This is a genomic window from Kribbella sp. NPDC051587, assembly GCF_044453945.1.
GTDB lineage: Bacteria > Actinomycetota > Actinomycetes > Propionibacteriales > Kribbellaceae > Kribbella.
The window spans coordinates 1-55,344 of the sequence record NZ_JBITDE010000021.1; the positions used below are offsets into that span (position 1 = coordinate 1).

Consider the following 55,344-nt stretch of genomic DNA (forward strand, 5'->3'; position numbering starts at 1 on the left):
AACCCCTCATCGCCCTCGCCATGCTCCGCCTCGGACGCCACCACCCCACCCTCCCCGCACGAAACTGACCCACACATACGACAGGAGAGCCGAAAATTCGAGGGGAGAACCAGCACATTGACTGGATATCCGGTCAAATGCGGCGGGGCCGGCGGGCTGAGCGGGCCGGGGATTGGCACGCCCTCCGGGGGCGGGACCGGGTGCGCGGGTGGGGCGGGGATGGGGTGGGTAGGACACTGCCCGCCGGGCTGTGGCTCCGGCGGGCAGTGTGGGGGGGTGGAGGGGTGGTTAGGGGGTTTTGGGTTCGGCGGATTCGGTGAGTTCGGGGACGTCGCCGGCGTGGGTGTCGCCGGCGGCGAAGGCGGCTTCGTCGAAGGGGTCTTCGCCGGCGAAGACCTGGCGGGCCTGCTCCTTGTCGAAGTCACCGACCCAGTGGCCGACCAGGACGGTGGCGACGGCGTTGCCGGCGAAGTTGGTCAGGGCGCGGGCCTCGGACATGAAGCGGTCGATGCCGACGATCAGGCCGACGCCGTCGACGAGTTCGGGGCGGTGCGACTGCAGACCGCCGGCCAGGGTGGCCAGGCCCGCGCCGGTGACACCGGCGGCGCCCTTGGAGGCGACGATCATGAAGATCAGCAGGGAGACCTGCTGCCCGAGGGAGAACGGGGTGTTCATCGCCTCGGCGATGAACAGCGACGCCATCGTCAGGTAGATCGCGGTGCCGTCCAGGTTGAACGAGTAGCCGGTCGGGACGGTGATACCGACGACCGACTTGCCGACGCCGAGGTGTTCCATCTTGCCGATCAGGCGCGGCAGCGCGGTCTCCGACGAGGAGCTGGACACGATCAGCAGGAACTCCCGGCCCAGGTACTTCAGCAGCGAGAAGATCGACATCCCGGTGACCACCCGGAGAATGGTGCCCAGGACAACGATCACGAAGAGCAGACACGTGATGTAGAAGGCGATCATGATCTTGCCGAGGCTGATCAGCGCGTCCACACCGGTCGCACCGACGACGGCCGCGATCGCGCCGAACGCACCGACCGGCGCGACCCACATGATCATCGACAGGATCTTGAAGACGAGGCGCTGGATGTGCCCGATCCCGGTCAGGATCGGCTGACCCTTGGAGCCGAGGGCCTGCAGCGCGAAGCCGACCAGGAGTGCCACCAGGACGGTCTGCAGGACCTCACCCTCGGTCAGCGACGACAGCAGCGACTTCGGGATGATGCCGAGGATGAAGTCCGTGGTCGTCTCGTGTGCGCCGGCCGCCTGCTTCTGACCCGCCTCCCGCAGCTTGTCGGTCAGGTTCAGGCCGGAGCCGGGCTGGACGATGTTGCCGACCAGCAGACCGATGAACAGCGCGACCGTCGACATCACCAGGAAGTAGACGAGCGCAAGGCCACCGACCTTGCCCACGCTGGCCGCCTGGCGGACCGAGCCGATGCCGATCACCAGCGTGCAGAAGATGATCGGGCTGATCAGCATCTTGATCAGGTTCACGAACCCGGTCCCGAGCGGTTTCAGCTCGACCGCGAAGTCCGGGAACAGGAAACCGACACCGATGCCGAGCAGTACGGCGACGATGACGGCGATGTAGAGGAAATGGGTCCGGTCGTTACGGACCGGGGTGGTGCGCGGTTCGGGGCTCGCCATGGTGGGACTCCTGTATCGGCCGGGCGGGCAGGGAAGCGGGAGGGCTTGAGTAACTGTGACGTGACGCACAGGAGAAGTGCGCGTTTCGTTCATATCGTTCTCGGTGCAGACTGTCCCGTGTGAAACACCGGCCGTGGGAACTTCGTCGCCAGGTTCTCTGGCTGCAGACGGTCACGGTCACGATTCTCATTGTGATGGTCTGGGCCTCGCTGATCAGCCGTAGCCGAGCCCAGGCCCACCGCGACGCGGCCGCCGCCGGTACGACGCCGGAGGGGTGGTGGGATCTCCTCCGCTCCGACGTCCGCCCGATGCTCGGCATCGCGAGCCTCATCCTCGGCGTCGCGATCGCCGGCAACGCGCTCGTCACCTGGCGGGTCCGCCGCGCCACCCGCGGCATGGGCACCCAGTCACTGGCCCGGATGCTCGACTTCTACGAGGGCGTCCTGCACGCCGCTCGCGAGGGACTGATCCTGCTGGACTCCGACGGCCGGGTGCAGCTCGCGAACGACGAGGCCCTCCAGCTGCTCGGCCTCAGAGCCGTCCCACCCGGTACGCCGATCGAGGAGCTCCACCTCGGGACGCCTCTGGCGGAACTGCTCCGCAACGGCAGGACGGCGTACGACGAACTCCACCTCGGCGCCGACGGCGTACTGGTCGTGAACCAGCAACCGTCACGGTCCGGCCGGATCGTCACGCTGCGGGACCACACCCAGCTGCAGCGCCTGTTGGGTGAGCTGGACGCGGTCCGCAGCCTGGCCGAGTCGCTGCAGGCACAGAACCACGAGGCGTCGAACCGGCTGCACACGGTCGTCAGCCTGATCGAGATCGGCAAGCCCGAACGGGCCAGGGAGTTCGCAGTGTCGGAGTTGCAGTTCGCCCAGGCGATGACGGATCGGGTGGTCGGCACGGTCGGCGATCCGGTCCTGGCCTCGCTCCTCCTCGCCAAGTTGGCCCAGGCCCAGGAGCGCGGCGTCACGCTCACCCTCGAGCTCGGCCACGAGGCGCTGAACACCCGGCTCCCGGCCCAGGACGTCGTCACGGTCGTCGGCAACCTGCTCGACAACGCGATCGAGGCCGCCCGCGGCGGACCGGCACCTCGCCGCGTCGAGCTTCGAGCCGGTACGACGGCCGACGCGATCGACCTGATCGTCACCAACACCGGCGCCGAACTGGGTGCGACCGAACTGGCGCACATGTTCGAGCGCGGCTGGACCACGAAGGCCGAGCCAGGTCATGGCCTCGGACTCGTGCTCGTCCGCAGTACGGTCGAGCGCTGGCAGGGCACCCTGATGGTCGATCCGGATTCGGAACTGGCCGACGTACCGGCACTGACCGTGCGGGTCCGGCTGCCGCGGGCGGTGAGCGCGAGTGCCTGACCTGCGGGTCCTCGTGGTCGAGGACGACCCAGTCGCGGCCGAGGCCCACCGCACGTACGTCGATCGCCTGCCGGGCTTCACCTGCATCGGCATCGCCGGTACGGCGGCCAAGGCGCTGCAGGTGCTGACCCGGCCCGGTGTGGATCTCGTGCTGCTGGACATGAATCTGCCGGATGGTCACGGCCTGGACGTCGTACGCCGAATGCGGGCCCAGGGCAACCAAACCGACGTGGTCGCGGTCACCGCCGCCCGCGAGGTCGCGGCGGTGCAGGCGGCGGCGCGGATCGGCGTCGTGCAGTACGTGCTGAAACCCTTTGCTTACGAGACATTGCGTGACCGCCTCACGGCGTACGCCCGGCAACGCCGCGCCGCCGAGGCCGGTCAAGTGGTCGCCGACCAGGACGAGGTCGACCGTTTGTTGCACCCGGCAAGGACTTCATCGGTCCCGAAGGGCCTCGCCGGCTCCGTCCTCGACCGCGTGGTGCAGCTCCTCGGCAACCGCGAGGGTTGGACGGCCGAGGAGATCGCCACCTCCCTGGGCACGTCCCGCATCACCGCGCGCCGCTACCTCGAACACCTCGCCGACCAAGGCCAAGCCCTCCGCACCCAACGCTACGACGGCCGCAGCGGCCGCCCCAAAGTCGAGTACTCCTGGGTCGCCGAAAGCTAACGTCCGAACAACCGCAGTACGTCGTCGGCGTGTTTTCGGACGCTGCGAATCGCTCGAAATGAGCGTCCGAAGAAGTGCAGTACGTGGTCGGCGTGTTTTCGGACGTTGTGGGTCAGGAGCGGACGAGGGTGGCCCAGAGGTGGGGCTGGAGGGGCTGGCCTTCGGCGGCCATGTCGTAGGCCCACATCAGCTCGCCCTTGACCAGGCCGTAGAGGCGGTGGCCGGCGGTGACTTCCTTGGCCGTCTCGGTACGGGCGACCACGTCGGTCCGCATCTCGATCTTGGCGCCGTCGATCTCGCCGTACCAGATCTCGGCGAAGCCGGTCGGGTGCGCGAGGATCACCTCGAGCTTGTTGTCCGGCTTCGGCCGCCAGAAGCCGGTCTCGAGCGCCAGCGGGCGCTCGCGCTTGCCGTCCTCGCCGACCACGAAGGTCTGGCTGACGTAGTGCAGGAACGGCTTGCCGTTGTGGCTGAAGTCGATCTGCTGCCCGAACTCGAACTTCTCGATGGTCGGGTAGTCACCGTGCCCGCGGCCCTCCCAGCGACCGAGCAGCCAGGCCAGCGGCATCAGGTCGGGGTGCAGGTTCTGCGGGATCTCGAACGCCATCGGGTCGCTCAGCTCGCCTGGCGGCCGCGGAACAGCCGGTAGACGACGTAGGCCGAGAACCAGCCCATGAAGAGCGTGACCAGGACCAGCAGCGTGGTGAAGATGACGTGGAGCACGATCCCGAGTCTAGAGGATGGTTCGCGGGCCTTCGGCTACCGTGGCGTGATGTCCCGCACGCTGGTGATCAAACTGACCGCAGGCGCCGACGAGGCCGAACGCGCCAACCAGGCCTTCACGGTCGCCGCCACGGCGGTCGCGGCCGGTGCAGAGGTGTCGCTCTGGCTGACCGGTGAGGCGGTCTGGTTCGCCGTACCGGGCCGGGCCGAGGCCTTCGAGCTTCCGCACGCGGCACCGCTCGCCGACCTGCTCACAGCGGTCCTGGAAGGCGGTCAGCTCACGGCCTGCACGCAGTGCGTGAAGCGCCGCGACCTGACCGAGGCCGACCTGCTCCCCGGGACCCGGATCGCCGGAGCGCCCGCGTTCACCGAGGAGATCCTGGCCGACAACGCCCAGGCGATCGTCTACTAGGGCGTGTCTCTTGATTTCGCGCCGTAGCGAGCATGTGCCCGGTGCGGTAGCTCGGTGTGCTTGAGGGGAGGCCTCGATGCTTTTCCATCATGGCCTTTCCTCCAGTGCGGCGAGGTGCCGTGCCGGGTGCAGCGCAGTAGGCGGGGAGTTGAGAGACACGCCCTAGCCCCGGGAGAGTTCGTGGCCGCCCTGCTCGCGGCCACCACGCTGGGTGGTTTTGGCATGTACGGCGCCCGCCGTCTGGCCGCCGCGTGCACCCTCGAGCGCCTCTTCGTTGGGACGGCTACCGACTGCACCGTTGGGGCTTGCTGTGCCGGCGCTGTAGGCGTTCTGGTTGCGCTGCACCTCTTCGGGTGACATCTGGCTGCGGGTCGCGCCGTCCTGCTGCGGACTCTGACCTTGCTGGTTCTCCCGGTCGATGCGGTCCTGCTCCAGCACCTGGTCGACCGGCTGCACGCGACCGTCCTCAGCCTGCTCGGCGGCCTCGTTCGCCACCGCGTGGTCGCCACCGGTCGGGATCGCCTCCCCGGTGCCCCCCTCGGCCTGCTCGCGGTCGTCTTCCTGCCTCTCGGTCTCCTCCTCGCGCCGGCTCTCCGGTCCGTCACCGTCCCGGCCCTCCTGCTCAGCCGACTCGGTCTGCTGCTCGCGGTCCTCCCGCTCCTGCGGGTCGCGCTCCTGCTGCTCGCGGACCTGTTCCTGCGTCTGCTCCTGCGCGTCCTGAGCCAGGCCGGGCTGCTCCTGCTGAGCCTCTTGAGCCTGCTCCTGGCGCTCTTGCTCCTGCCTGGCCTGCTCCCGCTGCTCCTGCTGAACCCGCTCCTGCTGACCCTGTTCCTGCTGAACCGGCTCCTGCTGGGACTCCTGCTCCTGAAGTGGCTCCTGGCGGGTCTCCACCGGGTCCTGCCCCTGCTGGTCACCAGCCTGCTGCTGGTCGACCTCACGCGGCGAGAGCTCACCACGCTGCTCAGCCTCGGCCCGGGCCTGCTGCATCTCGTCGCTGTAGCCCAGACTGTCCCGGTTCGCCTCGAAGTCCGAGCGCATCTGCTCGCTCTTGGCCTCGAAGTCTTCGTGGATCTGCTGGGCCTCGGCCTCGAAGTCCTGCTCCATCTGCCGGGCGTCGCGCTCGTAGTCCGCAGCCGCCGCAGCCCCGGCCGCCTCCGCTCCGAGAGCAGCAGTCGGCGCGCCTACTGCCGGCGTAGCTGCCTCACGCTCGCCCTGCTGCTCCTCTTGACGCTTGCGCTCCTCTTCCTCGCGGCGGCGCTCTTCTTCCTCCTGGCGCTGCCGCTCCTCCTCTTCGCGCTCGCGCTCCTCCTGCTCGTCGCGCTCCCGCTCGTCCTGCTGCTCCTGCTCGTCCCGCTCATCGCGGTCGTCGGTGACCTCGTCGCGCTCGTCCCGGTCGTTACGCGAGTCGTCCGGGTTGCCGTCGCGGTTCAGGTCCTGGTTCGCCTCGAGCTCCCGCTGCCGGTCGTCGAGCTGGCGGCGCAGGTCGGCCTCGCGCTGCCGCAGCACCTGCAGCTGCTGCTCGACGCGTCCGTACTGATCGGCCGGAGCCCGGTCGTTCATCGCCCGGTCGATGTCCGGGTGGTGCTGCCGGACGTTCCGGATCTCCTCCATCAGCGAGCGCGGCATCTGCGCCTGCCGGTTCCGTTCGAGCTGCTGGCGGAAACTGTTCAGCTGGCGGGCGAGCCGCCGGACCTGCTTGAACAGGACGTCCAGCATCTCTTCGGCTTCATCAGCCATCAGGCGACCTCGCTCGCATAGACGGAGTACCCGAAACCGGCCTGCGGGGTCTCCGCATCAGGTTGCGTGGCATACAGGTGGAACTCGGCGCCGGGCTTCAGCCAGACGGCCAGGTGCCGCCGCCGGTTCCGCCACTCCGGCGGTACCCGCGGATCCGACCCAGGTCCGACGTACACCGGGGCGCCCCAGTGCCGGCGGCCACGCTCGATCTCGGCCGGCCAGTGCTCGTCCAGGCCTTCTTCGGCCAGCTCCAGCTCCCCCGGCCCGATCTCGTACGCCGACCACCCACTGCGCGGACTCTCCGGCAGTACGGCGTCCGGCAGCAACAGCATGACCGTCTCGCGCGGGGTGACCAGGCCCCAGGTGAACCGCTCGGGGTCGATGTTCCCCGGCGCCCAGGGCTGCCAGCCGGTGACAGCGGTGACCCGCAGGACGCGCTGCCGGATCGCTTCCGGGCCGGCCCCGGGCGGTCCCCACACCGAGGCCCAGTCGGACACCTCGGCCAGGTCCGCCATCGCGCGTTCGTCGTCCTCGAACGACCGCTGCTGCGTCTGCACCTGCCACTCACTCCTCTCGGCTGATCCGGCCCAGCCTATTCCTTCAACGGTCCGTGCACCCCTTCGATAGACGTGCCGGAAGGTGCAACGGATCCCGTTCGCGAGCAGTAACCGTTCAGCGCCGTTCACCCGCCAGGATCTGCGGTGTAGTTGAGTCATGAAGCTTCCGGCCCCTCCGACCTTCCGGTCGCCGCTGCACCATCCCCGGGTGGCCACGGTGATCGGGCGCTGGCTGGCCGTCGCCGTACTGGTCTGCTTCCTGACCGGTCTGTTCAGCCACTTCCAGCAGCAAACTCCCACCTGGCTGCACATTCCGAGCCGTCCGGCGTCCCTGTACCGCGTCACGCAGGGACTGCACGTGCTGACCGGGACAGTCGCCGTACCGTTGCTGCTGGCAAAGCTCTGGACCGTCTATCCCAAGCTGTTCACCAAGCCAGACCTCAAGGGCATGCTGGAGAAGGCGTCGATCCTGGTCCTGGTCGCGGCCATGGCTCTCGAGTTGTTCATCGGCTACCTCAACACCCTGCAGTGGTATCCGTGGCCGTTCCCCTTCAAGGAAACGCATTACGCGCTGGCCTGGATCATCATCGGTTCCCTCCTGGTCCACATCGCCGTCAAGCTCCCACTGATCCGCACGCATTGGCGTCGTACGGCGGAGGTCGTGGCCGAGTCGTTGCCACCGGCAATCACCGGCCTGACCCGGCGCGGGTTGTTCCGCACGGTCGCCGGCGCCGCGTCCCTGGTCGGCCTCAGCACGATCGGCCAGTCGGTTCCCGCCTTCGGCCCGGTCGCCGTCCTCGCACCCCGCAAGCCGAACGTGGGACCGCAGGGACTGCCCGTCAACCGGACCGCCCATGATGCCGGCGTCTTCGGTATCGCCGCCGACTGGCGCTTCACGATTAGTGGCCCACAGCAACTGTCCTACACGCTCGCCCAACTGCAGAACCTCCCGCAGAGCCGCTCCGACCTGCCGATCGCCTGCGTCGAAGGCTGGAGCCAGGGCGCCCGCTGGGAAGGCGTCCGGATCCGCGACCTGCTGCATCTCTGCGGCGCACCGGCGACGTCCCGCGTCCGCGTCGTCTCGATGGAGAAGGGCGGTTTCTACGCGACCACCGAGCTTCCGCCCGAGTACGCCGCCGATCCGCTCACCCTGCTCGCGCTCCGGCTGAACGGTGGTGAGCTCGCACTCGACCACGGCTTCCCGGCGCGCATCATCGCGCCCAACCGCCCTGGCGTCCTGCAGACCAAATGGGTGCACCGACTGGAGGTCATCGTATGAAGACCCGCGCCGCCCTGGCCGCCGTCGGCGTCGGCTTCGGCCTCTGGGGCGTCTGGCTGATGTTCCAGTCCCTGCAACTGCCCCAGCTGATCCGACTGCCACTCTGGCTCGGCGGCGTGGTGATCGCGGACGACTTCTTCCTCGTGCCAACCACTGTCGCCATCGGTTGGCTCGTCACTCGCTGGTCGATCGGCCCCGACCACCACCGCACGGTCGGCGCGGTCCGAACCACCTTGCTGTACGTCGGCATCACGACCCTGATCGCGATCCCGCTGCTGCTGCGGCAGGGCAAGGGCGCCAACCCGACCGTCCTGCCCCGCGACTATCTCCGCGACTGGTTATTGCTCGAAGCAACGATCATCGTCGCCGGGGCCATCGTCTTCCTGCTTCAGCGATCACGCTTCACGTTGAGAAGGTCACGGGCCTCGTCCGGCGACATCGGCGGCCGCTGAGCCATCGTCGCGAGGGCGGCGGCGCGCTCGACCAGTTCGGCGTTGTGGTTCACCGGCTGCCCCTTCGCCAGCGTCAGCGTGTCCTCCATCCCGACCCGGAGGTGGCCGCCCTTCGACAAAGCGGCCAGGGCGACCGTGATCGCCGTCCGGCCGATGCCTGTCGCGGACCACGACGTCACCGCGGCCGGCAGTGCGTTCACCGCGGCCACCAGGGCGTCCGTCGTACCGGGCATGCCACCGGGGACGCCCATCACCAGGTCGCAGTGCACACGACCGCCGTACGGGAGGCCGAACTTGTCCAGCAACCGGTGCAGCGCGGCGACGTGACCGAGATCGAACAACTCGAACTCCGGGACGATCTCGCGCTCCTGGCTCAGTTGGTAGAGCTCGGTCACGAACGGCCACGGGTTCATGAAGACGTCGTCGCCGAAGTTCACCGTGCCCATCGTCAGCGAGCAGGAGTCCGGCTCGGCATCGAGCACGCGCAGCCGGTGGTCGTACGGATCGGTGACCGCGCCGCCACTGGAGAGCTGGACGATCAGGGCGGTGTTCGCGCGGATCGCGGCGACCGCCTCGGTCAGCCGGCCGAGGTCGAGCGTGGGCCGGTGCTCACCGTCGCGAATGTGCAGGTGGATCATCGCGGCTCCGGCGGCCTCGCAGCGCTTGGCGGTCTCGACCAGTTCGTCGAGAGTCGTCGGGAGCGCGGGGCAGTCCGCCTTCGCCGTCTCGGCGCCGGTCGGGGCAACGGTGATCATCGTCGAGGCCATGGAACAAATACTGCCAGATCTTCGGCTGGAGCGGGATATTCAGCGGCCTGAACACGGACTCGCAGGATATCTTCCGGCACGGCAGGATAGGTGCCATGAGAGCAGTGGTGCAGCGAGTCAGTCAGGCCTCCGTCGCCGTCGACGGGGCAGTGGTCGGCGCGATCGACGAGCCGGGCCTGCTGGTCCTGCTCGGCGTGACCCACGACGACACCCCCGCGACGGCGAAGACCCTGGCCGCCAAGATCTGGACCCTGCGCATCCTCCACGACGAGCGCTCCGCCTCCGACGAGCAGGCGCCGATCCTCGCCATCAGCCAGTTCACCCTGTACGCCGACACCCGCAAGGGCCGCCGCCCCTCCTGGAGCGCCGCCGCCCCCGGCCCCGTCTCCGAACCCCTGTACGACGCTTTCTGCGCCGCGCTGGAGGAGTTGGGCGCCAAGGTGGAGCGCGGCCGCTTCGGGGCCGACATGAAGGTCGCCCTGGTCAACGACGGCCCCGTCACCCTGATCCTCGACGCCTGACATGAACCAGGCCCGTCTGGTCGCCCGCCGGCTACCGCAGGCACCCGGCGTCTACCGCTTCCGCGATGACGGCGGCCGGGTCCTCTACATCGGTCGCGCGGTGAACCTCCGCCGGCGCGTGCTGTCGTACTGGACGCATCTCGGCGACCGGCCGCAACTGGCCAGGATGGTGAACCGGATCGCCCGCGTCGAGGGCGTCTGGTGCGACTCCGACCACGAAGCGGCCTGGCTCGAGCGCAACCTGCTCGAACACACCAAGCCGCGCTGGAACCGCACCGAAGGCGGTCAGGAGGTGGTCGGCTACATCCGCTTCGACACCGACGGTCCGCGCTTCACCCACGAGCTCGGGGAGACGAGCAAGTACTTCGGCCCCTACCTGGGCGGGCTGCGGATCCGGCAGGCGATCTCGGCGCTGCAACGCGTGATCCCGTTGCAGTACACGACCGACGCGACCGGGTCGGTGCGAGAGTTCGCGAAGCTCTTCGGCGTCGGCCCCGATGATCGGGAGACGCTCACGCAGGCCGCGTACGCCGTACTGGATCGGGAGCCTGCTGCGGTGGAAGCGGTTCGAGGTGAGTTGATGCGGCGGCGCGATCTGGCGGCGGGTGCGCTGCGGTTCGAGTTCGCTGGGAAACTGCAGGACGAACTCGCGGCCTTCGAGTGGATCGTGGCCGAGCAGAAAGTGTCGCGACTGACCGCCGAGGACGCCGACGTGTTCGGCTGGGCCGACGGGGTCATGGTCAGCTTCGGACTGCGTGACGGGCGGGTCCGGACGTGGACCCAGCAAGCGATGACCGAACGCACGGCGCGCGCCCGCGTGGCCGCGACTCCGGTCGGGTGGCAGTCGTTCGCCCGACGCAACGCCGAACTCGCCGCACGCCTGCTGACATGAGAGAACCGCCCCGGATCCTGACGGACCCGAGGCGGTTCTCAGTGCTTCTGAGACGGTGAGGTTCGACTCAGACTGTTGGCTGCATCAGCCGACGACACCCGCGGCGGCGTGGCCGACGACAACCTTGGTGTTCAGGCTGTAGACGTCGATCACCAGTGCGTTCACGGAGACGTAGCGCTGCTGCTTCTTGACCTGGTTGAAGGTCAGCTTGGCGATGCCCGGGATGTCCAGCGTGGAGTTCACACCGGTCTTGACCTGGTACACCTTGCCGTTCACGGTGATCGAGGCGATGTTCGACTTCCAGCGGACGTCGTACGTGCCGTCCTTGGTCTTCGAGGCGTAGGCCTCGGCGTTGATCGCACCGATCTTCAGGTTGCCGACCTTGACGCCCGCGACATGCGAGGTGAAGGTGACGGCGGCCCGCTGGTCGTTCTGGTAGCCGTTCTTGGTGGTGTACGCGGCGCCGACGTAGGCGACCCGCTTGATGTCGACCTCGCCGACCGAGGCGCGGACCGTCTTGCCCTCGGTGCCCTTGCAGGTGGCCTGGTACGACGTCGGGCCGGAGGTGACCAGCTTGTCGACGTTGGCCTTGGTCACGTAGGCGTCACCGAAGACGACGGCGACGGCCGGCTTGGAGATCTCGGCGCGGGTCTTCAGGACCGCGACGTCGACGCCCTCCGGGATGTACCGGTTGCGCACGTTCGCGTGGACGACGACCGCCTGAGCGTAGGAGTAGATACCGCTCTCGGTCTTCACCCCGCCGACGCGGTTCAGCACGATGTAGCCCAGGCCCGGGACGGCGACCTTGGTGTTCCACTCGGGCCGCAGCAGCGACGGCATCGAGACGTTGCCGATCTTCACCCCGGCGAACGTGGTGTTGCCGGTGTAGGAAAGCTTGCCGTTCTTGTACACCGCCGTGGTGGTGGTCTTCACACCGGTCAGGTGCAGCAGGCTGCCGATCTTGATGTCGACGGCCGAGGCGTCGCTGGTGACGCCGTTCCCCGACTTGTCGTTGAAGGCGTGCGTGCTGGTCCGCACGGTGCGCGCGATGGACTGGTCGTTGACGTTCACAGCGGCGACGTCGTTCGACTGCTTGGCCGAAGAGTTCGTGGTGCAGTTGATCGTGCTCAAGGTCTGCGGTCCGCTGTTCGCGACACCGCCCTTGGCCTCAACACCGATTCCGTATCCGCTGTAGCCGAAGACCGGCGACGCGGACGCCGAACCAGAGGTCAGCGCGATCGTAGAAGCGACGCCGACGACCGCCGCTACACCGACGGCGGCGAGCTTCTTGTTGATGCGGGGTCCCATGACCCCTCCTCCCTGAGTGATGACATGACCCGTAGCGCGGGCCAGGACACAGAGCACAACTCGGGCGGTTGCGGTAGGTAACGAGCCTGATGCGCTCCGAGACCAAACCGTAACCTTCGAGGTCGTTGCCCCGGCAGCCATAACCCCGGTCGAATGACCGCGGCCGCCTTGCCTACAAGGGTTTCCGGGCATGCCGAAGGGCCCGGACGCGCAAGGTCCGGGCCCTTCGGGAACTGCCTCAGGGTGGGCTACCGTCCCGTGACGGCGGCACCTTCAGTAACGAGCGAGAGGTCAGACAGTAACGGCCACTTCCGCGACCGCGCCGTACTGGGCGACCACCTGGCGGTCGACCGGGTCGGCCTTCGGCGCCAGCGTGCGCAGCGTCCACTCGCCCGGCTTGGCGAAGAACCGGAAGTGCCCGGTAGCCGACGTCGGTACCTCGGCCGTGAACTCACCAGTTGCGTCCAGCAACCGCACGTAGGCGCCGCCGACCGGCTCCTCGCCGCGCAGTACCTGGCCCTGGATCACGGCTTCCTTGTCCACATCGACGCCCTTGAGATCAAGGCCGCCCTTCTTGGCTCCGCACATGTCAGGCCTCCCCGGGTTCGTCGCCGAGCGCAACCGGTACGCCGACCAGCGAGCCCCACTCGGTCCACGAGCCGTCGTAGTTCTTGACGTTCTCCTGGCCGAGCAGCTCGTGCAGCACGAACCAGGTGTGCGCCGAGCGCTCGCCGATCCGGCAGTACGCGATGGTGTCCTTGCCGAAGTCGACCCCGGCGTCGGCGTACAGGGTCTTCAGCTCGTCGTCGGAGCGGAAGGTGCCGTCGTCGTTGGCCGCCTTGCTCCACGGGATGCTGGCCGCGGTCGGGATGTGACCCGCCCGCTGGGCCTGCTCCTGCGGCAGGTGGGCCGGGGCGAGCAGCCGGCCGGCGTACTCGTCGGGGCTGCGCACGTCGACCAGGTTCTTGACGCCGATGGCCTCCTGCACCTCGTCGCGGAAGGCGCGGATGTTCAGGTCCGGCTCCTTGGCCACGTACTCGGTGGCCTCGCGCTTGACGGCCTCGTCGGTCAGCTCGCGGCTGTCCAGCTCCCAGCGCTTGCGGCCGCCGTCGAGCAGGCGGACGTCACCGTGGCCGTAGAGCTTGAAGTACCAGAAGGCGTAGGCGGCGAACCAGTTGTTGTTGCCGCCGTACAGCACGACGGTGTCGTCGTTCTTGACGCCGCGACCGGACAGCAACTCCTGGAACTGCTGCTGGTTGACGAAGTCCCGGCGTACCGGGTCCTGCAGGTCGTCCTTCCAGTCCAGCTTGATCGCACCGGCGATGTGGCCGGCGTCGTACGCCGAGACGTCCTCGTCGACCTCGATCAGGACGACGTTGGCATCGTTCTTGTGCTCCTCGACCCAGTCGGCCGAGACGAGCGCTGATTCCCTGCTCATGTGTGCTGCCTCTCTCAATTGGTAGCGGTTGCTGGCGTACGAATGCGTTGGATCAGCAAAAAGGCCTCGCAGCCGAGGCAGAGCCCCACTGCCGCGTTCACGAACGCGGCGACCAGGGCGAATCCGGTGGCGACCACTCCGAGCACGGTCGCGCCGCTCAGATAGCCGATCAGGCCGGCGATCGCGAAGATCAGCCCGACCAGCTGCGCGAACCGCGGCGGCGCCGCGTCCTCCAACTCCTTGGGCGGTGCCAGCCGCGGACGGATCAGCCGCTTGAACAGCAGCCCGTACGGCGACGCCTGGACACCGAACACGACACCGATCGCGAAGACCAGCGTCTGGACCGCCAGGATCCACGGGTTACCGAGGATCAGGGTCAACGCCAGCAGCACCGCGGTCACACCGGCTGCGAACCGGAGCCCTCGCGGGTCCACCTGGGGAGGGGCTTGCTTGGCCGTCTGGTCGGACATGACGACTCCTGGAGGAGGAGTGGTTCGAGCCGGACCCGCCCGTGCTGTGCGGGGGAGACGACGTACGCGGAACCGTGCTCAGATGCCGGTTCCGCAGCGCTCGGGACGCCGCCTGGTCAGCGGCAACGACACAGCGACGAGCGCATGCGGCAGTTGTCCACTGCGCGGCGCTTGGTCAGCAAGGTCGTGTACTCCACGGTCCGAGAGTACGGACATCCTGGAGGCCGGTTCACAGTTGTCCCACTGAGTGAGACAACTGTTCACCATCTGGATAACGCTAGCTGCGGACGACGTTCGTACCGGCGATCTTGTCCCACAGGGCCTGCTTCTTGTCGTCCCACAGCGGCCACAGGTAGTTGAGCAACCCCACCAGGCCGACGATCGAGCCGATCAGCGGGATCGCGCCCAGCAGGGACAGGACGAAGCCGCAACCGGCCCGCTTGGCGACCGCCGCGCTGGACGGCTTGCCGGCCACATCGCGCTCCCGGACCGCGATCCCGAGCGCCATCTTGCCGATCGTGGCACCCTTCTTGGTCAGCATCAGGTACTCGTAGCCGAACATCACGGCCGCCATCAGGAGCGTCGCCGGAATCGTCCAGGCGATCGCCTCCAGGGACGAGCTCATCGCCTCCGAGATGCTCGGCGGGGTGCTGCCCTTCATCTGGTGGTCGATGTTGTCCATGTAGATGTCCAGGTACCGCCACCAGAAGTAGCCGGTCAGCGGCAGGCTCAGGAAGAACACCAGGATGTTGTCGATGACGCGGGCGCCCACGCGGCGCCACCAGCCGGACAGCGGCTGGCCGTCCGGCGTCGCGAACCGGTTCTGCCCCGGGTAGCCGTAGCCCTGCTGCTGCGTCTGCGAGTACGCCGGGTAGGCCGACTGCCCGTACTGAGGCGGCGGCTGCTGCTGGGGACCAGGCTGCCCGTAGACCGGCCGGTCCTGCACAGGAGGCTGCGCCTGGCCGCCGCCGTACACCTGGCCGTGCTGCGCGGGCTGCCCGTACTGCGGCTGGCTCTGCGCCGGCTGCCCGTACTGGCCCTGGTACGGCGACGGCTGCTCCCGCGGACGGCGCTGGTCCGTCCAGACACTGCCGTCCCAGTAGCGCTGCTGGGTGGGGTTCTGTGGGTCGTCGTACCAACCTGCTGGGAAGCTCACGGGCAAAGCATTGCCCACCAGCGGGGCAAAGCGCCATCCAGGTGCAGGTATCAGTTCGGCTGGCGGTCGATCGCGGTCGCCAGCGCCGCGATCACATCCGGCTTGCGCGGGGCACCGCTCGCGCGCTTGACCACCGCTCCGGTGCTGTCCAGCACCAGCGTGGTCGGCGTCCGCAGGATGTCGAGCTTCCGGACCAGATCCAGGTGCGACTCCGCGTCCAGCTCGACGTGCCGGACTCCCTCGACCATGCCCTCGACCTCGGCCAACGTCCGCCGCGTCACCCGGCAGGGCGCGCAGAAGGCGGAAGAGAACTGCAGGAGAGTGGCTCGCTCGCCCAGCTCGACACCTACGTCGGCTGCGGAGATCCTGTCCACTTCACTCGCCTTCCCCCGGAATCGCCCGTCGATCCAGGATTTGAGCACGCTGAGGACCACTCCGGCGACGAGCGCGCCGGCCAGCACCCACAGACCTAGGCTCACAACGAACCAGAGTACGTCGGTGGTTTTTGGGCTCCACCCGCTGTATCACCAGGTGGACAATCAGTCCTCGGGCCGGGATCGCAGCCGCTTGGTCTGGCCGCGGCGGGTCTTCGCATCCAGCCGGCGGCGCACCGACCCCTTGCTGGGCTTGGTCGGCCGCCGCGGTGGTGGCGGGGGCGCGATCGACTCCCGTAGCAACGCCACCAGCCGGGCCCGCGCCGCCTCCCGGTTCCGCCACTGCGACTTGTACTCCGACGCCGCGATCGTCAGCACCCCGTCCACGAGGCGTGACTCGAGTCGCTCCAGCGCGCGCGTCTTCAGTACGCCGGACAGGACCGTCGTACCGGCCAGATCGAAGCTGAGCTCGACCCGGCTGTCGGTGGTGTTCACCGACTGCCCGCCCGGCCCGCTCGACCGGGAGAACCGCCAGCTCAGCTCTCCCTCCGGGATCACCAGCCCCGGTCGCACGATCAGCCCCGTCTCCTCCACAGGCCTATTAGACCGTGTTGCCCCTGCTCCTCGTTACCCTTTTCCCGTGCAGGAGACGGGGCGGGCGGAGCAGGAAGAGCCCGAAGAGCTTCCGGAGCTGGCGAACCTCAGGGTGCGCGGGCGTTCGGTGAAGACATGGGTGATCGGTGCGGCCGCCGTACTGCTGGCGGTCTCGGCCGCTTTCGGCGGTCTGAACAAGGCTTCGGCCGAGGTTCCGCCGCTGACCGCGGGGACGGCGGTGGACGCCGGCCAGTTCGCGGTGACCGTCGACCGGGTGGTGACGGTCAAGGACCTGAAGCCGCTGTTCCAGCCGGAGCCGGGTGGCGCGCTGATCGCGATCGTGGCCCGGCTCAAGGTCACCGACCACATCGGTACGACGCCGCCGTCGGACCTGTTCCGGCTGGTCGGCGTACCGGGCATCAAGGAGACCGAGGCGCCGATGGGGACCACCACCATCGACGACGAGACGATGAACCCGGTGCTCACCCCGGACACCGAGCAGCAGGTGGCCTTCGTCTGGAAGCTGCCGAAGCTCTCCCAGCTGCCGACCTCGGTCAAGGTCACCGTGCAGGGCTACGAGCACTCCGACGAGTCGATCCTCGACCACCACGAGAAATGGTTGCCGGACGCAATCGCCGCCGAGGGCACGATCAAGGTCAAGGACAACACGAAGTGACCGGCCGCCAGTTCCTCAACGGCGTCCTGACTGTCGCCGTCCTGGTCGCGATCATCGGCCTCTACCGGCTGACCCCGACCCAGAAGGACATCCAGGACCCGACGCCGGTGAACGGCATCGTCGGTCGCGCGGTGGACGCCGGCCGGTTCAAGCTCACCGTTGACGCGGTCCGGGTGGGCAAGACGCTGAAGATCCCGAACAGCGCGCCGGACCGCAAGACCCCGACCAGCTTCGTCGTCGTGGACGCCACCGTCACGGCGACCCAGGAGCCGATCCACCTGAACCGGGTGCAGATCCGCAGCTCCGACGGGATCACCTATCTCGGCGCGAACCGCAGCGACCTGGACCGGGTCGACCTGACCGGGTTCCAGTTCGCGCCGGGGATCCCGGCGCACGGCGCGTTCGTGGTCGAGATGCCGGCCGACAAGTTGCCGGGAGCAACCTTGCAGGTGATGGAGAAGTCGATCATGAACGACCTCGAGCCCGAGGTGAACATCCCGCTCGACGTGAAGTCCCCGGACGTGAGCCCGGTCGTCACCTTCACGAAGGCGAGCGACTCATGAGCAGCGCCCGCCGGGCCCGCCGGGGCTGGTTCAGCAAGAACGTCGCCGCCCTCGCATCCCTGGTCCTCACCGTGCCGCTGGCCGGCTGGTGGACGACCCGGTCGGACTACAAGTCCTGGTACGACGCGGAGCCGCGTCACGCGGTCGTCGTCGCGGACGGTGGAACGCCGTACGAGGGAGCGGTCTGGTACGCCGCCAGTGTCGAGGAGAACCCTGAGCCCAAGCGGGCCGGAGCGGCTGACCCGCTGCCGCCGGACACGACCCGGATCCGCGTGCATTTCCGGCTCAAGATCGACGACCCGAAAGTCCTGGACGAGCCGGGTCTCGGTGGCTGCCGGCCGCATCTGCGCGCTCCGGACGGCCGGATCTGGGATGAGGACATCATCGCGGACGACTACCAGGACCGGCCCAACAACTGCTCCGGTGGGTACGACGACAAGCCGGAGAGCTGGCGAGGCCCGCTCGCGCCGTACTACGTGAAGCCGGTCGCGGGAAAGCCGTACGAGACGGTCGCGATCTTCGTCGTACCGAAGTCGGTCGCGGCGAGCGTGGTGCCCACGATGACGTGGGCTACGAAACTCCCTGAGTATCTGGAATTCCCGAGGTAGCGGCGGTCAGGTCGGCGACGCCGCCCTGCTCGCTGTCGGCCTGCTCGACGACGGCGTGTGTGCCGCGGTCGAGGTAGCCGGCCAGTCCGCCGATCATCCGGTCGTACGCGGCCGCGAGCAGGCTCACCTGCAGCATGATCTTCAGGGCGTCGGTCAGCAGGCTGAGCGGCTCGTCGATCACCAGCCAGAACGGCAGCGTGTGCGGGCCGAGCACCCACAGCTTCAGCGCGATCCACACGCCGCTGGCCGCGAACGTGACGACCGCCCAGGCCAGGAAGTAGCCGAGCATCGGGCGTACGCCGGAACGGATCACCAGCCGGAACGCGTTCACCACCGGCGTCCAGCGGTCCTTCCAGTCCGCGACGACGGAGTTGCCGGCCGCCTGCACGAAGCGCGGCGTCTGCTGCCAGCGGTTCGTCAGCCGGTCGAAACGCCAGCGCGGTTCCTTGTGTGCCTTGTGAACGGCGCGACCGTAGATGACCGCGGTCATCGTGATCCACATCAGCGGTAGCACCGCGGCGCTCCACAGGTCACCGACACCGGCCGCGATGAACCCGGTGACGGCGTCCCAGATCTCGCGGACCTGGTTCACACCCAGCGCGTGGTCGAGCACCCAGATGTAGGCGTCGTGCCCCCACTGCCAGATCTGCCGCTCCTTCAGCCACTGCTTCGGCGAGGGAACGTACGACGTGGCCTGGTAGGCGACGACGAAGATCCAGAGCGCCTCGAGGTAGGTGATGAACAGCTTGCGGACCGGGCCTTCCTTCTCCCGCTTCCACTTCTTGAACACGAAGCGCAGCAGGTAGGCCACGACGCCGAGGCCGATGAACAGCCAGGTCGACAACGACTGCAGGCCTTGCGACGGCTCGGCGACGGTACCGCCACCGAGCACCTTGCCGAGGGTGTCGTTGGCCTGGTGCACGGCCAGCTTGTACTCGTAGTCGAGCGCCTCGGACTGCAGAAACTTGTACGCCGCATAGAACGCCAGGAACGGCAGCAGCGCAGCGGCCAGTGCGTCGACCGGGCGGCTCTCCTTCCCCGGCTCGACGCCGTCGGGGGCAAGCATGCCCTCGGCAACGGCCCGGCGGTGGAACGGCAGTTCACCGCGCAGCACCAGGAACATCCCGACGTACATGGCCAGTGAGACCACGACGATCAGCGCCAGCACAGCGAGACCGGCCGCTTCGGCCTTGGCGCCCGCTTGAACCGCCACCCACTGCAGGCCGCGGTGCGCGAGCTGGGCGATCAGAAAGACCGCCAACAGTCTCGGCCACGCCTTGCCGAACAAAACCCCCGCGCGGCCCACCGTGGTGAGCAACGACCCCGACTCCATCGCCACGCGCTGAATCTACCTGCCCATAGGGGCGTAGCTCGTGCTCAGGCGGGGGCTTCGGCCGTTTCGCGCTGGGTGGTGGTCGGCGGGACCACGAAGCGGTAGCCGACGTTGCGGACGGTACCGATCAGCTGCTCGTGCTCCGGGCCGAGCTTGGCCCGCAGCCGCCGGACGTGGACGTCCACCGTCCGGGTGCCGCCGAAGTAGTCGTAGCCCCAGACCTCCTGGAGGAGCTGCTCCCGGGTGAACACCCGCCCGGGGTGCTGCGCCAGGAACTTGAACAGCTCGAACTCCTTGTAGGTCAGGTCGAGCGCGCGCCCGTTGAGCTTCGCGGTGTAAGAGGCCTCGTCGATCACCACGTCACCGGTACGGATCAGGCTGGTGTCCGGGTCCTCGTTGCGGGTCGCGGCCAGCCGGCCGATCACCAGTCGCAGCCGGGCCTCGATCTCGGCCGGGCCGGCCGTGTCGAGCAGCACGTCGTCGGCGCCCCAGTCCGCGTTGACCGCGGTCAGGCCACCCTCGGTGACGACGAGGATCAGCGGTACGTCGATGCCCGTCGTACGGATCAGACGAGAGACACTGCGGACGGCGACCAGGTCCCGGCGGGCGTCCAGCAGGACGGCGTCCGCGTCGGGGGCGTCCACCAGGGCGGCGACCTCAGCGGGCAGGATACGGATCTGGTGCGGTAACAACGCGAGCGACGGCAGCACCTCGGTGGAGGCCTGCAGTGCGTTCGTCAGCAGAAGCAACGTGCTCACGTTGTCCCCCTGTGCCGGTCATAGTGCACATCAGGCCCCAGCGGCGTCATTGCCGGGGGCCCGAGACACTGGATAGCAACAGCAAGCTGACATAATAGCGGAAGACTTAACCGATTAGTGAGGTCGCCTCCAGATGCCGGAAGTCACCATCAGGTATTTCGCCGCCGCCCGCAGCGCTGCCGGTGCGTCCACCGCGACCGCGCAGGCTGCCTCGCTCGGCGATCTGATCACCACCGTGTCGGCCGATCGCCCCGAACTGGCCCGGGTCCTCTCGCTGTGCACCTTCCTGCTGAACGGTGAGCGCGCCACGGCTGCCACGCTGCTGCCCGCGGGCGCTCAGGTCGACGCCCTGCCGCCCTTCGCCGGGGGCTGAGCGGGGGCTGGAGTCACCAGCCGATCTAGACCGGTGCTGTGACACCAGATGTGCTGTGTGACTGGTGAGGCGACGGTCTTTTACGACTGTCAAGGATCCTGCTACCTTGCGTATTCCGTCGTTCCACGGAAGGTCACCGATCCTCGATGGCGCACGTTGCTCCGACCTCGCATCGCCGCGCGACCCGCGCTTCGCACCGCGGTCACCGCACAGCTGACGGACCGATCCGCCGGTCCACCTGGCTCGGCCTCACCTTCGCGATCGTCCTCGGTCTGGTGCTCAGCAGCCGGGCCCACGTCGGCGTCCACGCGGCCGGCGTCACGCTCCTGGTGATGCTGGTCCCGCTCACGCTGGCCGTCTTCGGTGCTGCCGTCCGGCGCGGCTTCGGCAGCCTGTCCGCGATCACCACCGCGTGCGCGCTGGCCTTCGTGCTGCTCAAGTTCTTCCTGTGAGTGCGCCCCGCTGAGGGGACGCACCCACAGGTCCCAGGTCAGGAGCCGATCGAGATGCGGTCGGTCGCGCCCGGCGTGTACGGGTCGTGCGCGGTCAGGTAGTTGGCGAAGGCATCGATGTCGAGCCCGCCGAAGACCTTGTTCGTCGCGGTCGTGAACGCCGGGAACCCGTCACCACCGTCGGACAGGAAGTTGTTCGTGACGATCCGGTACGACGTCGCGTCCACCAGCGGCTGTCCGCCGATCTTCACCGAGCCGGCCACGATCTTCGACCCCGCGGCGGCGGCCGGGTTCCAGGTGTAGGTGATGCCCGCGACCTGGAGCACCTTGAACTTCCCGGCCTCCGGACCGTTCACCCCGGAGAACTGCTGCTCGAGCAGCGCCTTGATCTGCGCCCCGGTCATGTCCATCGAGACCAGGAAGTTGTTGAACGGCTGCACGGTGAAGGCCTGCCCGAAGGTGACCTCACCGGCGTTCGACGCGAGGTCGGCCCGGATCCCGCCCGGGTTCATGAACGCCGCCACCGGCGCCTTGCCGCCCGACACCACCGACGGGTCGGCCAGCTGACCGTCCGCGATCAGGTTGCCCAGCGGGGACTCCAGCGAGTCGTCCGGGGTCCGCGACACCGCCGTACCGGTGATGTGGCCGATGACCTTGTTCGAGATCGGCGCCACCAGCGTCTGGTACTTGCTGACCAGGTCGGTGATCCGGCGGTCGGCCGGGACGTCACGGGTGACGATCTCGTTGTTGGCCAGTGTGTTCAGCCGGTCGACGTCACCGGTCGCGTTGTCGATGCTCAGCCGGACCTCGGTGATCAACCGGCCGAACGACGAGGCGCTGGTGACGAGCCGCGGCTGACCGGCGCTGTCCGGCAGGCTGCAGTTGTAGCCCTGGTGCGTGTGTCCCGAGATGATCGCGTCGATCTCCGGGTCGAGACCCTTGTTGATGTCGACGATCGGGCCGGAGATCCCCGGGCAGCTGTCGTACGCCTTCGGGTCGGCCGGGAAGCCACCCTCGTGCAGCAGCACAACGATCGACTCCACCCCCTTCTTCTTCAGCTCCGGGACCAGCGCGTTCGCGGTCTCGACCTCGTCCTTGAAGGTCAGCCCCTCGACCCCGGACTTGGTGACGATGTTCGGGGTGTTCTCCAGCGTCATCCCGATGAAGCCGACCTTGCGGCCGTCGTCGAAGGTCTTGATCGTGTACGGCTTGAACAGCGTCTTCTTGGTGTTCTCGTAGAACACGTTGGCCGACAGGTACTTGAAGTCGGCGCCCTGGAACGGGTGCTTCTTGTCCGGGCAGGAGTTCTGGTTGTTCTGCCCGTCGCCGTCCTTCAGGCAGCCGCCGTTCTGCATCCGGAGCAGCTCGCGCCAGCCCTCGTCGAACTCGTGGTTGCCGACCGAGGTGGCGTCCAGCCCCATCTCGTTCATCGCTTCGACGGTCGGCTCGTCGTGGAACGCGGCCGACAGCAACGGCGACGCCCCGATCAGGTCACCCGCGGCGACCGTGACGGAGTCCTGGCCCTTCGCCTCGGCCTCGAGCCGCAGGTCCTTCAGGTGCGTGGCGAGGAAGGCCGCCCCACCGGCCGGAACCCCGTTGATGTTGCCGCTCGAGCCGGTCGGCGCCTCCAGGTTGCCGTGGAAGTCGTTGATGGCGAGCAGCTGGATCTGGGTGTGCGTCGGCTTCGGTCGTGCCGGGTGTGCCTGGGTCACGGTTCCCCCCGTGGCCAAGCCGAGCACCGCAACCGCGCCGACGGTGACCAGGCCGAGGGCCCGGCGTCGGTTCAGCCACTTCATCTCTCGTCCTGTCAAGGCCATGCTGTGTCAACTCCGTCGTTGTAGCGAGCACCGCGGGATTTGCCGCGCAGTCCCGAGAAATTACCTGAGGAGTAGTTGGCCTTCCAAGGACTCGAGCATGAACTCAGCCGGACCTTTTACGGTATTCCCGTGACCCTCGAAGCAGTTCCCTCACCGTTGCCCCCGGCTACCGCCTCCGCCGTCACAGAGCTCGCTCACGCGGCCGCACAGAGCGACGGCGTGAACCCGCTCGACGAGCGCACCCTCCTGCACCTCGACGGCGAACACCCCGGCGACCTGCACGTCCTCGCCTACGACGGACATCTCGGCACCATCGACCCCACCACCCGCAACCTGATCGGCTACGCCGCCCTCTCCCCCGAAGGCTCCGCCGAACTCGTCGTCACCCCCGCCGCCCGCCGCCAAGGCACCGGTACGGCGCTCCTCCGGATGCTGCTCGACCACGCCGGACATCGCCTCGCCGTCTGGGCCCACGGCCGTCTCCCCGGCGCCGACGAACTCGCCGCCCGCCTCGGGCTCGAGGTATCCCGCGAACTCTTCTTCCTCCGCCGTACCCGCGCCGACCTCCCCGACCCGGTCTGGCCCGACGGCATCACCGTCCGCCCCTTCGTCCCCGGCCAGGACGACGCCGCCTGGCTCAAGGTCAACAGCGAAGCCTTCGCCACCCACCCCGAACAAGGCTCCTGGACCCAGTCCGACCTCACCGACCGCCTCCACCAGCCCTGGTTCGACCCGGCCGGCTTCTTCCTCGCCATAGATGCCGACGGCAACCTCGCCGGCTACCACTGGACCAAGGTCGAGGACGGCGTCGGCGAGGTCTACGTCGTCGGCGTCTCCCCCACCCACCAAGGCGCCGGCCTCGGCAAAGCCCTCACCCTCCAAGGCCTCATCCACCTCCAGACCACCCGCGCCCTCGACACCATCACCCTCTACGTCGACGGCACCAACACCCCAGCCCGCCACCTCTACGAAACCCTCGGCTTCACCACCGCCGCCCAACACGTCCAATACACCCCCGTGACCGACGCCACACCGAATTCATCCCCTCACTCCGCGTCATAATCCCCAACCCCCACCCGTCCCACCACCAACCAGGAGCCGTCCGCGCCTCTAACCCCCCAGCCGGACGGCTCCTGGCCTTATCCACAACTGCACCAACTGACATCACCCCGCCACCCCCACTCCGTCTACGATCAAACCGACTACGGAGAGGTGAACCCGGTGACACCCCGCAACTGGCCCCTGCCCGCCCTGACCGCCTGCGCCGCCACCCTGGCCCTAACCGCCTGCGGCCCCGGCAGCCCAGAAGCCGGCCGCCCCAACACAGCCCCACCGGCGTCATCGGCGACGCCGACAGATTCTGCCTCGACGCCAGGGGCTACCGCACCTCCAGGCAGCCCCGGCGCACAACCGACGCGACCGCAGACTGCAGGCGGCTCCAGCCTCTCGGCGGGAGAAGCCTTCATAGGTTTCTACGTGGGGCTCATGAACTACGCGTACGAGACCGGTGACCCCGACGCGCTCCTGGCCGAAAGCGACAAAGGCTGTCTCGGATGCAAAGGGTTCGCGGAGTACGTCCGCAAGGTCAACGCGAAGAACGGCGGACTGACCGGCGACTACAAAGATCGCCTCACGAGCGTCAAGGAGATCTTCCGGGGAACCGACGGAAAGGTCGGCGGTTCGGCCGCGCTCAAGAGTGGGGTCTTCGAAGAACGGACCTCGCCGAGCGCCGCGCCCGTCGCACATGACCCGGGCACCGGCTCGCTGGAGTTCACCCTGTCGGCGCGCGACGGAAACTGGGTGATGTACGAGATGCAGATCAAAGAATGATCCGCAATCTGCTCCGGGCAAGCTTGCTCACCTCGCTGGCGGCGATGGTGATCGTCGGGGCAGCCGGCTCAGCCGACGCGTCGGCTGACTGGGAGACCGGACAGGCGCTGCAGCTCAGCCGGGGTAAGCCGAAGCCGCATGTCAAAGGCAGAGGGGCCGCTTGGGGAGCAACGATTACCGGCACGACCCAGACCCGCCGGACCACCAGGCGGCCGGCGCAACCCCCGCGGACCACAGTGGAGAAGCCTCACAAGCCGAGGAAGCACATCCCGAAGGCTCCCACAGGCGCCAACCCCGTTCGCCTTCCTTTTCGGCTGAATATTGGACTTTGTGGGCGGATGGGACCGGATGGGACGGTTCCTGGGCCGACTCGTTGTCAGCCGACGGGTCCGATCCCGCCCCGGCAGCCGGGACGACCGCCGACACCGCCGCCCGTCGTACAGCCGCGGCCGGAGGATGTGACGTGGGAGGAGGTACTGGCGGAGTCGAAGGATGTGGTGTTTCCGAAGCTGACGGTTCATGTGCAGCCGAAGGACCGGACGCTCGTCAATCAGGACACGATCGTCTACACCGACGACAACGGCGAGACGACGGTCCCGGTGGTGGTCCGTGGCTTTCCGGTGATCGTGACGGCGGTGCCGCTGAGCTTCACGTGGCACTTCGGGGATGGGACGAGCACGACCACGGAATCGCCGGGAAAGCCGTTCCCCTCGAAGGAGATCACGCACAAGTACATGAAGCGCGGTGACCTGAGTTTGTCGGTCACCGTCAACTACGGCGCGAGTTTCCAGGTCGCCGACCTCGACCCCCAGTACATCGGCGAAGTCCCGATTACCGGACCGGGGACGCCGTTGCAGGTGCGTGAGGCGGTGCCGGTCTTGGTTGATCCGCCGCGCTAACGACCGCGCGTTGCGGCGTACCGGTCTCTTGCCCGTGTGGTGGGTCAGTCGCCCGGCGTGCTGGTGGATTGGCTAGGCGCTGTCCCGGCCATCGGTGACCTGCTTGGGGGTGTGGACAGGAACGGGGGCCGTGAACAAGGCATAGCTTGTTCAGAGCCCCCGCGGAGAGTGCGCACCCAGGCTGTATCCGATGCCCCCGGTACCGGACCTGCACCACCGTCCAACCTCCCACGCGGCTACTCGGCCAGGTGACGCTGAGCGTGAACCATCCCAGCCGCGCAAAGTTAGACGGTGCTGGCGGTCCGCCTCCGCCACCCCACACCCTCCCTCCGCATCCTCCGCCCCCGGTCAACACGCTGGGTTCAGTCGCCGTGAAAACCAACGGTCCGACGGCGAGTGGAAGGAGATTGCTGCCGGAAATCGATGTCCAGCAGCGCAGTGCCCGCCGGACCGACAACGCGCGAACCACCCCACACAAACCCAACAAGAACCCAAAAGACGAAGAAGGATCAACCTGGACGGATATCCGTCCATGGTGCGGGAGCCCGGCGCAGGGTGCGTTTGCGGGGATATCCGGTCAAATTGCCGTGGCTGGTACGGCGGTCAGCGGGGGCGGAGTTAGTGAAGGGCGGTTCGGAGGTGGGTGGTTAGGGCGGTTAGGGCGGCGGCGGTGGCTCCGGGGAGGGTTACCAGGTTGTAGTGGCCGTGGGGGAGGGTGTTGTGGGCCAGGTGGGTTACTTCTACGCCGGCGGATTTGAGGGCCTCGGCGTACTCGACGCCTTCGTCTCGGAGGGGGTCGAAGCCGGAGGTGGTGATGAGGGTGGGCGGGAGGCCGGTGAGGTCTTTGGCGAGGAGGGGCGAGACGACGGGGTCGGGGCGCAGCAGGGGGTCGGGGGTGTAGTGGTCGCGGTACCAGAGGATGTCTTCCTCGGTGAGGAGGAGGTTCTCGCCGAAGAGGTCTCGGCTGGGGCGGCGGCCGACCAGGTCGACGGCGGGGTACAGGAGCACCTGCAGTGCCGGCCGCGCGAAGTCGCGAGCAACGGACTGCTGCGCCACCACAGCTGCCAGGTTCCCACCCGCGCTGTCGCCACCCACCGCCACCAGAGCAGGGTCGACGCCCAAGTCCTCGGCGTGCTCGACAGCCCAGGTGAAGGCTGCGATCGCATCCTCAGCGGCAGTCGGTGCCGGAGCCTCCGGAGCCAGTCGGTAGTCGACTGACAGCACGCGGATACCGGCGTCGTCGGCAATGACGCGGCACAGCGAGTCGTGAGTATCAAGGTCACCGACGACCCAACCGCCGCCGTGCAAGAAGACCAGCAGACCACGCCCGGCGTTGCGGGGAACGTAGAGCCGCGCACCAAGCTGACCATCGGCGCCGCGGACGGTGAGTTCGGTCACACGCAGTAGCTCCCGTGGGTGACCAGCGATCAGCTTGTTCACGCTCCGGAACGACGCCCGGGCCTTGGTCGCGTCCGATTTCGTTGTGTCGGGCAACAACCCGTTCACGCGCACCAGCAGCTGGATCTCGGGGTCCAGGGTGTTCCCGTCGATCTGCAGCGGAGCGCCGGCCAGGCGCCGCCGGACGGCGGTGGGCAGCGCGTAGATCGGGGTCAGCGCGTTCGCCTGTACGGCGGACACGGTGCTGCGGAGCAAGGCGTCCAGTCGAGGGTTCACAAGGAGTGACGCTAGCAACAAGATCGAAGGACGCGTCGACATGCCCTCCGCCACCTCGTGTTCACCAAAGGATGGGATGCTGGTCGACGTGGCTGGAGATTTGCTGGCGTCCCATAATCGCGAGTACGACGTCGAACCGCCGTACGACATCGCGGCGGCCGGTGATCTCCCGGCGGATCGCTTCTCGGATCGTGAGCTGAGCTGGCTGGCGTTCAACCAGCGGGTGCTGGAGCTGGCCGAGAACGACACCGTCCCGTTGCTCGAGCGGGCCAAGTTCCTGGCCATCTTCGCCAGCAACCTGGACGAGTTCTACATGGTCCGGGTGGCCGGTCTGAAGCGCCGGATCGCGGCCGGGGTCGCGGTGAAGGCGGCCAGTGGGCTACTCCCCCGCGAGGTGCTCGACCGCAGTCTGTCCCGGAGCCGTGAGCTGATGGATCGGCAGGCCGACACCTGGCGCAAGGTGGTCCAGCCGGCGCTGACCGAGCAGGGCATCGACATTCTGCGTTGGGTCGATCTGGAGCACAGCGAGCGCGAGGAGATGACCCGGTTTTTCCGGGACCGCGTCTTCCCGGTGCTGACTCCGCTGGCCGTCGACCCGTCGCACCCGTTCCCCTACATCTCCGGCCTGAGCCTCAACCTGGCCGTCGTGGTCCGCAACCCCGACTCCGGTGGTGAGCACTTCGCGCGAGTGAAGGTGCCGCCACTGCTGCCGCGGTTCGTGCAGGTGGCCGAGGGCCGCTTCGTCCCGCTGGAGGACGTGATCGCGGTCCACCTGGACCAGTTGTTCCCCGGCATGGAGGTCATCCAGCACCACACCTTCCGGGTGACCCGCAACGAGGACCTCGAGGTCGAGGAGGACGACGCGGAGAACCTGCTGGCGGCGCTCGAGAAGGAGCTGCTGCGTCGCCGGTTCGGCCCGCCGGTCCGGCTCGAGGTCGAGGAGTCGATCGACCCGCAGGTGAAGGCGCTGTTGCTGTCGGAGCTGGGCGTCAAAGAGGCCGAGGTGTTCGAGCTGCCCGGTCCGCTGGATCTGCGTGGCCTGTTCACGATCGCCGGTCTGGACCGCGCCGAGCTGAAGTACCCGGCGTTCGTCCCGTCCACCCACCCGCACCTGGCGGAGGTGGAGACGTCCAACCCGGCGGACATGTTCTATGCGCTCAAGCAGCGCGACGTCCTGGTCCACCACCCGTACGACTCCTTCTCGACCAGCGTGCAGCGCTTCATCGAGCAGGCGGCCGCCGATCCGCATGTGCTGGCGATCAAGCAGACGCTGTACCGCACCTCCGGTGACTCCCCCATCGTCGATGCCCTGATCGACGCGGCCGAGGCCGGCAAGCAGGTTCTGGTGCTGGTGGAGATCCAGGCCCGTTTCGACGAGACCGCGAACATCAAGTGGGCCCGTCAGCTCGAGCACGCCGGCTGCCACGTCGTGTACGGCGTGATCGGGCTCAAGACGCATTCCAAGCTCTCCATGGTGGTCCGGGACGAGCCGGACGGCCTGCGTCGCTACGTCCACATCGGCACCGGCAACTACCACCCCAAGACGGCCCGGCTCTACGAGGACCTCGGTCTGCTCACCAGCGACAAGGTGGTCACCGAGGACGTCGCCCACCTGTTCAACCACCTCTCCGGTTTCGCCCGCAACGCCGGGTACCGGCGGATCCTCGTCGCCCCCCAGTCGGTACGGCGTGGTCTGCTCGAGCGCATCAACCGCGAGATCCAGCATCACCTGGCCGGTCGTCCGGCACGGGTCCGGATCAAGGTGAACAGCCTGGTCGACGAGGCGCTGTGTGACGCGCTCTACCGGGCGTCACAGGCCGGCGTACCGGTCGAGCTGTGGATCCGTGGCATCTGCACCATCCGGCCCGGCATCGAGGGGCTCTCGGACAACATCCGGGTCCGCAGCATCCTGGGCCGGTTCCTCGAGCACAGCCGGGTGTTCTGGTTCGAGAACGGCGGCGAACCCGAGGCCTGGATCGGATCGGCCGACCTGATGCACCGCAACCTGGACCGCCGGGTCGAGGTGCTCGTGCAGCTGAAGGAGCCGGATCACCTGTCCGAGATCGGTGAGATGTTCGACATGGCGCTCGACGAGGGCACGCAGTCCTGGTGGCTGCAGCCGGACAACACCTGGGAGGCCCGACTGACCACGCCGGAGGGCGAGCCGCTGCGTGACCTGCAGGAAAGACTGATCGCCACCCGTGGCCGCCGCAGAACTGCCGACCCGATCACTTAGGTTGAAGACATGAGCGAGCGCAGCGAGCTCATCATCGAGCACAGCGTATGTCGTGTCTCATACGCGCCCGGAGCGAAGCGAGGACGTGGATGAGCACCCCGGCGACGGTCATCGCCGCGGGTGGTGTCGTCTGGCGTGAGCGCCGCGGCACCCGCGAGGTGCTGCTCGTGCACCGCCCCCGGTACGACGACTGGTCCCTGCCGAAGGGCAAGCTCACGCAGCACGAGCACGTGCTGCTGGCGGCTCGGCGGGAGATCGAGGAGGAGACCGGCGTACAGGTTCTTCTCGGCCCGCCACTCGGTGTGCAGCGCTATCCGATCCGCAAGAACGGCAGCGTGACGGAGAAGCTGGTGCACTACTGGTCCGCCGTACCGACTGCGGACGGTGCCTTCCAGCCGAGCGACGAGGTCGATCAGATCGAGTGGCTGCCGGTAGACAAGGCCCGTGCGCGTCTCAGCTACCCCCGCGACGTGGACATCGTGGACACGCTGCACGGCTTGGCGCATGTCGAGTCCACGCTGGTGCTGGTGCGCCACGCGGAGGCAGTGAAGCGCAAGGACTGGGACGGCAAAGACACCCTCCGCCCACTCACCTCCACCGGTACGGCGGTCGCCACGCGGCTGAGCGACGTACTGGCTGCTCTTGGTGCCGACCGGCTGATGAGCAGTGACGCTGAGCGCTGCACGTCCACACTGCTCCCGTATGCCAGTGCGATCGAACGGCACATGCACCTCTGGCCAGAGATCTCAGAGCGTGGGTACGACGCCGATCCGCACGGCCTGCGTGGTCTGCGTGAGCGGGCCTGGAAGCCGGGCCGGGTGACCGCAGTGTGCTCGCACCGGCCGGTGCTGCCCGCACTCCAGCGCGAACTGGGGCTCAAGGCAGGCAAGTTTGCCCCTGGCGCCTTCCTGGTCGCCCACCGGCTGACCGATGGCCGGCTGCTGCACGAGCGGTTCCGCGCTCCCTAGCGTCTCGCAACACCGGAGACACGGCTCGGTGTCGATCCAGGCACAGCCGCAGGGGTGTCCGGGGGACACTGGAAGCGACGGGTATGTTCCTACCGAGGAACCGGCGCCCCACCGGGTACCGGTCTGAGGAGAGGTCGCACCATGACGATGATGCGAGAACTGACACTGATCGGGATCCGGATGGAATCGCCCAACCGGGCCCCGGTGATGATGCTGCGCGAGACCGAGGGCTACCGCTACCTGCCGATCTCGATCGGTTCGGTCGAGGCGACCGCGATCGCGTACGAGGAACAGGGCCTGCGCCCGTCCCGGCCGCTCACCCACGACCTGATGCGGGACCTGATCGAGGCCTGGGGCGTGCACCTGGAGGCGGTCGAGATCGTCGAGCTCCGCGACGCGGTCTTCTACGCCGAGCTACTGCTGGACAACGGTGCCCGGGTGTCGGCACGACCGAGCGACTCGGTGGCGCTCGCGGTGCGCCTGAACACCCCCATCCGCTGCACGGAGCAGGTCCTCGTCGAGGCCGGTGTGGCCACGCCGGAGGAGGAGCAGGCCGAGCTGGAGCGCTTCCGCCAGTTCCTGGACGGCGTCGCCCCGGAGGACTTCTCCAGCTGAGCGGTTGTGCGGCACAACGAGTTTTCCGGTCTACACCGTAGAACTGTTACCTTCTGAGTCACGTACTGGCGGCAGGGGTGATCGTCAGGCGCTCTCACCTGGGGTTCACATGCGTAAATTTGCCCTCGCGGCGACGGCTGTCGCTGCCCTCTCCGTCGGTCTCCAGACCCCCGCCTTCGCGGCGGCCCCGGACGCACCGACCGACCTCGCCATCAGCTGGGCCGGCGAAGACGTCCGCGTCACCTGGAACGACGACAATGCCCGCAGCATCGTCTACATCGAGAAGGACGGCGAAGCGCCTTTCATCGCGATGTCGCTACCGGAGACCGGACCGAACGAGGCGTTGCTGAAGACGTTCGGGCTCAAGGAATCCGACAAGACCCGCATCATCGTCAAGAGCGAGGTCGGCAGCGAACTGAGCGACGGCGCCGTGTCGGACTGGTTCGACACCCACCGCCCCGCCGTACCGGCTCTGAAAGACGCGAACCTGGCTGCGAACCTGACCACCTCGTTGAGCTGGACGCTGGCCGCAGCCACGGACTCGACGCCCAACGACCCACTCGACGTCGACGGCAACGGAACGGTCAAGGCCACCGTGGACCTGCCCGGCACCGCGACCAGCACCTACACCTTCGCCACCGGTGCGACGTCGGGCACGATCCCGGCTCAGGCCCGTCCCGCAGCGATCCGGCTGAACACCGTCAACGAGTGGGGCGCGAGCGCGCTGGACACCAAGGTCGTGCGCCTCGGCACGCTCGGCGCCGGAGTCACGGTTCCGGCCAGCGCGGTCTACTCCTCGCGGCTCGGTATCAAGAGCACGCTGGACCTGTTCACCAGCGAGGGCCGTGAAGAGCGCGCCAGCGGTATCCCGGTCGAGCTCCAGGCCCGCGCCACGGCAACCGCGCCCTGGAAGACCTACGGCCGGTACGCCGGTAACACGACGGCCGTGTTCGACACCGGTATCGCCTCACTCGGCAACCGTCAGTACCGGCTGTGGGTCCCGGCCCGCAAGGCGGTCAGCGCGAACACCATCGCCCTGACCCCCGCCACCTCCACCTCGGCCAAGTCCTCGAAGACGCTGATCAAGTTCGTCAGCAACGGCTTCACGCCGGCAACCGCCAAGCCCGGCGCCAACTCGGACCTGACCGCGAAGATCCAGCCCGCCTCCACCGTGAAGGGTGTGCTGCAGGGCTGGGACGGCAAGACGTGGGGCAACGTCTTCGCAGTCCAGTTCACCAAGGGATCCCTGGTCGTCCACGGCAGCGCCGGCACCGACCGCGGCACCTTCAAGTTCCGCATCAACCTGCCCGCGGTCACCGTCAACGGCCTGACCCTGAGCCCCACCACGAGCGGTGCCTTCACGCTCACCGTGCGCTGATTGCACGAAGCTGCAAGCCGTTGGCTTCGCTGATCCGCCAGTACGTGCGCTACTTTTCCTGTGCGTACTGGCGGCAGGGGTGATCGTCAGGCGCTCTCCCCTGGGAAATACACACATGCGCAAAATCGCAGTAACGGCAGTGAGTGCTGCCCTCCTGACCGCCGGCCTGCAGGCACCTGCCTGGGCCGCGGCCCCCGCCGCACCGACCGATCTGGCCGTCTCCTGGTCCAGCGGCAAGCTCCAGCTGACCTGGCAGGACGCCGGCGAGGCCAACAACGTCTACGTCGAGTACCCGGGCACGTCCCTGGTCACGCTGCTCGCGACGGTGCCGTCGACCGCTCCGAACGAGGCACTGCTGGCGACGACCATCGGCGTCACCGACCGGGCCCGGTTCGTCGTCAAGTCCGTCACCGGTAGCGAGCTGAGCGAAGGCGCGGCCACTCCGGAGTTCGACACCCTGCGCCCGGGGCAGCCGGTGCTGCAGGACGCCAACCTGGCAACGAACCTGACGACCCAGCTCAAGTGGTCCCAGCCCACCGTCACGGACCCGAACCCGGGCGACCCGCTGGATCTGCCCGAAACCGGCGAGACGCTCAAGGCCTTCGTCGATCTGCCCGGCACCGCCACCAACAGCTACGTGCTCGACAAGAGCACGACGTCGGCAACGATCCCGGCCCAGGCGCGCCCGGCCTCGATCCAGCTGATCGCGAGCAACGAGTGGGGCGCGATCAGCGCCACCAAGAGCGTGCGGCTCGGTACCCTCGGCGCCGGCATCACCGTGCCGTCCAAGGGGATCTACTCGGACCGGCTCGGTATCAAGAGCACCATCGACCTGTTCACCAGCGAAGGCCGCGAAGAGCGCGCCAGCGGCATCCCCGTCGAGCTTCAGGCCCGCGCCAAGAGCACTGACGCCTGGAAGACCTACGGCCGGTACGCCGGTAACACGACCGCCGTGTTCGACACCGGTATCGCGTCCCTGGGCAACCGTCAGTACCGCCTCTGGGTCCCGGGCCGCAAGGTGGTCAGCACCAACGTCATCGCGCTGACCCCGGCCACCTCCACCTCGGCCAAGTCCTCCACGACGTACGTCAAGTTCGTCAGCGGCGGCTTCAGCCCGTCGGCCGTCCGCGTCGGTGGCCGGTCGAACCTCTCGCTGAAGATCTCGCCGGCCGTCACGGTCAAGGCGCTGCTGCAGGGCTGGAACGGCCGCAGCTGGGAGAACATCGGAGACGTGCCGCTCACCAAGGGCGCATTCTTCCTCCGCGGTGACGTCGAGACCGAGCCCTACACCGTCCGGCTCCGCTTCGTCGTCCCGACACTCGTCGTCAACGGTCTGACCGTCAACGCCAACACGAGCCCTGCTTACAACCTGACGGTCAAGTAACAGGTTGTCCTGGGCACCAATTGCACGAAGCTGCAACGAATAAACCTTGCATGATCCGCCAGTGCGTGCGCTACTTTTCCTGCACGCACTGGCGGCAGGGGTGATCGCCAGGCGCTCTCACCTGGGGTTCCACATGCGAAAGACTGCTCTGACCGCGGCTGCGGCCGCCCTCCTGACCGCCGGCCTGCAGGCACCCGCCTGGGCCGCCGCTCCCGACGCACCGACCGACGTCACCATCGCGTGGGCCGACAGCAGCACCGTCAAGGTGACCTGGGTCGACACGGATCTGGCCAATTCCCTTTACTGGCAGCAGCCCGGCGGTGCCGAGGTCAAGCTGGTGGACATCGTCTCCACCGCGGCCAACGAGTACCTGTTCCCGGTCACCGTCTTCCCGAAGAACCTGGACAAGGCGAAGCTGATCGTCAAGTCCTCCACTGCCGACGGCCTGAGCGACCCGGCGCCGTCGCCGGAGTTCGACACCTTCATCCCGGCCGCGCCGGTGCTGCAGGACGCGAACCTGACGGCGAACCTCTCGACCGCGCTGAAGTGGACGCAGGCCGCCACCGCCGACGCCACGCCGAACGACCCGCTGGACGGCCCGGCCCACGAGGGCATCGAGGTCACCGCCGTCCGGCCCGACGGCAACACGGAGAGCGTCGGCACCTACGACGCCGGTACGACGTCGGCCACCGTCGCGCCGCAGCCGCGGCCGACCACGCTCACCTTGAGCTCGACCAGCCCCTGGGGCAAGGCCAAGGGCGCCAAGACGGTGAAGCTCGGCACGCTCACTTCCGGGATGACGGTTCCCGCATCGGCGCTGTACTCGAACCGGCTCGCCATCAAGAGCTGGCTGTTCATCCACAGCACTGGGAACATCGTGGAGCGCGCAAGCGGTATCCCGGTCGAGCTCCAGGCCCGCGCCAAGTCCACCGACGCCTGGAAGACCTGGGGCCGCTACTCCGGGAACACCACCGCCGCCTTCGACACCGGCATCGCCTCGCTCGGCAACCGCCAGTACCGGCTGTGGGTCCCGGCCCGGAAGGTTGTCAGCAGCAACATCATTTTTCTGACTCCGGCGGCCTCGACGGGCGTCAAGTCCTCCAAGACCCTGGTCAAGATCGTCAGCGGCGGCTTCAGCCCGACGGTCACCCGGCCCGGTGCCCGCTGGACCTTCTCGCTGAAGGTCCTGCCGGCCGTGACCGTCAGGGGCACCTGGCAGTACTGGAACTGGAACACCAACACCTGGTACAGCGACGGCCAGCTCCAGATCACCAAGGGTTCGTACTACTACCGCAGCGACCCTGACTCCGAGCTCGGCACCATCCGGCTCCGCGTCGTCGTCCCGACGGTCGTCGTCAACGGCCTGACCGTCAACGCCAACACGAGCCCCGGCTACAACCAGACCGTTCGCTGATCAAGCCCTCCCCACACACCGCCACCGCACCTGCCGTGGCGGTGTGTGCTTTTGAAAGGTTCCCCATGCGCAAGATCGTCCTCGCGGCGACCGCCGTCGCCGCCCTTACCGCCGGCCTCCAGACCCCGGCCTGGGCCGCGACCACGGACGCACCGACCGATGCCACCATCAGCTGGACGACCGATCGAACGATCCAGCTCACCTGGGGCGACCAGGGTGAGGCCAACATCATCCGGGTCGAGTACGAGACTCCGCACCGGTTCGAGTGGCTCGCCGGGACAGACACTCAACAACTCAACCGGGTGATCCTGCCGCCGACACTCGCCGAGGGGGATCGGGTCCGGCTGCTCGTCTCCAACGGTGACGACTTCGACCACTCGGCTCCGACCGCCTGGTTCGACACCCGGCGCCCGTCGGTACCAGGCCTGCGGGACGCCCAGCTGACCGACAAGCTGAACATCAACTTGTCCTGGACGACCCCCAGTACGGCGGATCCGACACCGGGCGACCCGATGGACCTCCCCGTCGATGTCACCTTCGAGGCCCAGGCGACCCTCCCCAACGGAGCGCGGGACAGCTTCCCCATCGCTTCCGGCCAGACGTCTGCCGTGCTGCCCCCGCAGCCACGCCCCGCTGCCATCCGACTGGTAGCCCGCAACGAGTGGGGCGAGACCCCCGACACCAAGCTCGTACGGCTCGGCACGATGGGCGCCGGCATCAGCGTCCCCGCCAGCGCCGTCTACAGCTCGCGGCTCGGCATCAAGAGCACGCTCGACCTGTTCACCAGCGAAGGCCGCGAAGAGCGCGCCAGCGGCATCCCCGTCGAACTCCAGGCCCGCGCCAAGACCACCGACGCCTGGAAGACCTACGGCCGGTACGCCGGTAACACCACAACCGCCTTCGACACCGGCATCGCCTCACTCGGCAACCGTGAGTACCGGCTCCTGGTCCCGGCCCGAAAGGTTGTCAGCAGCAACGTCATCGCCCTGACCCCGGCCACCTCCACGTCGGTCAAGTCGTCGACCACCCTGGTCAAGTTCACCGCCGCCGGCTTCACGCCGACGACGGACCAGGTCGGCACGACGGTCAAGCTCTCGGTGAAGATCCAGCCCGCCGCGACGGTGCAAGCCACTCTGCAGCGCTGGGACGGCAAGAAGTGGCTGAACGGCGTGAAGATCCAACTCACCAAGGGTTCGGCGCTCGTCCTGATCAAGGCCGTCGGACGCGGCACCACCTCGCGCTACCGCGTCACCGTGCCCGCGGTATTCGTCAACGGACTCACCGTCAGCGCCACCAGCAGCTCCGCCTTCACACTCACCGTGCGCTGAGATTGCACGAAGCTGCAACCGCTTCGACTTGCACCATCCGCCAGTGCGTGCGCTATTTTGCAAGCACGCACTGGCGGCAGGGGTGACCACCAGGCGTTCACACCTGGGGATCCCATGCGCAAAGCACTAGCGACGACCGCTGCCGTCGCACTCCTGACGACCGGCCTGTCCGGTACCGCCTGGGCCGCGGCCCCGGACGCACCGACCGACGTACAGGTCTCCTGGGCCGATAACGGCCAGGTCCGCGTGACCTGGAAGGACAACGGCGAGGCCAACAGGGTCCTGGAGGTCTACCCGGATACCGGGTACCCCGTGGCCGAGACGACGGCCGGCGCGTCCAATGAGGTCTTCCTGAACCCAAGCTCCTTCGAGTCCGGGAACCACGTTCGTATCTCAGTGCGGTCGGTGGGGGCAGATCAGACGTACAGCGAGCCGGCCCACAGCCCGTTGTTCGACGCCCATCGTGTGCCCAAGTTGGTGATCAACAAGGCCGAGGCGCTGTCCACGACCTCGGTACGCATCTGGTGGGAGCGGGATGCCTTCGTCGACGACACTCCGAACGACCCCCTCGACCAGCCCAGCGGTACCTGGGCCAAGGCAGTCGTGACCGGTCCGGCCGCGGGTCAGCAGACAGAGTTCGTCGTCCGCGGTGGTGTGTCGACGGCCGACGTCCCGGTTCGCCGGGGTCCGCTGACGATCAAACTCTCCACCGGCAGCGAGTGGGGACAGGCCCCGGCCAGTGAGTATCAGACCGTTCGCGTGGGAGCCGTCGACGTCACCGCGGTGCCTTCCGCACCAGCGCGCTGGATCCCGTTCTACCTCGACACCAAGCTGACGGTCCGCTATCCCGAGATCTTGAAGAACACTACGTTCGACGTTGAGGTCCACGCTCGTCCGAACAGTGCCGGCCCCTGGAAGAAGGTCGCCGAGAACGGCGGTCCGTCCGACGGTCGGCTCTTCTCCGTCTCCGGCGGCAGTGCGGGCGGTCAGGAGTACCGGCTGTGGGTCCCTGCGGCCGCGCGATACCTCGGAGACGACATCCTGGTCACGCCGCCGGCCTCGACCGCGGCGCGTTACGTGCGGAAGTACGCCGCCATCGGCACCAGCTACGCGGCCGAGACGGCGCGCGTGGGCGTGACGGTCCATCGGACGGTCACCGTTGCGCCCGCGCTTCCGCTCAAGGCCGCGCTGCAGAAGTGGGACGGCAAGACGTGGCGCTACGTGCGCGCCGTCCAGTTGGACAGCAAGGGCAAGGCCGACCTGGCGATCCGCGCTGCCGGCCGTGGGACGACCCAGAAGTACCGCATCGCGACACCCGCGGTGAAGGTCAACGGTCTGCCGGTCGAGTTCAGCACCGGCACCGCCTTCACACTCAAGGTCGTCTGACGTGCGGAGGCTCATCGCCGGTACGGCGTCCGCCGTACTGCTCAAGGCCCTCCCCATCGAAGCCAGCACCAGCTCCCCCTTCACTCTCACCGTCCGCTAGGAACCCCACACATGCGCAAACTCGCCGCCATCGGCACCACCGCCCTCCTGCTCACCGCAGGCCTGCCCACATCCGCCTGGGCCGCGGATCCGGTAGCGCCCACCGACGTTCAGGTGGCGTGGGCCGGTGACAAAGTTCGGGTCACCTGGAACGACGACGGCGCCGCGAACGAGATCTGGACGCGGTACCCCGGGACCGGCTTCGTGGAGACCAGCGGCCGCACGGTGGCGGGCGGGGCCAACGAGTTGCTGATCGACCGGTCGAGGTTCATGGACCTGGATCGGGCCGTCATCTATGTTTTCGCCCGGAAGACGACCGGGGAGAACGGCCCGATGAGCCCGAGCGTGGAGTTCGACACCCGGATTCCGGTGTACCCGATCATCGAGGACGCGAACCTGCTGGCCGACGGATCGGTGCAGCTGGTGCGCTGGAAGCAGCCTGCGATCGAGGACAAGAATCCGAACGATCCGCTGGATCGTCCGGCGTCGGACACGTACCTGGGCGCGCAGATCGCCGTACCGGGCTCGCCCGTCGAGCGGATGCCGATTCCAGCCGGCTCGACGTCGTTCACGGTGCCGCCGCGACCGCGACCGGCCAAGATCACCCTGTACGCCGGGAACGAGTGGCGCGAGGCTTCTCTGAGCAAGGACGGCAGCAACGGTCCGTGGCTCGAGCGTGCCGTCGAGGTAGGCACCATGACGCCTTCGTTCACCGTGCCCGCGCTGGGGAGCTACTCCCAAGTGCTCGACATCGACAGCACCCTCAAGTCGAACCTGACCAACATCAGCACGCTGGTACACCTGCAGGCCCGCCCGAACAGCACCGCGCCCTGGAAGACCTACGGCCGGTACGACGGGAATGTGCGCGAGCCGTTCGACACCCATATCGCGTCCTTGGGTGGGCGTCAGTACCGGCTGTGGGTACTGCCGTCGAAGCAGATCACTCAGTCGTCGATCAAGCTGACACCGGCGGCGTCGACGACAGCGAAGTCCTCGAAGACGATCGCCTGGATCTACACCCGCGGGATCATTGCTTCGAAGGCGCGCGCCGGCCGCATGGTGAACTTGAAGGTGAACGTCCAGCCTGCACTGGACCTGAAGGCCGCCCTGCAGAAATGGGACGGCAAGCAGTGGCGGTACGTTCGCGAACTGGCGCTGAGGAAGGGTGCCGTGAGCATTCAGTTCCGCGCCACGGCGCCGGCCGGGACGACCCGCTACCGTGTCCTCACTCCGGCGGTGAAGGTGAACGGGCTGCCGGTGCTGGCCACCAGCACGTCGTACTTCACCTTGACCGTCTACTGAGTGAGCGCTGAGCGTTACCTAAATGTGAGCAAATGACCGTTTTTCGATACGGAGAGTGACGAGTGCTCACTCAGTTCACCTGATGGCTGCCTGGTGGCACGCCGGGCGTCGTTTACGGTGCCGGAACCGTTCACCGGTCGTTTACCGGCGACGGGCCACCCAGTCACCTGGTCTCCCTACCGTCTGTGGAAGTTCAGAAGTCTTGATTCCCGCAGAAGGGCAACACTCTCGTGTTCGTGAATCGCCTGCTCCGCGTCGGCTCCGTCGCCGTGGCATCCCTCGGTGTGCTCGCTCTGAGCGCCTGTGGCAGTGACCCGGAGCCGTCCGGCTCCTCGAACCCGAGCTCGGGTTCGTCCTCGACCGGCGCGACCGACTGCCCGCAGGGCACGCTGAACGCCGAAGGCTCCTCGGCGCAGAAGAACGCGATCGAAGAGGTCATCAGCAAGTACAACGAGACCTGCGACAAGGTCACGGTGAACTACAACCCGACCGGTTCCGGCGCGGGCATCAAGCAGTTCAACGCCAGCCAGGTCGACTTCGCCGGTTCCGACTCGGCGCTGAAGACCGAGGCCAAGGACGGCGGCGAGACCGAGGCCGCGCAGGCCGCGAAGCGCTGCCAGACCAACCCGGCGCTGAACCTGCCGATGGTCATCGGCCCGGTCGCGATCGCCTACAACCTCGACGGCGTGCAGAAGCTCGTCCTCGACGGGGCGACCGCCGCGAAGATCTTCCAGGGTGACATCAAGACCTGGAACGACCCGGCGATCGCCAAGCTGAACGCGGGCGTGACGTTGCCGACGGCCCCGATCTCGGTGTTCTTCCGTTCGGACGAGTCCGGCACCACGGAGAACTTCACCAAGTACCTGAAGGCCGCCGGTGGTGGCGCCTGGAAGGGTGAGCCGGCCAAGAAGTGGACCGGTACCGGCGCGGGCAAGGAGAAGTCCGCCGGTGTCGCCGAGGGCGTCAAGAGCACCAAGAACTCGATCACGTACGTCGAGTGGTCGTACGCCGTCGACAACAAGCTCGGCGTCGCGCAGATCGACAACGGTTCGGGCACCCCGGTCGAGCTGTCGGCCGAGTCCGCCGGTAAGGCGCTGGCCGCCGCGAAGCCGGCCGGCACCGGGTCCGACCTGGCGCTGAAGCTGGACTACGCGACCAAGGAGGCCGGGGCCTACCCGATCATCCTGGTCACCTACGAGATCGCCTGCAGCAAGGGCCTGCCGGCCGAGAAGACCGCGCTGGTGAAGAGCTTCCTGACCTACTTCGCCGGCAAGGACGGCCAGGGTGCGCTGACCGAGCTGAACTACGCGCCGCTACCGGAGGAGATCCGGACCAAGGTCGACGCGGCCATCCAGACGATCAGCTGACCCAGCCGATCCGCTGAGTAAGAACCTGCAGTGATGCGAGCCCCGGCCGGTCCGACAAGGACGGCCGGGGCTTCGCCTCGTCGGACCGACCCCCGCAGTCCATGACCCAAGGCGCTTGGAGCACCATCGATGAGTAGTCCAGACGGCACGGCCCCGCCCGACCGGCCGGCGGATCCGGCAGCCGCCGGAGCAGAACCACAGATCGAGGACCTGGTGATCGGGTCGCCCGGCCCGGCGCCGCACTTCGACGCACTCGCCGCCGAGCACGCGGACGGTGAGACCACCAGGACCGCCGACGCGACCGGACCGAAGCTCGAGCTCGGCCCGGTCGGTCATCTCGGCGACCGGTTGTTCTCCGGCCTGGCCCGCGGTTCCGGCGGCCTGGTGGTCGCGATCGTGGCGTTCGTCGGCATCTTCCTGCTGGCGCTGGCGATCCCGGCGCTGGCCGACGACAAGAGCAGCTTCCTGTTCTCCCGGATCTGGGAGCCCGGCGGCGCCGAACCGCGGTTCGGGATCGCGGCGATGTTCTACACCACCGTGATCAGCTCGATCATCGCGATGGTGATCGCGGTCCCGATCGCGATCGGGGTCGCGCTGTTCGTCACGTACTACGCGCCGAAGCGGCTGGCCGCGCCGGTCGCCCACGCGGTCGACCTGCTGGCCGCCGTACCGTCGATCATCTACGGCCTGTGGGGCATCCTGTTCTTCGCGCCGATCCTGCGGCCGGTGATCAACGGCCTGTCCTCCGCGCTCGGCTGGATCCCGCTCTTCGACAAGCCGGTCGGCGACAACGTCGGGGTCGTCTTCACCGCCTCGGTGGTGCTGGCGATCATGATCCTGCCGGTGGTCACGGCGATCAGCCGGGAGATCTTCGCGCAGACGCCGATCGCGCACCGCGAGGGCGCGCTGGCGCTGGGATCGACCAAGTGGGAGATGATCCGGATGGCAGTCCTGCCGTACGGGCGCTCCGGGGTCACCAGCGCCGCGATGCTCGGCCTGGGCCGGGCGCTCGGTGAGACCGTCGCCGTGCTGATCATCCTGACGGTGCCGAACGGCAACGACCCGTGGACCTCGTCGATCTTCGCCGGTGGCGAGACGTTCGCATCCAAGATCGCCAACAACGCGGCCGAGTTCGACTCGCCGGAGAAGACCGGGGCCTACATCGCCGCCGGTCTGGTGCTGTTCGTGGTGACCTTCCTGGTCAACTCCGCAGCCCGCCTGATCGTCGCCCGCAGCGCCCCCGGCGCCAAGCGGCCGCGGCGGACCCGCCGTGCAGGAGAAGGAGCGTCAGTATGACGGCCATCGTCGAGAACAAGCCGGCGTACGACGGGAAGGCGCTGGACCTGACCGGGAAGTCCGGGGCCCGGGCGTTCCGGAACACGCTGGCAACCGTGTTGATCGTGCTCGCCTTCGTGGTGGCGATCATCCCGCTGCTGTGGATCCTGTGGACCGTGGTCAGCAAGGGTTACCACCTGCTGCTGAGCGCCGACTGGTGGAGCCAGTCGCAGCGCGGCATCACCGTACGGCGGGAGGGCGGCGGCGCGTATCACGCCATCATGGGCACGTTGATCATGTCGCTGATCACGGCGGTCATCGCCGTACCGATCGCCGTCATGGGTGCGGTCTACATGGTGGAGTACGGCAAGGGCACCAAGGCCGCCCGGGTCGTGAGCTTCATGGTCGACATCCTGACCGGGGTGCCGTCGATCGTGGCCGCGCTGTTCATCTACGCGGTCTGGATCACCGTCTTCGGCTTCAACCGGGTCGGGTTCGCGGTGTCGCTGTCACTGGTGCTGCTGATGCTGCCGGTCGTCCTGCGGTCCACCGAAGAGATGCTGAAGCTGGTCCCCGACGAGCTCCGGGAAGCGTCGTACGCGCTCGGGGTGCCGAAGTGGAAGACGATCCTGAAGGTGGTCGTGCCGACCGCGTTCGGCGGCATCGTCACCGGCGTGATGCTCGGTCTGGCCCGCGTGATGGGTGAGACCGCGCCGCTGCTGATCCTGGTCGGCTACTCCAAGAACATCAACACGAATCCGTTCAACGGCTTCATGGGCGCACTGCCGACGATGATCAACCAGGACCGGACCGAGCTGGCGCTGCAGCCGGCCGCGGACCGGGTCTGGGCGGCGGCCCTGACCCTGATCCTGCTGGTTCTTGTCCTCAACCTGCTGGCCCGGCTGGTCGCCCGGTTCAGCACCATCAAGTCGAAGTAATCAGAGAGGTTCTGAGTCGATATGGCAAAGCGCATCGAGGTCAGCGGCCTCAACGTCTACTACGGCGATTTCAAGGCCGTCGAGGATGTGTCGATGACGATCGAGCCCCGCTCGGTCACGGCGTTCATCGGCCCGTCCGGCTGCGGCAAGTCCACCTACCTGCGGACCCTGAACCGGATGCACGAGGTGATCCCGGGGGCCCGCGTCGAGGGCAAGGTGCTGCTGGACCAGCAGGACCTGTACGCGACGGGCGTCGACCCGGTCGCCGTACGGCGGGTTGTGGGCATGGTGTTCCAGCGGCCGAACCCGTTCCCGACGATGTCGATCTTCGACAACGTCGCGTCCGGCCTGAAGCTGAACGGGGTCAAGGACAAGAAGAAGCTCGCCCAGGTCGTCGAGGAGTCCCTCAAGGGCGCCAACCTGTGGAACGAGGTCAAGGACCGCCTGGACAAGCCGGGTGCCGGTCTGTCCGGTGGTCAGCAGCAGCGGCTGTGCATCGCGCGGGCGATCGCGGTCGAGCCCGAGGTGATCCTGATGGACGAGCCCTGCTCGGCCCTGGACCCGATCTCCACGCTGGCGATCGAGGACCTGATCGAGAAGCTCAAGGACCGGTTCACCGTCGTGATCGTGACGCACAACATGCAGCAGGCGGCCCGGGTCTCCGACCAGACCGCGTTCTTCAACCTGGCCGCGACCGGCAAGCCGGGCCGGCTGATCGAGATGGGCGCGACCAAGGCGATCTTCTCCAACCCGACCGAGAAGGCCACCGAGGACTACATCACCGGCCGCTTCGGCTGAGTCGTCGATCTCACGGACCCGCGCCCGGCGGCGCGGGTACGTGACCCTGAACCTGTGGCCCAGATAGTCTGCAGGGATTCTTCGACGTTTCAGAAGGGACAGTGGTGAGCACTCCGACGCCTCCCGGCGATGACCAGAACGACCCGCAGGACACCCCGGGCCAGACTCCGGGCGGCCAGCCGGGACAGTACGGCCAGCCGGGCTCACAGCCTGGTTACGGCCAGCAGCAGCCCGGTTACGGGCAGCAGCAGCCGGGCGCCTACCCAGGTCAGCCCGGACAGTACGGCCAGCCCCAGCAGCCTGGGTACGGCCAGCAGCCGCCGCAGGCGCCTGGCTACGGCCAGCAGACGCCGGGCGCCTACGGGCAGCAGCCCGGCCAGCCTGGCGCCGGTGCGGGCGGCTACGCCTCCTACCCGGGCGGCCAGAACTCTGGCTACGGGTACGGCGCCCAGGCCGCGCCGAGCAACACCCCGATGATCCTGTCGATCATCGGCATCGTCTGCTGGTTCTGCTGCTCCCCGGCAGCGATCGGCCTGGGTCTGTTCGCGCAGAGCAAGTACCGCGAGCAGGGCCAGTCGGACACGCTGGCCAAGGTGGCCTGGATCGGCGGCATCGCCTTCCTGATCCTCGGCATCATCGGCTACGCCACCGGCCTGGTCGGCAACCGCTGACCTTCAAGGCTTGACGGACGCCGGGTGGCTCACGCTGCCCGGCGCCTGTCATTTCACGGGCGAAGTCAGTTCAGGTTGCGGGCGACGCCGTACACGATCAGCAGCGCGACCACTGCCTTGGTGAGCCAGTCGACCACCCGCGGGCTCATCGTCAGCCGTGGCAGCCGCACCAGGCGCAGCGCCTCCAGGGCCCAGGACAGCACCTGGTAGCCGACGGCAAGGCCGATCAGCGGGCCCAGCACCAGGACGACGGGGTTGAAGTGCCAGGCGGCGTTCAGATCGCCACGGAGCAAGGCCGCAGCCATCCGGGTCGATCCGCAGAGCGGACAGTTCAGACCGGTCGTGGCGTGCAGCAGGCACGGAATGCCGAGCCCGGTCAGCTGATAGACCCCAGCCAACGCGAAACCACCGACACCGACGATCGCGAGCCCCTGTACGCGCCGGTCCACCGGCTCGACCGGTCCAGCGGGGCGGAGTACGACGCCATGGCTCACCGCACCACAGTAACCTGCCTTGCAGCCCGTAGTTGAGCACCAGAGAGGAATTCAGGTGACCACCCCTCCGTCCGGCCCGTACGACGGGTCCACGCCGCCCGGTCAGCCCAATCAGTACCCGCCTGGCCAGCCGAACCAGTACCCGCCCGGTCAGCCCGGTGGTGGGTTCCAGCCCAGTGGACACATCCAGCCCGGCTACAACCCTTATGCGCAAGGCCCTTCGGGACAGGGCGGCTACCGCTTCGCACTGCCCGGTCAGCCGGTCGGCTACACGACGCGGGTGGGCGCCTCGCTCATCGACGGCGTCCTGCAGGGTTTCCCGACCGGGATCGCCCTGATCGTCACCATCTCGATCAGCACCAACCCGAAGTACTCGGACAGCGCCGGGCTGCCGTTGACGCTCGGCTTCATCGCCTCCGGGGTGATCTGGTTCCTGAACCGGGTGGTCCAGCAGGGCCGGACCGGTCAGTCGCTGGGCAAGAAGATGACCGGATCGCGGGTGATCAGCATCCAGACCGGTGAACTGATCGGCTTCGGCCCGAACCTCGGTCGCGAGATCTGCGCCTACTTCTTCAACTACCTGTGCTTCATCAATCTGCTCTGGCCGTTATGGGACGAGAAGCAGCAGACCTGGCACGACAAGATCGTCAACGACATCGTCGTCAGCACATGAGCGCCCCGTACGGCTACACCCCCGTCCCGCCGCTGGCGGAGTGGCTGCCGCGCGTCGGTGCGGCTTTGATCGACAGACTGATCGAAGGCGTCCCGGCCGCCATCGGCTACATCTTGTTCATCGTGAACGTCTTCTCCCGGATGGACCAGGAGAACGACGCCCCGCAGGCCTGGTCCGTGATCGCGTTCCTGCTCGGTATGGCGATCAGCTTCGGGTTGTGGCTCTGGAACCGGGTGTTCCGGCAGGGCAACACCGGGCAGAGCGTCGGCAAGAGCGCTTTGAAGCTTCGGTTGGTCGACGGTGCGACGCTGCAGCCGATCGGTCCCGGCAAGACGTTCGGCCGCGAGGTACTGGCCGTGGTCTTCGCCTACGTCCCGCTGATCGACTCGCTCTGGCCGCTGTGGGACGAGCAGAAGCAGACCCTGCACGACAAGGTGCTCAACACCTACGTCCAGTCAGTGGGAGAGCAGGAAGCCGGCGCAGGTTACTGACCAGAGCACACTGGTGAAGGTGCCGATGATGAAGCGCTCGGCCACCGCTTGCGGTGTGACGGAGGCGGGCTGGTCAGGACTGCGCAGCTCGGGGTAGCGAGCCAGCCCCTTGATCGCCAGCACGATGGCCAGCCCCTCCGGCCAGCCGGCCACCAGGGCCGCGAAGATCGCACCACGCTCGAGAGAACCGATCAGGGCGCCGCCACGCAGCACCTCACCAGCCTTCTGCGTGGACTGGGCTCTGGTGTTGCCCCGGTCAACCAAAGAGAGCACAGAAGTCGTCAGCGGGCCGCCTCCGGTCACTGCGAGCCCTCCGGCCAGCAGGAGCAGCACATTCCACCAGCGCTCGTCCCAGCCGACCACTCCGTGCCCGTAGAGCAGCACCAGACCGGCGGCGATCAGACAGGCCAGCATCAGGCCGCTGAGGATCACCTCCACCGTCGCACCGGCCTTCGGCACCCAAGCCAGTACGGCGAGGAGCAGCGCGGCTCCTGTGAGCGCCAGGACAAGCGCCGTCACGCAGCAACCTCGACACGTGCGAGCAGTTCGGTCGCCAGCAACCGCCCACGCTGCTCCTCGGCCACTCCAGCCGCCTGAGCCCGTTGCGTCACCGCAGATTGGCTGATCCCCAGTTTCACGCCGATCTCCCGTCGTGTCAGTCCCTCTGCCAGCAGGTCGGCGACAGCCCACCCGCGGTCACTCCGCCGGCGCAGCACCGACGCCATCAACCAGAGCACCGTCTCGACCTGGTCGGCCACCTGCTCGTCGCTACCGCACACATTGACATGATGCGGGCTCGACTTCGCCTTCGTGACCGCGTCCCGGGCGAACACGAACGCGTCCCCGTTACCGGCCCGCGTGCTGCGCGGGAGGGGGTCGAACACGTCGCCGATCCCGAGTCCGACGTACCAGGAGTCGCGACGGAGCAGGTCGAGGATCACGTCGATGGTTGCCTTGGCCTCCGACAACACGCCTTGGACCTCGTCGCCCGCGGTCCGCTCGAACTTGCGGAGCAGGCCGCGCCGGCGGGGCCTGCGATTCAGATGATTCAGTAGCTCGGGTACGAGATCACCGCTGATTCGGCTGCCGCGCTGATCTACCGTGAGAACGAAGACCACTTGCCTGCACCTCCTGACTGGCCTCTCTTAATACCTTCCCCGCCCCACCACCCCGATCAGTTAAGGCTACAGTCTTATTCACGCTGAGTGAAGGCAAAAACCTGAATCGGTTCACCCGATCACTCCCCGTAGTCACTCCGCAAGGCAGCCGATTCCCCAATTCTCCGCTCAATCGGGGCACTTCCGCATCTCGACGCACCGGACGATTTCACTCCGCGTAAGGCCGAAAAGCTCGCTTTTCCTGCCCCAAAGGCCCAGAAACCGCCGTACCGGGCGTCATCGGCCTACGGTGCCAAGGTGGCGATACGAACCCGGCGGACATTCGGCCGGGGCCGGATTGATCCTCAACAGCCTGAACCGGTTCCCTGACGCGATAGCCGGGTACGTCTTCCTCGCCCCGGACTACGGCCTGCATTCCGACACCGGGAAAGTCGCGCGCGGCAGTCCGGGATGGTGAACCGGTACACGGTGAACATGGCGCTCGCACAGAATGCCGAAGCTGGCCGAGTTCTCCCGGCAGGCGCCGCACGCGGACGTGACGACCCTGCCGGGAGAAACTCACCTCAGCCTGCTCGATACCGCAGCGGCGTCAGTCGGCCAGCGGCAGATAGACCTTGCTGTCATTGGCCTTGAAAGTCTCGGACATCTCGTTGAAGCCTGCCTCAATGGCTTCGGTCGAGGTCAGCCCGCGCTCCTCGGCGTACTTGCGGATGTCGGCGGTGATCCGCATCGAGCAGAACTTCGGACCGCACATCGAGCAGAAGTGCGCGGTCTTCGCGGGCTCGGCCGGCAACGTCTGGTCGTGGTACGACCGAGCGGTGTCCGGATCCAGCGAGAGGTTGAACTGGTCCTCCCAGCGGAACTCGAACCGGGCCGTCGACAACGCGTCGTCCCAGGCCTGCGCACCTGGGTGCCCCTTGGCCAGATCCGCAGCGTGGGCAGCGATCTTGTAGGTGATCACACCAGTCTTGACATCATCGCGGTCCGGCAGACCGAGGTGCTCCTTCGGCGTGACGTAGCAGAGCATCGCCGTACCGAGCCAACCGATCTGCGCCGCCCCGATCGCACTGGTGATGTGGTCGTACGCCGGCGCCACATCAGTTGCCAACGGCCCCAATGTGTAGAACGGCGCCTCTCCGCAGAGCTCCTCCTCGAGCCGCACGTTCTCCGCGATCTTGTGCATGGGCACGTGTCCCGGGCCTTCGATCATCACCTGTACGTCGTGCTCCCAGGCGATCTTGGTGAGCTCGCCCAGCGTCCGCAGTTCGGCGAACTGGGCTTCGTCGTTCGCATCCGCGATACACCCCGGCCGCAGGCCGTCACCGAGCGAGAACGTCACGTCGTACTCGCGCAGGATCTCGCACAGCTCGGCGAAATGCGTGTACAGGAAGGACTCCTGGTGATGCGCGAGGCACCACGCGGCCATGATCGAACCACCGCGCGAGACGATGCCCGTGATCCGCCGAGCGGTCAGCGGCACATACCGCAGCAGTACGCCGGCGTGGACGGTCATGTAGTCGACACCCTGCTCGCACTGCTCGATCACCGTGTCCCGGTAGACCTCCCAGGACAGCGCGGCCGGATCGCCCTTCACCTTCTCCAGCGCCTGATAGAGCGGCACCGTCCCGATCGGGACGGGTGAGTTCCGCAGGATCCACTCGCGGGTCTCGTGGATGTTCTTGCCGGTGGACAGGTCCATCACGGTGTCCGCGCCCCAGCGGGTGGCCCAGACGAGCTTCTCGACCTCTTCCTCGACCGAGCTGCTGACGGCGGAGTTGCCGATGTTGGCGTTCACCTTCACCAGGAACTTCTTGCCGATGATGGTCGGCTCGCTCTCGGGGTGCCGCCGGTTCACCGGGATGACGGCGCGGCCGCGCGCCACCTCGGACCGGACGAACTCCGGATCCATGTTCTCCCGGAGCGCGACGTACCGCATCTCCTCGGTGATGGTGCCGGCGCGCGCATGCGCGAGCTGGGTCAGGTTCGTCCGTCCGGCGATCCACTCGCGCCGTAGCGCGGGCAGACCAGCCTGTACGTCGATCTGTGCCGACGCGTCCGTGTACGGCCCGGACGTGTCGTACAGGTCGAAGGACTCGCCGTTGGTGAGGTGGACACGACGCGCCGGGACTCCCAGTTCGCCGCGATAGATCTTCTCGGAGCCCGAGATCGGGCCGGTGGTGACAGTCGGTCGTACGGTGCCGATAGTTGTCACTTGCTGTGCTCCCTACGCCGGAATTACCCGGACAGGTTCGGCGGTCGGCGGCGCCGGATTCCTCCAGCCGCCCTCTCAGCCCACTTCGGTGCGAGCTCCCGCGATCTCCAGTTATCGGCAATACCTTAGTAGAGTTCCTACGATGCGCGACTTTGTGTATCCGCCCGTGATCGGTTTCGCCCGTACGGCGTTCAAGGTGCTGGATGTGAACTTCCAGCTGGCCGGGACGGAGAACGTGCCGCGGACCGGCGGTGCGGTGCTCGCGCTGAACCACATCAGCTACGTCGACTTCGTCCTCGGCGGGTACGGCGCGCTGCCGAGCAAGCGACTGGTCCGGTTCATGGCCAAAGAAGTGCTGTTCCGCAACAAGTACTCGGGCTGGCTGATGCGGTCGCTGCATCACATTCCGGTGGATCGGTCGGCCGGACAGGCGTCGTACCAGGAGGCGGTGCGATATCTGCGCGCCGGTGAGGTGGTCGGAGTGTTCCCGGAGGCGACGATCAGCCGGTCGTTCGAGCTGAAGGAGTTCAAGTCCGGCACGGTCCGGATGGCCGCGGAGGCCGGCGTACCGGTGATTCCGCTGATCCTGTGGGGTACCCAGCGGATGCTCACCAAGGACCATCCGAAGGACTTCTCCCGGCACCGCACGATCGCCATCACGGTCGGTACGCCGATGACAGTGACCGCGGACGACGATCCGGTCGCGGCGACCGCCGTACTGCGCTCGACGATGGCCGAGATGCTCGACGACACCATCCGCGCCTACCCCGAGCAGCCGCCCGGCGCCTGGTGGCTGCCGGCCGCGTACGGCGGCTCCGCGCCGACGCCCGAGGAGGCCGACCGGCTGGACCGCGAGGAGCTCGCGCGGCGGGCGGAACGGCGGCAGTAGCCTCGGACAAGGCCTTGACCCCTACCCGCCACTAGGGGTACGAAGGGCTCTTGTTATTGACAAGGCAGGAATCTGGGGGATTTCTGTGCTGCTTGCCTTGTGCTGGGCGGGGGAAGGTTTTTGTTCGATTCACCGGAAGAACTGCGACTGTTCGACCCCGGGACGCTGGTGGTGGCGCCGCACGTCGCCGAGCACATCCCGGACGCGGGCGCCTACTTCATCGACTGGTCGACGCGGGATCTGGACGGCGAGCGCGCACGGGAGGTCGAGGCCGCGGTGAACGGCCGCCGCTGCGCCAACGGCTGGTTCCCGCTGGAGAGCCTGGACAGCATCGGCCACCGCGGCTTCTGGCGCGGGCCATTGACCTACCTGGCCCAGATGACGTGCGACGACGCAGCCATCCTGCAGGACTGGGCCGCTCGCGGCCTGACCGGTGAGGACCGACGGCGCATCCAGGCGACCGTCAACCACCTGCTGCACCAGCAGGGTCACGCCGCCGCTGCGACGTGGGCGGTCGCGGTTCGGCCCCAGGCTGGTCTGGACGCGGCCGAACTCGGCGACCGGCTCTTCACAGCCTGGGAGCAGAACCTCGATGCGGTGCGGGCCAAGGACGTGGCCAAGGCAGTACGCCGCTGGAACCGCTAACTGGTCAGTGGAACTGCGGGATGATCAGGTAGAGCCCGTACAGCACCGCAGCGAGGCATGCCGCGAAGCACAGCGACGCCACTGCGGTGTCGACCATCGGTGCAGGCCGCTTCTCGTCGATAGCTGCTGCCCGGCGCGCCATGGCGGTCACACCGAAGGCGAACACCACGGCCAGCCCCACTCCGAAGACCAGGCTGACCAGGGCTACCTCACCGAGTGCACTCCAGTTGATGTGCATGCCCGTCCTCCGCTCAGACCGCCGCGGGCGCCGAGGAGGCGGCCGGGGTGCTCGGGTACTCGTTCACGTTGGTCGAGGTGACCGGCGTCCGCCGTGAGGCGAGGTAGATGCCACCACCCGCAGCCACAGCCAGTACGGCGATGAGCGCGACCCCGAGGTTGCCGGAGTTCGCCACCCGACCAGACAGTGCACCGACGAGTGCTGCGGCCGGCAGAGTGAACAGCCAGGCCAGCGCCATCCGGCCGGCGACCGTCCAGCGCACCTCTGCGAGCCGCTTGCCCAGACCGGCACCCAGGATGCTGCCGGAGCAGACCTGCGTGGTGGAGAGCGGGAAGCCCAGGTGGGACGAGGCCAGCAGCACCGCGGTCGAGCTGGTCTCCGCGGCGAAGCCCTGCGGCGACTCGATCTCGGTCAGGCCCTTACCCATGGTCCGGATGATCCGCCAGCCGCCCAGGTACGTCCCGGCGGCGATCGCCAGACCGGCGGCGAAGATCACCCAGAGCGGCGGCCGCGAGCCCTGCGCCAGGCTGCCGGAGGTGATCAGGACCAGCGTGATGATGCCCATCGTCTTCTGCGCGTCACCGGTGCCGTGCGCCAGCGAGACCAGCGAGGCGGACGCGATCTGACCGGCGCGGAAGCCGTCGTCGACGCTCTTCTTCCGGGCCCGCGCGGTGATCTTGTAGGCCAGGTAGGTGCCCAGCAGGGCGACCACTCCGGCCACGACCGGCGCGGCGACCGCCGGGATGATGATCTTCTGCACCACGGTGCCGAAGTTGACCGCACCGGCGCCGGCCGCGATCCAGGTCGCACCGATCAGACCGCCGAAGAGCGCGTGCGACGAGGAGCTCGGCAGGCCGACGTACCAGGTCAGCAGGTTCCACAGGATGGCACCGACCAGGCCGCCGAAGATGATCGGAACCGTGACTTTCGTATCGTCGACCAGCCCACTCGAGATGGTCTTGGCGACTTCGGTGGAGACGAACGCGCCGACCAGGTTCAGGACGGCGGACAGTCCCACCGCGACCTTCGGTTTCAGCGCGCCGGTGGCGATCGACGTCGCCATCGCGTTAGCGGTGTCGTGGAAGCCGTTCGTGAAGTCGAACACCAGTGCGGTGACGATCACCACGACGACGAGAAACGACAGATCCATCCCGATCACATCCCTCGGCGGACGAGTTGTGGCTCGTCCGACCGTAGGGGTGGTGGATGAATTCGAAATGAATGAGATCCGGGGATCTCACTCCAGGATCAGGTGGGCGATCCCGTAGCAGGCTGCGGCGACCAGACCAGCGGCTGGAATGGTCAGCACCCAGGCGGTGACGATGCCCTTCGCGACACCCCACCGGACGGCGGACAGACGCTTCGTGGCGCCGGCGCCCATCACGGCCGAGGTGATCGTGTGGGTGGTGGAGACCGGGGCGTGCAGGCCGATCGCCATCACGTAGAGCACACCGGCCGCGATCGCCTCGGAGGCGAACCCGCGGGCCGGGTCGAGGTGGATGATCCGGCGGCCCAGGGTGCGCATGATCCGCCAGCCACCGGAGTAGGTACCCAGCGAGATCGCGGTCGCGGCGGAGATCTTCACCCACAGCGGGATGCCGTCGTCCTTGTCCGCGTGCCCGGTGGTGAGCAGCGCCAGGAAGATCACGCCCATCGTCTTCTGGGCGTCCTGCAGACCGTGCCCGAGCGCCATCGCGGCGGCCGACAGCGACTGCGCCAGCCGGAAGCCACGGGTGACCTTGCCGGGGTTGCTGCGCCGGAACATCCACAGGATCGCGGTCATCAGCAGGAACGCGCCGACGAAGCCGATCGCCGGTGACAGCACCATCGGGATCACGACCTTGTCGACGATCCCGGTCCACAGCACCACGCTGGACGAGGCCAGCCCGGCCCCGACCAGTCCGCCGATCAACGCGTGGGACGAGGAGCTCGGCAACCCGAAGTACCAGGTGATGAGGTTCCAGGTGATGGCCCCGATCAGCGCGGCGATCACGATCACCAGGCCGTGCTTGCCGGCCGGAGCGGTGATGATCCCCTTGCCGACGGTCTCAGCCACCTCCGTGCCGGCCAGGGCGCCGAGGAAGTTGCAGACCGCGGCCATCGCCAGCGCCACCCGCGGCGTCAGCGCACGGGTCGAGATCGAGGTGGCGATCGCGTTCGCGGCGTCGTGAAAACCGTTGGTGTAGTCGAAGGCCAGCGCGATCACGACCACCGCGATGACGAGCGCGAACTCCACGCTCAGCTCTCCTTGACGGCGATCTGCTCGACCGTGTTGGCGACATGCTCGAACGCGTCGATCGCAGCCTCCAGCAGATCGACCACGGTCTTCAGCTTCAGCACCGTGAGGGTGTCGAACTCGCCGCTGAAGAGCTTGGCGATGATCCGGCGGTGCACCGCGTCACCGGTGTTCTCCAGCCGGTTGATCTCGATCCAGTACTCGGCCAGATCCTTCATCGTGCGCAACCGCGGCATCGTCTCGGCGGTCAGCTGCGCGGCGCGCTGCAGCACCTCGATCTGCTCGGCGACCTCCTCCGGCAGCTTCTCCAGGTTGAAGAGGTGGACCGTGTCCACCGCCTCCTCCATGAAGTCCATGACGTCGTCGAGATCGGAGGCCAGCCGGTAGATGTCCTCGCGGTCGAACGGCGTCACGAACGTCGAGTTGACCCGGCGGATGATCGAGTGGGTCGTCTCGTCCGCCGCGTGCTCGGCGTCCTTCATCTGGGCAGCGATCTGATGACTGGCCGACAGCCCGCTGCCGGCCGTACTGCCGAGCAGCTCGGCGAGGATCCGGGCGCCGTCCACGAGGTGGTTGGCGGATTCGGTGAAAAGGTCGTAGAACGTCGGGTCGTTCGGACGCAGACGTAACGGCACTTCAAGCTCCGGGTGAACGAGGGACAAACCGTGGATCATGCTAGGGCGAACAACCGGCTGGGGTTGCATCGCCGGGGTCAACGTAGCGCGTAAGGGTGAACTAGTTCACTAGGAGGTGACTACCGAGTAATCAATTGGTATCAGCGCGTGATCACGGCGTACAGGTCGAAAAGGCCGACCACCAGCACCAGCCCGGCGGCGATCCGGAGCACCCGGTCCTGGCCGAGAGCCTGTACGGCGGCGCCCCGGGAATGGCGGTAGACAGCGCTCACGGCCGCCCAGCAGCCCAGTGCGAGCACCAGTACGACGATGCCGAGGCCGGTGCGGACGTCGGACGAACCGTGGCCGGAGGCAAGCAGCAGGATGCCGTTGGCGATCAGTCCGAGGGACGTCCGCCGCCAGGCGAGCAGGGTCCGTTCGGGCTGGAGACCGGGGTCACGTGTGCTCATCGCCACAATGCGAAGATCAGGCCGATCAGACCGGCGCCGGCGATGGTTGCCGCGAGCATCAGTGGCAGTCTGGTCACCGGGAGTGGCTGACCGCGACGCATGGCGATCAGGTTCTGCTGCCACCTCCGGAGTGCTCCGGCAGTGGTGACGAGCCCGGCAGCGACCAGGATCAGTCCGATGATCCGGGCCGGCCAGCGGTCGTGTCCGAGGTCGAGGAACTGCACTGCCGAGAGTCCACCGGCATAACAGGCCAGTGATGTCCGCAGGTAGGCCAGATAGGTCCGCTCGTTCGCCAGAGTGAACCGGTAGTCGGGCTCCTGCTCCTCCTGCATCAGCAGGTCACCAGACCGTGCTTCTGCTTGAGAGCGAGGACCCGCCGTACGCTCGCGTCGAGCTTCGCGGCGAAGGCCTTGTCCTGCTGGGCTTTCACCACCAGTGCGTTCACCATGGCGGACGTGAGGTTCGCAGCGCCGTTGATGACGATGTCTCCGCCAGCGGCGATCACCCGGGTCGCCCGCTGACCAGCCGGCACCTTCGCCACGTTGGCCGCTGCTCCGACGTCGTCGGTGATCACGACGCCGCCGTACCCGAGGTCGCCGCGGATCATGCCGCCGATGACGATCGAGGAGAACGCCGCCCGGTTGTTCGGGTCGATCTTGGTGTAGGTAACCGTGGAGACCATCAGCATCTCGGTGCCGGCCTCGATACCGTCCGCGAACGGCTGCAGGTCGTCGTCACCA

60 protein-coding genes and 1 riboswitch (1 of these 61 only partly in view) are annotated in these 55,344 nt (G+C 67.6%); of the genes, 33 read left to right on the plus strand and 27 right to left on the minus strand.

Features of this window, described 5'->3' with window-relative positions; genetic code table 11:
- Positions 1 to 288 precede the first annotated feature (288 nt).
- Positions 289 to 1,656 (minus strand): cation:dicarboxylate symporter family transporter, encoded by a 1,368-nt coding sequence (locus ACIA49_RS40205; protein WP_396383620.1) that lies wholly within the window; start codon positions 1,654 to 1,656, stop codon positions 289 to 291.
- A gap of 119 nt (positions 1,657 to 1,775) precedes the next feature.
- Between ACIA49_RS40205 and ACIA49_RS40210 the strand changes: the two genes are divergently transcribed.
- Together ACIA49_RS40210 and ACIA49_RS40215 are read left to right on the plus strand one after the other, a co-directional pair.
- Positions 1,776 to 3,032 carry a sensor histidine kinase gene (locus ACIA49_RS40210; RefSeq protein ID WP_396383621.1) on the plus strand — a complete coding sequence of 419 codons (1,257 nt, stop codon included), beginning with the start codon at positions 1,776 to 1,778 and terminating at the stop codon, positions 3,030 to 3,032.
- A complete protein-coding gene (locus tag ACIA49_RS40215; RefSeq protein WP_396383622.1) occupies positions 3,025 to 3,702 on the plus strand; it encodes a response regulator in 678 nt (225 codons plus the stop codon). Before ACIA49_RS40210 ends, ACIA49_RS40215 begins: the two co-directional genes overlap by 8 nt.
- A gap of 112 nt (positions 3,703 to 3,814) precedes the next feature.
- On the opposite strand, the gene ACIA49_RS40220 is transcribed toward ACIA49_RS40215, so the two are convergent.
- Positions 3,815 to 4,309 (minus strand): FABP family protein, encoded by a 495-nt coding sequence (locus ACIA49_RS40220; protein WP_396383623.1) that lies wholly within the window; start codon positions 4,307 to 4,309, stop codon positions 3,815 to 3,817.
- Positions 4,310 to 4,474: 165 nt separating this feature from the next.
- Between ACIA49_RS40220 and ACIA49_RS40225 the strand changes: the two genes are divergently transcribed.
- Positions 4,475 to 4,837: a DsrE family protein gene (locus tag ACIA49_RS40225; protein WP_396383624.1), complete on the plus strand. Its 363-nt coding sequence runs from the start codon at positions 4,475 to 4,477 to the stop codon at positions 4,835 to 4,837.
- A gap of 162 nt (positions 4,838 to 4,999) precedes the next feature.
- Here the strand turns inward: ACIA49_RS40225 and ACIA49_RS40230 are convergent, their stop codons facing one another.
- The gene (locus tag ACIA49_RS40230) at positions 5,000 to 6,574 is read right to left on the minus strand and encodes a hypothetical protein (protein ID WP_396383625.1); all 1,575 of its coding nucleotides are present in this window, start codon (positions 6,572 to 6,574) and stop codon (positions 5,000 to 5,002) included.
- Positions 6,574 to 7,131 carry a hypothetical protein gene (locus tag ACIA49_RS40235; protein WP_396383626.1) on the minus strand — a complete coding sequence of 186 codons (558 nt, stop codon included), beginning with the start codon at positions 7,129 to 7,131 and terminating at the stop codon, positions 6,574 to 6,576. Before ACIA49_RS40235 ends, ACIA49_RS40230 begins: the two co-directional genes overlap by 1 nt.
- Before the next feature lie 157 nt (positions 7,132 to 7,288).
- On the opposite strand from ACIA49_RS40235, the gene ACIA49_RS40240 reads away from it, so the two are divergent.
- Together ACIA49_RS40240 and ACIA49_RS40245 are read left to right on the plus strand one after the other, a co-directional pair.
- Positions 7,289 to 8,410, plus strand: a complete 1,122-nt coding sequence (locus ACIA49_RS40240; RefSeq protein ID WP_396383627.1) for a molybdopterin-dependent oxidoreductase — start codon at positions 7,289 to 7,291, stop codon at positions 8,408 to 8,410.
- Entirely contained in the window at positions 8,407 to 8,862 is a 456-nt protein-coding gene (locus tag ACIA49_RS40245; RefSeq protein ID WP_396383628.1) for a hypothetical protein, read from the plus strand. Before ACIA49_RS40240 ends, ACIA49_RS40245 begins: the two co-directional genes overlap by 4 nt.
- Here the strand turns inward: ACIA49_RS40245 and ACIA49_RS40250 are convergent.
- Positions 8,799 to 9,629 (minus strand): 3-keto-5-aminohexanoate cleavage protein, encoded by an 831-nt coding sequence (locus tag ACIA49_RS40250; RefSeq protein ID WP_396383629.1) that lies wholly within the window; start codon positions 9,627 to 9,629, stop codon positions 8,799 to 8,801. The two genes, ACIA49_RS40245 and ACIA49_RS40250, sit on opposite strands and share 64 nt — an antisense overlap.
- Before the next feature lie 95 nt (positions 9,630 to 9,724).
- On the opposite strand from ACIA49_RS40250, the gene dtd reads away from it, so the two are divergent.
- Together dtd and ACIA49_RS40260 are read left to right on the plus strand one after the other, a co-directional pair.
- Positions 9,725 to 10,150 (plus strand): D-aminoacyl-tRNA deacylase, encoded by a 426-nt coding sequence (gene dtd / locus ACIA49_RS40255; protein ID WP_396383630.1) that lies wholly within the window; start codon positions 9,725 to 9,727, stop codon positions 10,148 to 10,150.
- Between the two features lies 1 nt (position 10,151).
- A complete protein-coding gene (locus ACIA49_RS40260) occupies positions 10,152 to 11,042 on the plus strand; it encodes a GIY-YIG nuclease family protein (protein ID WP_396383631.1) in 891 nt (296 codons plus the stop codon).
- A gap of 84 nt (positions 11,043 to 11,126) precedes the next feature.
- Here ACIA49_RS40260 and ACIA49_RS40265 read toward each other — a convergent pair whose 3' ends face one another.
- From ACIA49_RS40265 to arfB, 7 genes are all read right to left on the minus strand, one after another.
- Complete coding sequence (locus ACIA49_RS40265; protein ID WP_396383632.1) at positions 11,127 to 12,350, minus strand: choice-of-anchor P family protein; 1,224 nt, start codon at positions 12,348 to 12,350, stop codon at positions 11,127 to 11,129.
- Positions 12,351 to 12,641: 291 nt separating this feature from the next.
- Positions 12,642 to 12,938 carry a DUF1416 domain-containing protein gene (locus ACIA49_RS40270; protein ID WP_344159514.1) on the minus strand — a complete coding sequence of 99 codons (297 nt, stop codon included), beginning with the start codon at positions 12,936 to 12,938 and terminating at the stop codon, positions 12,642 to 12,644.
- Position 12,939: 1 nt separating this feature from the next.
- Positions 12,940 to 13,788: a sulfurtransferase gene (locus tag ACIA49_RS40275; protein WP_396383633.1), complete on the minus strand. Its 849-nt coding sequence runs from the start codon at positions 13,786 to 13,788 to the stop codon at positions 12,940 to 12,942.
- Positions 13,789 to 13,802: 14 nt separating this feature from the next.
- Complete coding sequence (locus ACIA49_RS40280; protein WP_396383634.1) at positions 13,803 to 14,258, minus strand: DUF4395 domain-containing protein; 456 nt, start codon at positions 14,256 to 14,258, stop codon at positions 13,803 to 13,805.
- Between the two features lie 277 nt (positions 14,259 to 14,535).
- Positions 14,536 to 15,414 carry an RDD family protein gene (locus ACIA49_RS40285; protein WP_396383635.1) on the minus strand — a complete coding sequence of 293 codons (879 nt, stop codon included), beginning with the start codon at positions 15,412 to 15,414 and terminating at the stop codon, positions 14,536 to 14,538.
- 50 nt (positions 15,415 to 15,464) lie between these two features.
- Entirely contained in the window at positions 15,465 to 15,893 is a 429-nt protein-coding gene (locus ACIA49_RS40290) for a TlpA family protein disulfide reductase (RefSeq protein WP_396383636.1), read from the minus strand.
- Between the two features lie 60 nt (positions 15,894 to 15,953).
- Complete coding sequence (gene arfB, locus ACIA49_RS40295) at positions 15,954 to 16,382, minus strand: alternative ribosome rescue aminoacyl-tRNA hydrolase ArfB (protein WP_396383637.1); 429 nt, start codon at positions 16,380 to 16,382, stop codon at positions 15,954 to 15,956.
- A 46-nt stretch (positions 16,383 to 16,428) separates the two neighbouring features.
- Between arfB and ACIA49_RS40300 the strand changes: the two genes are divergently transcribed.
- Genes ACIA49_RS40300 through ACIA49_RS40310 form a run of 3 tightly spaced genes read left to right on the plus strand, consistent with a single transcriptional unit; the run spans position 16,429 to position 18,229 of the window.
- Positions 16,429 to 17,058 carry a hypothetical protein gene (locus ACIA49_RS40300; protein WP_396383638.1) on the plus strand — a complete coding sequence of 210 codons (630 nt, stop codon included), beginning with the start codon at positions 16,429 to 16,431 and terminating at the stop codon, positions 17,056 to 17,058.
- On the plus strand, positions 17,055 to 17,621 hold the full coding sequence (locus ACIA49_RS40305) for a hypothetical protein (protein ID WP_396383639.1): 567 nt from the start codon (positions 17,055 to 17,057) through the stop codon (positions 17,619 to 17,621). Before ACIA49_RS40300 ends, ACIA49_RS40305 begins: the two co-directional genes overlap by 4 nt.
- Positions 17,618 to 18,229, plus strand: coding sequence for a hypothetical protein (locus ACIA49_RS40310; protein ID WP_396383640.1), 612 nt, complete (start codon positions 17,618 to 17,620; stop codon positions 18,227 to 18,229). The genes ACIA49_RS40305 and ACIA49_RS40310 overlap by 4 nt, the downstream gene beginning before the upstream one ends.
- On the opposite strand, the gene ACIA49_RS40315 is transcribed toward ACIA49_RS40310, so the two are convergent.
- Positions 18,192 to 19,562 (minus strand): hypothetical protein, encoded by a 1,371-nt coding sequence (locus ACIA49_RS40315; RefSeq protein WP_396383717.1) that lies wholly within the window; start codon positions 19,560 to 19,562, stop codon positions 18,192 to 18,194. The genes ACIA49_RS40310 and ACIA49_RS40315 overlap by 38 nt on opposite strands.
- A 44-nt stretch (positions 19,563 to 19,606) precedes the next feature.
- Entirely contained in the window at positions 19,607 to 20,320 is a 714-nt protein-coding gene (locus ACIA49_RS40320) for a winged helix-turn-helix domain-containing protein (RefSeq protein ID WP_396383641.1), read from the minus strand.
- 133 nt (positions 20,321 to 20,453) lie between these two features.
- Between ACIA49_RS40320 and ACIA49_RS40325 the strand changes: the two genes are divergently transcribed.
- Positions 20,454 to 20,693 (plus strand): MoaD/ThiS family protein, encoded by a 240-nt coding sequence (locus ACIA49_RS40325; protein ID WP_396383642.1) that lies wholly within the window; start codon positions 20,454 to 20,456, stop codon positions 20,691 to 20,693.
- A 146-nt stretch (positions 20,694 to 20,839) separates the two neighbouring features.
- Entirely contained in the window at positions 20,840 to 21,145 is a 306-nt protein-coding gene (locus tag ACIA49_RS40330; RefSeq protein ID WP_396383643.1) for a hypothetical protein, read from the plus strand.
- A gap of 38 nt (positions 21,146 to 21,183) precedes the next feature.
- Here ACIA49_RS40330 and ACIA49_RS40335 read toward each other — a convergent pair whose 3' ends face one another.
- Positions 21,184 to 22,941: a bifunctional metallophosphatase/5'-nucleotidase gene (locus tag ACIA49_RS40335; protein ID WP_396383644.1), complete on the minus strand. Its 1,758-nt coding sequence runs from the start codon at positions 22,939 to 22,941 to the stop codon at positions 21,184 to 21,186.
- A gap of 150 nt (positions 22,942 to 23,091) precedes the next feature.
- Between ACIA49_RS40335 and mshD the strand changes: the two genes are divergently transcribed.
- The 3 genes from mshD to ACIA49_RS40350 all read left to right on the plus strand — a co-directional run bounded on the left by mshD (position 23,092) and on the right by ACIA49_RS40350 (position 25,691).
- The gene (gene mshD / locus ACIA49_RS40340) at positions 23,092 to 24,024 is read left to right on the plus strand and encodes a mycothiol synthase (protein WP_396383645.1); all 933 of its coding nucleotides are present in this window, start codon (positions 23,092 to 23,094) and stop codon (positions 24,022 to 24,024) included.
- 159 nt (positions 24,025 to 24,183) lie between these two features.
- Positions 24,184 to 24,792 carry a DUF6318 family protein gene (locus ACIA49_RS40345; RefSeq protein WP_396383646.1) on the plus strand — a complete coding sequence of 203 codons (609 nt, stop codon included), beginning with the start codon at positions 24,184 to 24,186 and terminating at the stop codon, positions 24,790 to 24,792.
- A 458-nt stretch (positions 24,793 to 25,250) separates the two neighbouring features.
- A complete protein-coding gene (locus ACIA49_RS40350; protein WP_396383647.1) occupies positions 25,251 to 25,691 on the plus strand; it encodes a PKD domain-containing protein in 441 nt (146 codons plus the stop codon).
- Positions 25,692 to 26,309: 618 nt separating this feature from the next.
- Here the strand turns inward: ACIA49_RS40350 and ACIA49_RS40355 are convergent.
- The gene (locus tag ACIA49_RS40355; protein ID WP_396383648.1) at positions 26,310 to 27,365 is read right to left on the minus strand and encodes an alpha/beta hydrolase; all 1,056 of its coding nucleotides are present in this window, start codon (positions 27,363 to 27,365) and stop codon (positions 26,310 to 26,312) included.
- 76 nt (positions 27,366 to 27,441) lie between these two features.
- Here ACIA49_RS40355 and ACIA49_RS40360 point away from each other — a divergent pair, with 76 nt between their 5' ends.
- The 14 genes from ACIA49_RS40360 to ACIA49_RS40425 all read left to right on the plus strand — a co-directional run bounded on the left by ACIA49_RS40360 (position 27,442) and on the right by ACIA49_RS40425 (position 44,524).
- Positions 27,442 to 29,601, plus strand: a complete 2,160-nt coding sequence (locus tag ACIA49_RS40360) for an RNA degradosome polyphosphate kinase (RefSeq protein ID WP_396383649.1) — start codon at positions 27,442 to 27,444, stop codon at positions 29,599 to 29,601.
- 89 nt (positions 29,602 to 29,690) lie between these two features.
- Positions 29,691 to 30,569: an NUDIX domain-containing protein gene (locus ACIA49_RS40365; RefSeq protein ID WP_396383650.1), complete on the plus strand. Its 879-nt coding sequence runs from the start codon at positions 29,691 to 29,693 to the stop codon at positions 30,567 to 30,569.
- A gap of 150 nt (positions 30,570 to 30,719) precedes the next feature.
- Complete coding sequence (locus tag ACIA49_RS40370) at positions 30,720 to 31,184, plus strand: bifunctional nuclease family protein (RefSeq protein ID WP_396383651.1); 465 nt, start codon at positions 30,720 to 30,722, stop codon at positions 31,182 to 31,184.
- Between the two features lie 109 nt (positions 31,185 to 31,293).
- On the plus strand, positions 31,294 to 32,562 hold the full coding sequence (locus tag ACIA49_RS40375; protein WP_396383652.1) for a hypothetical protein: 1,269 nt from the start codon (positions 31,294 to 31,296) through the stop codon (positions 32,560 to 32,562).
- A gap of 139 nt (positions 32,563 to 32,701) precedes the next feature.
- Positions 32,702 to 33,946, plus strand: a complete 1,245-nt coding sequence (locus tag ACIA49_RS40380) for a hypothetical protein (RefSeq protein ID WP_396383653.1) — start codon at positions 32,702 to 32,704, stop codon at positions 33,944 to 33,946.
- Between the two features lie 133 nt (positions 33,947 to 34,079).
- Entirely contained in the window at positions 34,080 to 35,360 is a 1,281-nt protein-coding gene (locus ACIA49_RS40385; RefSeq protein ID WP_396383654.1) for a hypothetical protein, read from the plus strand.
- A 65-nt stretch (positions 35,361 to 35,425) separates the two neighbouring features.
- Complete coding sequence (locus ACIA49_RS40390; protein WP_396383655.1) at positions 35,426 to 36,688, plus strand: hypothetical protein; 1,263 nt, start codon at positions 35,426 to 35,428, stop codon at positions 36,686 to 36,688.
- Positions 36,689 to 36,802: 114 nt separating this feature from the next.
- Positions 36,803 to 38,074, plus strand: a complete 1,272-nt coding sequence (locus ACIA49_RS40395) for a hypothetical protein (protein ID WP_396383656.1) — start codon at positions 36,803 to 36,805, stop codon at positions 38,072 to 38,074.
- 111 nt (positions 38,075 to 38,185) lie between these two features.
- Positions 38,186 to 39,475, plus strand: coding sequence for a hypothetical protein (locus ACIA49_RS40400; RefSeq protein WP_396383657.1), 1,290 nt, complete (start codon positions 38,186 to 38,188; stop codon positions 39,473 to 39,475).
- 236 nt (positions 39,476 to 39,711) lie between these two features.
- Entirely contained in the window at positions 39,712 to 40,842 is a 1,131-nt protein-coding gene (gene pstS, locus ACIA49_RS40405) for a phosphate ABC transporter substrate-binding protein PstS (protein WP_396383658.1), read from the plus strand.
- A 129-nt stretch (positions 40,843 to 40,971) separates the two neighbouring features.
- On the plus strand, positions 40,972 to 42,138 hold the full coding sequence (gene pstC, locus ACIA49_RS40410) for a phosphate ABC transporter permease subunit PstC (protein ID WP_396383659.1): 1,167 nt from the start codon (positions 40,972 to 40,974) through the stop codon (positions 42,136 to 42,138).
- Positions 42,135 to 43,055: a phosphate ABC transporter permease PstA gene (pstA, locus tag ACIA49_RS40415; protein WP_396383660.1), complete on the plus strand. Its 921-nt coding sequence runs from the start codon at positions 42,135 to 42,137 to the stop codon at positions 43,053 to 43,055. The genes pstC and pstA overlap by 4 nt, the downstream gene beginning before the upstream one ends.
- A gap of 21 nt (positions 43,056 to 43,076) precedes the next feature.
- Entirely contained in the window at positions 43,077 to 43,853 is a 777-nt protein-coding gene (pstB, locus tag ACIA49_RS40420) for a phosphate ABC transporter ATP-binding protein PstB (protein ID WP_396383661.1), read from the plus strand.
- 104 nt (positions 43,854 to 43,957) lie between these two features.
- The gene (locus ACIA49_RS40425) at positions 43,958 to 44,524 is read left to right on the plus strand and encodes a hypothetical protein (protein WP_396383662.1); all 567 of its coding nucleotides are present in this window, start codon (positions 43,958 to 43,960) and stop codon (positions 44,522 to 44,524) included.
- A 65-nt stretch (positions 44,525 to 44,589) separates the two neighbouring features.
- Here the strand turns inward: ACIA49_RS40425 and ACIA49_RS40430 are convergent, their stop codons facing one another.
- Entirely contained in the window at positions 44,590 to 45,018 is a 429-nt protein-coding gene (locus ACIA49_RS40430; RefSeq protein ID WP_396383663.1) for a DUF2752 domain-containing protein, read from the minus strand.
- Positions 45,019 to 45,073: 55 nt separating this feature from the next.
- On the opposite strand from ACIA49_RS40430, the gene ACIA49_RS40435 reads away from it, so the two are divergent.
- Both ACIA49_RS40435 and ACIA49_RS40440 read left to right on the plus strand, forming a co-directional pair.
- Entirely contained in the window at positions 45,074 to 45,691 is a 618-nt protein-coding gene (locus tag ACIA49_RS40435) for an RDD family protein (protein WP_396383664.1), read from the plus strand.
- Positions 45,688 to 46,182 (plus strand): RDD family protein, encoded by a 495-nt coding sequence (locus tag ACIA49_RS40440; protein WP_396383665.1) that lies wholly within the window; start codon positions 45,688 to 45,690, stop codon positions 46,180 to 46,182. Before ACIA49_RS40435 ends, ACIA49_RS40440 begins: the two co-directional genes overlap by 4 nt.
- On the opposite strand, the gene ACIA49_RS40445 is transcribed toward ACIA49_RS40440, so the two are convergent.
- The 3 genes from ACIA49_RS40445 to thiC all read right to left on the minus strand — a co-directional run bounded on the left by ACIA49_RS40445 (position 46,147) and on the right by thiC (position 49,512).
- The gene (locus tag ACIA49_RS40445; protein WP_396383666.1) at positions 46,147 to 46,701 is read right to left on the minus strand and encodes a hypothetical protein; all 555 of its coding nucleotides are present in this window, start codon (positions 46,699 to 46,701) and stop codon (positions 46,147 to 46,149) included. The genes ACIA49_RS40440 and ACIA49_RS40445 overlap by 36 nt on opposite strands.
- Positions 46,698 to 47,300, minus strand: a complete 603-nt coding sequence (locus tag ACIA49_RS40450; protein ID WP_396383667.1) for a SatD family protein — start codon at positions 47,298 to 47,300, stop codon at positions 46,698 to 46,700. The genes ACIA49_RS40445 and ACIA49_RS40450 overlap by 4 nt, the downstream gene beginning before the upstream one ends.
- Before the next feature lie 589 nt (positions 47,301 to 47,889).
- Entirely contained in the window at positions 47,890 to 49,512 is a 1,623-nt protein-coding gene (gene thiC, locus ACIA49_RS40455) for a phosphomethylpyrimidine synthase ThiC (protein WP_396383668.1), read from the minus strand.
- Positions 49,505 to 49,624: riboswitch (TPP riboswitch) on the minus strand. It overlaps the preceding gene by 8 nt.
- A 30-nt stretch (positions 49,625 to 49,654) precedes the next feature.
- On the opposite strand from thiC, the gene ACIA49_RS40460 reads away from it, so the two are divergent.
- Positions 49,655 to 50,401, plus strand: a complete 747-nt coding sequence (locus ACIA49_RS40460) for a lysophospholipid acyltransferase family protein (RefSeq protein ID WP_396383669.1) — start codon at positions 49,655 to 49,657, stop codon at positions 50,399 to 50,401.
- Positions 50,402 to 50,521: 120 nt separating this feature from the next.
- The gene (locus ACIA49_RS40465) at positions 50,522 to 51,046 is read left to right on the plus strand and encodes a hypothetical protein (protein ID WP_396383670.1); all 525 of its coding nucleotides are present in this window, start codon (positions 50,522 to 50,524) and stop codon (positions 51,044 to 51,046) included.
- Positions 51,047 to 51,050: 4 nt separating this feature from the next.
- On the opposite strand, the gene ACIA49_RS40470 is transcribed toward ACIA49_RS40465, so the two are convergent.
- From ACIA49_RS40470 to ACIA49_RS40500, 7 genes are all read right to left on the minus strand, one after another.
- A complete protein-coding gene (locus tag ACIA49_RS40470) occupies positions 51,051 to 51,284 on the minus strand; it encodes a hypothetical protein (RefSeq protein ID WP_391542311.1) in 234 nt (77 codons plus the stop codon).
- 13 nt (positions 51,285 to 51,297) lie between these two features.
- Positions 51,298 to 52,434 (minus strand): anion permease, encoded by a 1,137-nt coding sequence (locus ACIA49_RS40475; protein ID WP_396383671.1) that lies wholly within the window; start codon positions 52,432 to 52,434, stop codon positions 51,298 to 51,300.
- A gap of 87 nt (positions 52,435 to 52,521) precedes the next feature.
- Positions 52,522 to 53,520, minus strand: coding sequence for an anion permease (locus tag ACIA49_RS40480; RefSeq protein ID WP_396383672.1), 999 nt, complete (start codon positions 53,518 to 53,520; stop codon positions 52,522 to 52,524).
- A 2-nt stretch (positions 53,521 to 53,522) separates the two neighbouring features.
- Positions 53,523 to 54,155 (minus strand): DUF47 domain-containing protein, encoded by a 633-nt coding sequence (locus ACIA49_RS40485; protein WP_396383673.1) that lies wholly within the window; start codon positions 54,153 to 54,155, stop codon positions 53,523 to 53,525.
- A gap of 140 nt (positions 54,156 to 54,295) precedes the next feature.
- Positions 54,296 to 54,604, minus strand: a complete 309-nt coding sequence (locus tag ACIA49_RS40490; protein ID WP_396383674.1) for a DUF202 domain-containing protein — start codon at positions 54,602 to 54,604, stop codon at positions 54,296 to 54,298.
- A complete protein-coding gene (locus ACIA49_RS40495; protein ID WP_396383675.1) occupies positions 54,601 to 54,936 on the minus strand; it encodes a YidH family protein in 336 nt (111 codons plus the stop codon). Before ACIA49_RS40495 ends, ACIA49_RS40490 begins: the two co-directional genes overlap by 4 nt.
- Positions 54,936 to 55,344, minus strand: partial view of a glycoside hydrolase family 3 N-terminal domain-containing protein gene (locus ACIA49_RS40500; protein ID WP_396383676.1) — the 3' end only. The gene runs 815 nt beyond the window's last position; 409 of the gene's 1,224 nt are visible here — the last part of the coding sequence; its start codon lies off the right edge, out of view; the stop codon is at positions 54,936 to 54,938. The genes ACIA49_RS40495 and ACIA49_RS40500 overlap by 1 nt, the downstream gene beginning before the upstream one ends.

What these genes read in the sequence shown, in the direction of transcription:
- ACIA49_RS40205 (WP_396383620.1), bottom strand. Translation starts at nt 1,656, where the DNA reads ATGGCGAGCCCCGAACCGCGCACCACCCCGGTCCGTAACGACCGGACC.
- ACIA49_RS40220 (WP_396383623.1), bottom strand. Translation starts at nt 4,309, where the DNA reads ATGGCGTTCGAGATCCCGCAGAACCTGCACCCCGACCTGATGCCGCTG.
- ACIA49_RS40225 (WP_396383624.1), top strand. Translation starts at nt 4,475, where the DNA reads ATGTCCCGCACGCTGGTGATCAAACTGACCGCAGGCGCCGACGAGGCC.
- ACIA49_RS40230 (WP_396383625.1), bottom strand. Translation starts at nt 6,574, where the DNA reads ATGGCTGATGAAGCCGAAGAGATGCTGGACGTCCTGTTCAAGCAGGTC.
- ACIA49_RS40240 (WP_396383627.1), top strand. Translation starts at nt 7,289, where the DNA reads ATGAAGCTTCCGGCCCCTCCGACCTTCCGGTCGCCGCTGCACCATCCC.
- ACIA49_RS40245 (WP_396383628.1), top strand. Translation starts at nt 8,407, where the DNA reads ATGAAGACCCGCGCCGCCCTGGCCGCCGTCGGCGTCGGCTTCGGCCTC.
- ACIA49_RS40250 (WP_396383629.1), bottom strand. Translation starts at nt 9,629, where the DNA reads ATGGCCTCGACGATGATCACCGTTGCCCCGACCGGCGCCGAGACGGCG.
- dtd (WP_396383630.1), top strand. Translation starts at nt 9,725, where the DNA reads ATGAGAGCAGTGGTGCAGCGAGTCAGTCAGGCCTCCGTCGCCGTCGAC.
- ACIA49_RS40260 (WP_396383631.1), top strand. Translation starts at nt 10,152, where the DNA reads ATGAACCAGGCCCGTCTGGTCGCCCGCCGGCTACCGCAGGCACCCGGC.
- ACIA49_RS40265 (WP_396383632.1), bottom strand. Translation starts at nt 12,350, where the DNA reads ATGGGACCCCGCATCAACAAGAAGCTCGCCGCCGTCGGTGTAGCGGCG.
- ACIA49_RS40270 (WP_344159514.1), bottom strand. Translation starts at nt 12,938, where the DNA reads ATGTGCGGAGCCAAGAAGGGCGGCCTTGATCTCAAGGGCGTCGATGTG.
- ACIA49_RS40275 (WP_396383633.1), bottom strand. Translation starts at nt 13,788, where the DNA reads ATGAGCAGGGAATCAGCGCTCGTCTCGGCCGACTGGGTCGAGGAGCAC.
- ACIA49_RS40280 (WP_396383634.1), bottom strand. Translation starts at nt 14,258, where the DNA reads ATGTCCGACCAGACGGCCAAGCAAGCCCCTCCCCAGGTGGACCCGCGA.
- ACIA49_RS40310 (WP_396383640.1), top strand. Translation starts at nt 17,618, where the DNA reads ATGAGCAGCGCCCGCCGGGCCCGCCGGGGCTGGTTCAGCAAGAACGTC.
- ACIA49_RS40315 (WP_396383717.1), bottom strand. Translation starts at nt 19,562, where the DNA reads ATGGAGTCGGGGTCGTTGCTCACCACGGTGGGCCGCGCGGGGGTTTTG.
- ACIA49_RS40325 (WP_396383642.1), top strand. Translation starts at nt 20,454, where the DNA reads ATGCCGGAAGTCACCATCAGGTATTTCGCCGCCGCCCGCAGCGCTGCC.
- ACIA49_RS40330 (WP_396383643.1), top strand. Translation starts at nt 20,840, where the DNA reads ATGGCGCACGTTGCTCCGACCTCGCATCGCCGCGCGACCCGCGCTTCG.
- ACIA49_RS40335 (WP_396383644.1), bottom strand. Translation starts at nt 22,941, where the DNA reads ATGAAGTGGCTGAACCGACGCCGGGCCCTCGGCCTGGTCACCGTCGGC.
- ACIA49_RS40360 (WP_396383649.1), top strand. Translation starts at nt 27,442, where the DNA reads ATGCTGGTCGACGTGGCTGGAGATTTGCTGGCGTCCCATAATCGCGAG.
- ACIA49_RS40365 (WP_396383650.1), top strand. Translation starts at nt 29,691, where the DNA reads ATGAGCACCCCGGCGACGGTCATCGCCGCGGGTGGTGTCGTCTGGCGT.
- ACIA49_RS40370 (WP_396383651.1), top strand. Translation starts at nt 30,720, where the DNA reads ATGCGAGAACTGACACTGATCGGGATCCGGATGGAATCGCCCAACCGG.
- ACIA49_RS40375 (WP_396383652.1), top strand. Translation starts at nt 31,294, where the DNA reads ATGCGTAAATTTGCCCTCGCGGCGACGGCTGTCGCTGCCCTCTCCGTC.
- ACIA49_RS40385 (WP_396383654.1), top strand. Translation starts at nt 34,080, where the DNA reads ATGCGAAAGACTGCTCTGACCGCGGCTGCGGCCGCCCTCCTGACCGCC.
- ACIA49_RS40390 (WP_396383655.1), top strand. Translation starts at nt 35,426, where the DNA reads ATGCGCAAGATCGTCCTCGCGGCGACCGCCGTCGCCGCCCTTACCGCC.
- ACIA49_RS40395 (WP_396383656.1), top strand. Translation starts at nt 36,803, where the DNA reads ATGCGCAAAGCACTAGCGACGACCGCTGCCGTCGCACTCCTGACGACC.
- ACIA49_RS40400 (WP_396383657.1), top strand. Translation starts at nt 38,186, where the DNA reads ATGCGCAAACTCGCCGCCATCGGCACCACCGCCCTCCTGCTCACCGCA.
- pstC (WP_396383659.1), top strand. Translation starts at nt 40,972, where the DNA reads ATGAGTAGTCCAGACGGCACGGCCCCGCCCGACCGGCCGGCGGATCCG.
- pstA (WP_396383660.1), top strand. Translation starts at nt 42,135, where the DNA reads ATGACGGCCATCGTCGAGAACAAGCCGGCGTACGACGGGAAGGCGCTG.
- pstB (WP_396383661.1), top strand. Translation starts at nt 43,077, where the DNA reads ATGGCAAAGCGCATCGAGGTCAGCGGCCTCAACGTCTACTACGGCGAT.
- ACIA49_RS40440 (WP_396383665.1), top strand. Translation starts at nt 45,688, where the DNA reads ATGAGCGCCCCGTACGGCTACACCCCCGTCCCGCCGCTGGCGGAGTGG.
- ACIA49_RS40460 (WP_396383669.1), top strand. Translation starts at nt 49,655, where the DNA reads ATGCGCGACTTTGTGTATCCGCCCGTGATCGGTTTCGCCCGTACGGCG.
- ACIA49_RS40470 (WP_391542311.1), bottom strand. Translation starts at nt 51,284, where the DNA reads ATGCACATCAACTGGAGTGCACTCGGTGAGGTAGCCCTGGTCAGCCTG.
- ACIA49_RS40475 (WP_396383671.1), bottom strand. Translation starts at nt 52,434, where the DNA reads ATGGATCTGTCGTTTCTCGTCGTCGTGGTGATCGTCACCGCACTGGTG.
- ACIA49_RS40490 (WP_396383674.1), bottom strand. Translation starts at nt 54,604, where the DNA reads ATGAGCACACGTGACCCCGGTCTCCAGCCCGAACGGACCCTGCTCGCC.
- ACIA49_RS40495 (WP_396383675.1), bottom strand. Translation starts at nt 54,936, where the DNA reads ATGCAGGAGGAGCAGGAGCCCGACTACCGGTTCACTCTGGCGAACGAG.